51 protein-coding genes, 1 tRNA gene and 3 rRNA genes (1 of these 55 running past the window's edge) are annotated in these 57,671 nt (G+C 68.3%); 40 read left to right on the plus strand and 15 right to left on the minus strand.

The window, feature by feature from the left end:
* The 21 genes from argS to A5700_RS08095 all read left to right on the plus strand — a co-directional run.
* Positions 1 to 1,470: arginine--tRNA ligase (argS, locus tag A5700_RS07995; RefSeq protein ID WP_068073151.1), on the plus strand; the 1,470-nt coding region annotated here is incomplete at its 5' end.
* Positions 1,467 to 2,885: a diaminopimelate decarboxylase gene (lysA, locus tag A5700_RS08000; RefSeq protein WP_068073149.1), complete on the plus strand. Its 1,419-nt coding sequence runs from the start codon at positions 1,467 to 1,469 to the stop codon at positions 2,883 to 2,885. The genes argS and lysA, both read left to right, overlap by 4 nt.
* 3 nt (positions 2,886 to 2,888) lie before the next feature.
* Positions 2,889 to 4,214 (plus strand): homoserine dehydrogenase, encoded by a 1,326-nt coding sequence (locus tag A5700_RS08005; protein ID WP_068073147.1) that lies wholly within the window; start codon positions 2,889 to 2,891, stop codon positions 4,212 to 4,214.
* A complete protein-coding gene (thrC, locus tag A5700_RS08010) occupies positions 4,211 to 5,293 on the plus strand; it encodes a threonine synthase (protein ID WP_068073145.1) in 1,083 nt (360 codons plus the stop codon). Before A5700_RS08005 ends, thrC begins: the two co-directional genes overlap by 4 nt.
* A 7-nt stretch (positions 5,294 to 5,300) precedes the next feature.
* Positions 5,301 to 6,248 (plus strand): homoserine kinase, encoded by a 948-nt coding sequence (gene thrB, locus A5700_RS08015; RefSeq protein ID WP_156671134.1) that lies wholly within the window; start codon positions 5,301 to 5,303, stop codon positions 6,246 to 6,248.
* Between the two features lie 317 nt (positions 6,249 to 6,565).
* Positions 6,566 to 8,389 carry a transcription termination factor Rho gene (rho, locus tag A5700_RS08020; protein ID WP_369828250.1) on the plus strand — a complete coding sequence of 608 codons (1,824 nt, stop codon included), beginning with the start codon at positions 6,566 to 6,568 and terminating at the stop codon, positions 8,387 to 8,389.
* A gap of 225 nt (positions 8,390 to 8,614) precedes the next feature.
* On the plus strand, positions 8,615 to 8,845 hold the full coding sequence (rpmE, locus tag A5700_RS08025) for a 50S ribosomal protein L31 (RefSeq protein ID WP_068073141.1): 231 nt from the start codon (positions 8,615 to 8,617) through the stop codon (positions 8,843 to 8,845).
* Between the two features lie 93 nt (positions 8,846 to 8,938).
* Entirely contained in the window at positions 8,939 to 10,012 is a 1,074-nt protein-coding gene (gene prfA, locus A5700_RS08030) for a peptide chain release factor 1 (RefSeq protein WP_068073139.1), read from the plus strand.
* The gene (gene prmC, locus A5700_RS08035) at positions 10,009 to 10,881 is read left to right on the plus strand and encodes a peptide chain release factor N(5)-glutamine methyltransferase (RefSeq protein WP_068073137.1); all 873 of its coding nucleotides are present in this window, start codon (positions 10,009 to 10,011) and stop codon (positions 10,879 to 10,881) included. Before prfA ends, prmC begins: the two co-directional genes overlap by 4 nt.
* Entirely contained in the window at positions 10,878 to 11,531 is a 654-nt protein-coding gene (locus tag A5700_RS08040) for an L-threonylcarbamoyladenylate synthase (protein ID WP_068073135.1), read from the plus strand. The genes prmC and A5700_RS08040 overlap by 4 nt, the downstream gene beginning before the upstream one ends.
* Positions 11,532 to 11,565: 34 nt before the next feature.
* Positions 11,566 to 12,792 carry a glycosyltransferase family 4 protein gene (locus A5700_RS08045; protein WP_156671135.1) on the plus strand — a complete coding sequence of 409 codons (1,227 nt, stop codon included), beginning with the start codon at positions 11,566 to 11,568 and terminating at the stop codon, positions 12,790 to 12,792.
* Between the two features lie 217 nt (positions 12,793 to 13,009).
* Positions 13,010 to 13,507 carry an ATP synthase subunit I gene (locus A5700_RS08050; RefSeq protein WP_068073133.1) on the plus strand — a complete coding sequence of 166 codons (498 nt, stop codon included), beginning with the start codon at positions 13,010 to 13,012 and terminating at the stop codon, positions 13,505 to 13,507.
* Complete coding sequence (gene atpB, locus A5700_RS08055) at positions 13,500 to 14,258, plus strand: F0F1 ATP synthase subunit A (RefSeq protein ID WP_068073131.1); 759 nt, start codon at positions 13,500 to 13,502, stop codon at positions 14,256 to 14,258. The genes A5700_RS08050 and atpB overlap by 8 nt, the downstream gene beginning before the upstream one ends.
* An 84-nt stretch (positions 14,259 to 14,342) precedes the next feature.
* A complete protein-coding gene (locus tag A5700_RS08060) occupies positions 14,343 to 14,591 on the plus strand; it encodes a F0F1 ATP synthase subunit C (RefSeq protein WP_156671142.1) in 249 nt (82 codons plus the stop codon).
* A 9-nt stretch (positions 14,592 to 14,600) separates the two neighbouring features.
* Positions 14,601 to 15,113, plus strand: coding sequence for a F0F1 ATP synthase subunit B (locus A5700_RS08065; RefSeq protein ID WP_068073127.1), 513 nt, complete (start codon positions 14,601 to 14,603; stop codon positions 15,111 to 15,113).
* A 7-nt stretch (positions 15,114 to 15,120) separates the two neighbouring features.
* A complete protein-coding gene (locus tag A5700_RS08070) occupies positions 15,121 to 16,470 on the plus strand; it encodes a F0F1 ATP synthase subunit B/delta (protein ID WP_068073126.1) in 1,350 nt (449 codons plus the stop codon).
* Between the two features lie 58 nt (positions 16,471 to 16,528).
* Positions 16,529 to 18,253 (plus strand): F0F1 ATP synthase subunit alpha, encoded by a 1,725-nt coding sequence (gene atpA / locus A5700_RS08075; RefSeq protein ID WP_068073123.1) that lies wholly within the window; start codon positions 16,529 to 16,531, stop codon positions 18,251 to 18,253.
* Between the two features lie 6 nt (positions 18,254 to 18,259).
* Positions 18,260 to 19,186 (plus strand): F0F1 ATP synthase subunit gamma, encoded by a 927-nt coding sequence (locus A5700_RS08080; protein WP_068073121.1) that lies wholly within the window; start codon positions 18,260 to 18,262, stop codon positions 19,184 to 19,186.
* Positions 19,187 to 19,208: 22 nt separating this feature from the next.
* Positions 19,209 to 20,669, plus strand: coding sequence for a F0F1 ATP synthase subunit beta (gene atpD, locus A5700_RS08085; RefSeq protein ID WP_068073119.1), 1,461 nt, complete (start codon positions 19,209 to 19,211; stop codon positions 20,667 to 20,669).
* A 30-nt stretch (positions 20,670 to 20,699) separates the two neighbouring features.
* Positions 20,700 to 21,065 carry a F0F1 ATP synthase subunit epsilon gene (locus tag A5700_RS08090; protein ID WP_068073117.1) on the plus strand — a complete coding sequence of 122 codons (366 nt, stop codon included), beginning with the start codon at positions 20,700 to 20,702 and terminating at the stop codon, positions 21,063 to 21,065.
* A 6-nt stretch (positions 21,066 to 21,071) separates the two neighbouring features.
* Positions 21,072 to 21,515: a DUF2550 domain-containing protein gene (locus tag A5700_RS08095; RefSeq protein WP_068073115.1), complete on the plus strand. Its 444-nt coding sequence runs from the start codon at positions 21,072 to 21,074 to the stop codon at positions 21,513 to 21,515.
* A 34-nt stretch (positions 21,516 to 21,549) separates the two neighbouring features.
* Here the strand turns inward: A5700_RS08095 and A5700_RS08100 are convergent, their stop codons facing one another.
* Positions 21,550 to 22,128 (minus strand): cob(I)yrinic acid a,c-diamide adenosyltransferase, encoded by a 579-nt coding sequence (locus A5700_RS08100; RefSeq protein ID WP_068073166.1) that lies wholly within the window; start codon positions 22,126 to 22,128, stop codon positions 21,550 to 21,552.
* Between the two features lie 69 nt (positions 22,129 to 22,197).
* On the opposite strand from A5700_RS08100, the gene murA reads away from it, so the two are divergent.
* The 4 genes from murA to rrf all read left to right on the plus strand — a co-directional run bounded on the left by murA (position 22,198) and on the right by rrf (position 28,928).
* Entirely contained in the window at positions 22,198 to 23,451 is a 1,254-nt protein-coding gene (murA, locus tag A5700_RS08105) for a UDP-N-acetylglucosamine 1-carboxyvinyltransferase (protein ID WP_068073108.1), read from the plus strand.
* 365 nt (positions 23,452 to 23,816) lie between these two features.
* A 16S ribosomal RNA gene (locus A5700_RS08110) occupies positions 23,817 to 25,336 on the plus strand.
* A gap of 279 nt (positions 25,337 to 25,615) precedes the next feature.
* Positions 25,616 to 28,723 (plus strand): 23S ribosomal RNA (locus A5700_RS08115).
* 92 nt (positions 28,724 to 28,815) lie between these two features.
* Positions 28,816 to 28,928 (plus strand): 5S ribosomal RNA (rrf, locus tag A5700_RS08120).
* Together the 16S, 23S and 5S rRNA genes form the textbook arrangement of a ribosomal RNA operon.
* Before the next feature lie 52 nt (positions 28,929 to 28,980).
* On the opposite strand, the gene A5700_RS08125 is transcribed toward rrf, so the two are convergent.
* Positions 28,981 to 29,484 (minus strand): methylated-DNA--[protein]-cysteine S-methyltransferase, encoded by a 504-nt coding sequence (locus A5700_RS08125; protein WP_068073106.1) that lies wholly within the window; start codon positions 29,482 to 29,484, stop codon positions 28,981 to 28,983.
* Positions 29,481 to 30,968 (minus strand): DNA-3-methyladenine glycosylase 2 family protein, encoded by a 1,488-nt coding sequence (locus A5700_RS08130; RefSeq protein WP_068073104.1) that lies wholly within the window; start codon positions 30,966 to 30,968, stop codon positions 29,481 to 29,483. The genes A5700_RS08125 and A5700_RS08130 overlap by 4 nt, the downstream gene beginning before the upstream one ends.
* A 49-nt stretch (positions 30,969 to 31,017) precedes the next feature.
* Here A5700_RS08130 and A5700_RS26565 point away from each other — a divergent pair, with 49 nt between their 5' ends.
* Complete coding sequence (locus A5700_RS26565) at positions 31,018 to 31,473, plus strand: hypothetical protein (protein WP_197502912.1); 456 nt, start codon at positions 31,018 to 31,020, stop codon at positions 31,471 to 31,473.
* A gap of 105 nt (positions 31,474 to 31,578) precedes the next feature.
* On the opposite strand, the gene A5700_RS26570 is transcribed toward A5700_RS26565, so the two are convergent.
* From A5700_RS26570 to A5700_RS08145, 3 genes are all read right to left on the minus strand, one after another.
* On the minus strand, positions 31,579 to 31,716 hold the full coding sequence (locus A5700_RS26570) for a hypothetical protein (protein WP_197502911.1): 138 nt from the start codon (positions 31,714 to 31,716) through the stop codon (positions 31,579 to 31,581).
* Positions 31,713 to 33,107 (minus strand): OFA family MFS transporter, encoded by a 1,395-nt coding sequence (locus tag A5700_RS08140; RefSeq protein WP_068073164.1) that lies wholly within the window; start codon positions 33,105 to 33,107, stop codon positions 31,713 to 31,715. The genes A5700_RS26570 and A5700_RS08140 overlap by 4 nt, the downstream gene beginning before the upstream one ends.
* A 173-nt stretch (positions 33,108 to 33,280) precedes the next feature.
* Positions 33,281 to 34,906, minus strand: a complete 1,626-nt coding sequence (locus A5700_RS08145; protein ID WP_068073100.1) for an adenylate/guanylate cyclase domain-containing protein — start codon at positions 34,904 to 34,906, stop codon at positions 33,281 to 33,283.
* Positions 34,907 to 34,951: 45 nt separating this feature from the next.
* On the opposite strand from A5700_RS08145, the gene nucS reads away from it, so the two are divergent.
* Both nucS and A5700_RS08155 read left to right on the plus strand, forming a co-directional pair.
* The gene (nucS, locus tag A5700_RS08150; protein WP_068073098.1) at positions 34,952 to 35,623 is read left to right on the plus strand and encodes an endonuclease NucS; all 672 of its coding nucleotides are present in this window, start codon (positions 34,952 to 34,954) and stop codon (positions 35,621 to 35,623) included.
* Between the two features lie 23 nt (positions 35,624 to 35,646).
* The gene (locus tag A5700_RS08155) at positions 35,647 to 35,949 is read left to right on the plus strand and encodes a hypothetical protein (RefSeq protein ID WP_068073096.1); all 303 of its coding nucleotides are present in this window, start codon (positions 35,647 to 35,649) and stop codon (positions 35,947 to 35,949) included.
* On the opposite strand, the gene mce is transcribed toward A5700_RS08155, so the two are convergent.
* Positions 35,950 to 36,417: a methylmalonyl-CoA epimerase gene (gene mce / locus A5700_RS08160; protein WP_197502914.1), complete on the minus strand. Its 468-nt coding sequence runs from the start codon at positions 36,415 to 36,417 to the stop codon at positions 35,950 to 35,952.
* Between the two features lie 78 nt (positions 36,418 to 36,495).
* On the opposite strand from mce, the gene A5700_RS08165 reads away from it, so the two are divergent.
* Positions 36,496 to 37,677, plus strand: a complete 1,182-nt coding sequence (locus A5700_RS08165) for an acetyl-CoA C-acetyltransferase (RefSeq protein WP_068073092.1) — start codon at positions 36,496 to 36,498, stop codon at positions 37,675 to 37,677.
* 177 nt (positions 37,678 to 37,854) lie between these two features.
* Positions 37,855 to 38,778, plus strand: coding sequence for a tetratricopeptide repeat protein (locus A5700_RS08170; protein ID WP_068204615.1), 924 nt, complete (start codon positions 37,855 to 37,857; stop codon positions 38,776 to 38,778).
* 16 nt (positions 38,779 to 38,794) lie between these two features.
* On the opposite strand, the gene glgB is transcribed toward A5700_RS08170, so the two are convergent.
* Together glgB and A5700_RS08180 are read right to left on the minus strand one after the other, a co-directional pair.
* On the minus strand, positions 38,795 to 40,993 hold the full coding sequence (glgB, locus tag A5700_RS08175; protein ID WP_068073089.1) for a 1,4-alpha-glucan branching protein GlgB: 2,199 nt from the start codon (positions 40,991 to 40,993) through the stop codon (positions 38,795 to 38,797).
* Between the two features lies 1 nt (position 40,994).
* Complete coding sequence (locus A5700_RS08180; RefSeq protein WP_231973884.1) at positions 40,995 to 43,109, minus strand: alpha-1,4-glucan--maltose-1-phosphate maltosyltransferase; 2,115 nt, start codon at positions 43,107 to 43,109, stop codon at positions 40,995 to 40,997.
* Positions 43,110 to 43,339: 230 nt separating this feature from the next.
* Between A5700_RS08180 and glgP the strand changes: the two genes are divergently transcribed.
* Positions 43,340 to 45,985 (plus strand): alpha-glucan family phosphorylase, encoded by a 2,646-nt coding sequence (glgP, locus tag A5700_RS08185; RefSeq protein ID WP_068073085.1) that lies wholly within the window; start codon positions 43,340 to 43,342, stop codon positions 45,983 to 45,985.
* 9 nt (positions 45,986 to 45,994) lie between these two features.
* Here glgP and A5700_RS08190 read toward each other — a convergent pair whose 3' ends face one another.
* Both A5700_RS08190 and A5700_RS08195 read right to left on the minus strand, forming a co-directional pair.
* Positions 45,995 to 47,986, minus strand: a complete 1,992-nt coding sequence (locus A5700_RS08190; protein WP_156671136.1) for an ATP-dependent DNA helicase — start codon at positions 47,984 to 47,986, stop codon at positions 45,995 to 45,997.
* 41 nt (positions 47,987 to 48,027) lie between these two features.
* Positions 48,028 to 49,344, minus strand: a complete 1,317-nt coding sequence (locus A5700_RS08195) for a nicotinate phosphoribosyltransferase (RefSeq protein WP_068073083.1) — start codon at positions 49,342 to 49,344, stop codon at positions 48,028 to 48,030.
* 67 nt (positions 49,345 to 49,411) lie between these two features.
* On the opposite strand from A5700_RS08195, the gene clpS reads away from it, so the two are divergent.
* From clpS to rdgB, 8 genes are all read left to right on the plus strand, one after another.
* Positions 49,412 to 49,723, plus strand: a complete 312-nt coding sequence (gene clpS, locus A5700_RS08200; protein ID WP_068073081.1) for an ATP-dependent Clp protease adapter ClpS — start codon at positions 49,412 to 49,414, stop codon at positions 49,721 to 49,723.
* 6 nt (positions 49,724 to 49,729) lie between these two features.
* Positions 49,730 to 50,311, plus strand: a complete 582-nt coding sequence (locus tag A5700_RS08205; protein WP_068073079.1) for a DUF2017 domain-containing protein — start codon at positions 49,730 to 49,732, stop codon at positions 50,309 to 50,311.
* Between the two features lie 13 nt (positions 50,312 to 50,324).
* Entirely contained in the window at positions 50,325 to 51,371 is a 1,047-nt protein-coding gene (locus tag A5700_RS08210; RefSeq protein WP_068073077.1) for a P1 family peptidase, read from the plus strand.
* Between the two features lie 122 nt (positions 51,372 to 51,493).
* Positions 51,494 to 52,165: a rhomboid family intramembrane serine protease gene (locus A5700_RS08215; protein WP_156671137.1), complete on the plus strand. Its 672-nt coding sequence runs from the start codon at positions 51,494 to 51,496 to the stop codon at positions 52,163 to 52,165.
* The gene (gene murI, locus A5700_RS08220; protein WP_068073073.1) at positions 52,162 to 52,977 is read left to right on the plus strand and encodes a glutamate racemase; all 816 of its coding nucleotides are present in this window, start codon (positions 52,162 to 52,164) and stop codon (positions 52,975 to 52,977) included. Before A5700_RS08215 ends, murI begins: the two co-directional genes overlap by 4 nt.
* Positions 52,978 to 53,049: 72 nt before the next feature.
* Positions 53,050 to 53,832: a cyclic nucleotide-degrading phosphodiesterase gene (locus A5700_RS08225; protein WP_068073071.1), complete on the plus strand. Its 783-nt coding sequence runs from the start codon at positions 53,050 to 53,052 to the stop codon at positions 53,830 to 53,832.
* Between the two features lie 64 nt (positions 53,833 to 53,896).
* Positions 53,897 to 54,676 (plus strand): ribonuclease PH, encoded by a 780-nt coding sequence (gene rph / locus A5700_RS08230; protein ID WP_068073069.1) that lies wholly within the window; start codon positions 53,897 to 53,899, stop codon positions 54,674 to 54,676.
* A complete protein-coding gene (gene rdgB / locus A5700_RS08235; protein WP_068073068.1) occupies positions 54,673 to 55,287 on the plus strand; it encodes an RdgB/HAM1 family non-canonical purine NTP pyrophosphatase in 615 nt (204 codons plus the stop codon). Before rph ends, rdgB begins: the two co-directional genes overlap by 4 nt.
* Here rdgB and A5700_RS08240 read toward each other — a convergent pair.
* Positions 55,284 to 55,634 (minus strand): DUF3817 domain-containing protein, encoded by a 351-nt coding sequence (locus A5700_RS08240; RefSeq protein ID WP_068073066.1) that lies wholly within the window; start codon positions 55,632 to 55,634, stop codon positions 55,284 to 55,286. The two genes, rdgB and A5700_RS08240, sit on opposite strands and share 4 nt — an antisense overlap.
* On the minus strand, positions 55,631 to 56,002 hold the full coding sequence (locus A5700_RS08245; protein WP_197502913.1) for a hypothetical protein: 372 nt from the start codon (positions 56,000 to 56,002) through the stop codon (positions 55,631 to 55,633). Before A5700_RS08245 ends, A5700_RS08240 begins: the two co-directional genes overlap by 4 nt.
* 74 nt (positions 56,003 to 56,076) lie before the next feature.
* Between A5700_RS08245 and A5700_RS08250 the strand changes: the two genes are divergently transcribed.
* A tRNA-Leu gene (locus tag A5700_RS08250) sits at positions 56,077 to 56,160 on the plus strand.
* A gap of 53 nt (positions 56,161 to 56,213) precedes the next feature.
* Here the strand turns inward: A5700_RS08250 and A5700_RS08255 are convergent.
* Both A5700_RS08255 and A5700_RS08260 read right to left on the minus strand, forming a co-directional pair.
* Complete coding sequence (locus A5700_RS08255; RefSeq protein WP_082960622.1) at positions 56,214 to 57,365, minus strand: site-specific integrase; 1,152 nt, start codon at positions 57,363 to 57,365, stop codon at positions 56,214 to 56,216.
* Positions 57,352 to 57,671 carry the end of a transcriptional regulator gene (locus A5700_RS08260; protein ID WP_068073062.1) on the minus strand. Its footprint extends 385 nt past the window's final position, so only the last 320 of its 705 coding nucleotides appear in the window; its start codon lies beyond the right edge, outside the window — the gene reads right to left on this strand; it ends in the stop codon at positions 57,352 to 57,354. The genes A5700_RS08255 and A5700_RS08260 overlap by 14 nt, the downstream gene beginning before the upstream one ends.

Below are 57,671 nucleotides of genomic sequence, written 5' to 3' on the forward strand. Positions count from 1 at the left end.
CGCGAGCTGGCCGGCTGGCTCGCCGAAGCGGTGGCGCAGGCCGACGGCGTCGCCGCCGCCGAGGTCGCCGGGCCCGGCTTCATCAACCTGCGCCTCGAGGCGTCGGCGCAGGCCGCGGTGGTCGACAACGTCATCGACGCCGGCGACGGATACGGTCACTCCGCGGCGCTGGCGGGGCACAAGATCAACCTCGAGTTCGTGTCGGCCAACCCCACCGGGCCCATCCACATCGGCGGCACCCGCTGGGCCGCCGTCGGCGACGCGCTGGGCCGGCTGCTGTCCACCCAGGGCGCCGCCGTGGAGCGCGAATACTACTTCAACGACCACGGCGCCCAGATCGACCGCTTCGCCAGCTCGCTGATCGCCGCCGCCAAGGGCGAACCCACCCCCGACGACGGTTACGCGGGTGACTACATCAACGACATCGCCGCGCAGGTGCTGCAGCAGGCGCCCGCGGCGTTGACCCTGTCCGACGCCGACGCGCACGAGACCTTCCGCGAAATCGGCGTCGACTTGATGTTCACCCACATCAAGGAGTCGCTGCACGACTTCGGCACCGACTTCGACGTCTACACCCACGAGGACTCGATGCACACCAGCGGGCGGGTGGACCAGGCCATCGCCCGCCTGCGCGAGAGCGGCAATATCTACGAGAAGGACGGCGCAAGCTGGTTGCGCACCAGCGCATTCGGCGACGACAAGGACCGCGTCGTGATCAAGAGCGACGGCAAGCCGGCCTACATCGCCGGGGACATCGCCTACTACCTGGACAAGCGGCAGCGCGGATTCGACCTGTGCATCTACATGCTCGGCGCCGACCACCACGGCTACATCGCGCGGCTCAAGGCGGTGGCCGCCGCCTTCGGTGACGACCCCGCCGCCGTCGAGGTGCTCATCGGGCAGCTGGTCAACCTGGTCCGCGACGGCCAGCCCGTGCGCATGAGCAAGCGCGCCGGAACGGTGATCACCCTCGACGACCTGGTCGAGGCGATCGGCGTCGACGCCGCCCGCTACAGCCTGATCCGTTCCTCGGTGGACACCCCGATCGACATCGACCTGGCGTTGTGGTCCTCGGCGTCTAACGAAAACCCGGTCTATTACGTGCAATACGCGCACGCTCGGCTGTCCGCGCTGGCCCGCAACGCCGCCGAGCTGGGGCTGGCGCCCGACACCGCGCACCTCGAGCTGCTCAGCCACGACAAGGAGGGGACGCTGCTGCGCACCCTCGGCGAGTTCCCGCGCGTACTCGAGACGGCGGCGAACCTGCGCGAACCGCACCGGGTCTGCCGTTACCTCGAAGACCTCGCCGGTGATTACCACCGGTTCTACGACTCGTGCCGCGTGCTGCCGCAGGGCGACGAGCGGCCCACCGACTTGCACACCGCCCGCCTGGCGCTGTGCCAGGCCACCCGTCAGGTCATCGCCAACGGCCTGGCCATCCTCGGGGTCACCGCGCCGGAGCGAATGTGAACGTCCATCCCGCCGGGCCCCGGTACGCCGACGACGCCCGTCAACCCGCCAGCCCCCCGCGCCCGCAGTCGGCCGAGGAGCTGCTGTCGCTCGCCCCGAACGTGTGGCCGCGCAACATGATTCGCGGTGCCGACGGGATCGCGGCCATCGCGGGCGTGCCCGTCACCGACCTCGCCCGGGAATACGGGACCCCGCTGTTCGTCATCGACGAGGACGACTTTCGGTCCCGCTGCCGCGAGATCGCGGCCGCGTTCGGCGGCGGCCGCCACGTCTACTACGCGGCCAAGGCGTTCCTATGCAGCGAGGTCGCCCGCTGGGTCGACGAGGAGGGCCTGTCGCTCGACGTGTCGACCGGCGGCGAGCTGGCCGTCGCGCTGCGCGCCGACTTCCCGCCGGAGCGCATCACGTTCCACGGCAACAACAAATCCGTCGCCGAGCTGACCGAGGCGGTCAAAGTCGGTGTCGGGCGCATCGTCTTGGACTCGATGATCGAGATCGAGCGGCTTGACGCCATCGCGGGTGAGGCGGGCGTCGTCCAAGACGTCTACGTGCGCGTCACCGTCGGCGTCGAGGCGCACACGCACGAATTCATCTCCACCGCGCACGAAGACCAGAAGTTCGGCCTCTCGGTGGCCAGCGGCGCGGCCATGGGGGCCGTGCGCCGCGTCTTCGCCACGGACAACCTGAGGCTCGTCGGGCTGCACAGCCACATCGGTTCGCAGATCTTCGACGTCGACGGCTTCGAAGTCGCCGCGCACCGGGTCATCGGGTTGCTGCAAGAGGTCGTCGAGCAGTTCGGTGTCGACAAGACCGCGCAGATCTCGACCGTGGATCTCGGCGGAGGCCTGGGCATTTCGTACCTGGCGGCCGACGACCCACCGCCGATGACCGAGCTGGCGGACAAGCTGACCGCCATCGTGCGCAGCGAGTCGGCGGCGGTGGGGCTGCCCACGCCGACCCTGGTGGTGGAGCCGGGCCGCGCCATCGCCGGCCCGGGCACCATCACCCTCTACGAGGTCGGCACCGTCAAGGACGTCGACATCAGCGCCACGGCGCAGCGCCGCTACGTCAGCGTCGACGGCGGCATGAGCGACAACATCCGCACCGCGCTCTACGACGCGCAATACGACGCCCGGCTGGTCTCGCGGGTCAGCGACGGGCCCGCGACCCTGGCGCGTATCGTCGGAAAGCATTGCGAGAGCGGCGATATCGTCGTGCGGGACACCTGGGTGCCCGACGACCTGGCGCCCGGCGACCTGCTGGGGGTGGCGGCCACCGGCGCCTACTGCTATTCGCTGTCCAGCCGTTACAACATGATCTGCCGTCCGGCCGTGGTGGCGGTACGCGCGGGCCAGCCACGCCTGATCCTGCGCCGCGAGACGGTCGACGATCTCTTGAGTCTGGAAGTGAGGTGAACTGTGCCCCGTGACGAAAAGCCGGTTGGGGTAGCGGTACTCGGGTTGGGCAACGTCGGCAGCGAAGTCGTCCGCATCATCGAGGACAGCGCCGACGACCTGGCGGCTCGGGTCGGCGCGCCCTTGGTGCTGCGCGGCATCGGCGTGCGCCGCGTCGCCGACGACCGCGGTGTCCCCGCCGAGCTGCTTACCGACAACATCGAAGAGCTGGTCTCGCGCGAGGACGTCGACATCGTCGTGGAGCTGATGGGTCCGGTCGAGCCGTCGCGCAAGGCGATCCTGACCGCGCTCGAGCATGGCAAGTCCGTCGTGACGGCCAACAAGGCGCTGCTGTCGATCTCCACCGGTGAACTCGCCCAGGCGGCCGAGAACGCCACCGTCGACCTGTATTTCGAGGCGGCCGTCGCGGGCGCCATCCCGGTGATCCGCCCGCTGACGCAGTCCTTGGCGGGGGACACCGTGCTGCGGGTCGCCGGGATCGTCAACGGCACCACCAACTACATCCTCTCGGCGATGGACAGCACGGGCGCCGACTACGACACCGCCCTGGGCGAGGCCAGCGCGCTGGGATACGCCGAGGCCGACCCCACCGCGGACGTCGAGGGCTACGACGCCGCGGCCAAGGCCGCCATCCTCGCCTCCATCGCGTTCCACACCCGGGTGACCGCCGACGACGTCTACCGCGAAGGCATCACGAAGATCACCCCGGCCGACTTCGCGTCCGCCCGGGCGTTGGGCTGCACCATCAAGCTGCTGTCCATCTGCGAGCGCATCTCCGACGACGACGGCCAGGAGCGGGTGTCGGCCCGGGTCTACCCGGCGCTGGTGCCCTTGTCGCACCCGCTGGCCACCGTCAGCGGGGCCTTCAACGCGGTCGTCGTCGAGGCGAAGGCCTCGGGGCGGCTGATGTTCTACGGCCAGGGCGCCGGTGGCGCGCCGACCGCGTCGGCGGTGACCGGTGACCTGGTGATGGCCGCCCGCAACCGGGTCCTGGGCAGCCGCGGGCCCAAGGAGTCCAAGTACGCCCAATTGCCCATTGCGCCAATGGGTTTGATCTCCACCCGGTATTACGTCAGCATGAACGTCGCGGACAAGCCGGGCGTGTTGTCCTCGGTCGCGGCGGAGTTCGGCAAGCGGGAAGTGAGCATCGCCGAGGTGCGCCAGGAGGGCGTGGTCGACGACGGCGGGCGCCGCGTCGGGGCCCGGATCGTGGTGGTCACCCACAGCGCGACCGACGCCGCGCTGTCCGAAACCGTCTCCGCCCTCGCCGATTTGGACGCCGTGCAGGGCATCACCAGCGTCTTGCGCCTGGAAGGAACCAGCCTATGAGCGCCCCGTACACGGCCGTTCACCAGCCGTGGCCCGGCCTGATCGAGGCTTACCGCGACCGGCTTCCGGTGGGCGACAACTGGACAGCGGTCACCCTGCTCGAGGGCAATACCCCGCTGATCAAGGCGACGCGGCTCTCCGAGCGGACGGGCTGCACGGTGCACCTCAAGGTGGAGGGCCTCAACCCGACGGGTTCGTTCAAGGACCGCGGCATGACGATGGCGGTCACCGACGCGGTGGCCCGCGGCCAGCAGGCGGTGCTCTGCGCGTCGACGGGCAACACCTCCGCGTCGGCGGCGGCCTACGCCGCCCGCGCCGGGATCACCTGCGCGGTGCTGATCCCGCAGGGCAAGATCGCGATGGGCAAGCTGGCGCAGGCGGTCATGCACGGCGCCAAGATCATTCAGATCGACGGCAACTTCGACGACTGCCTCGAGCTCGCCCGCAAGATGGCCGCCGACTTTCCGACGATCTCACTGGTCAATTCGGTCAACCCGGTGCGCATCGAGGGCCAGAAGACGGCGGCCTTCGAGATCGTCGACGCGCTGGGCGCCGCGCCGGACGTGCACGCCCTCCCGGTGGGTAACGCCGGCAACATCACCGCGTACTGGAAGGGCTACACCGAATATCACCAAGAGGGGGTGATCGACCGGCTGCCGCGGATGCTCGGCACCCAGGCGGCCGGCGCGGCCCCGCTGGTGCACGGCGAACCCGTCAGCCACCCGGAGACCATCGCGACCGCCATCCGGATCGGCGCGCCGGCGTCGTGGACCGCCGCGGTCAAGGCCCAGCAGCAGTCGGACGGCCGTTTCCTCGCCGCCACCGACGACGAGATCCTGGCGGCGTATCACCTCATCGCCCAGAGCGAAGGGGTTTTCGTCGAGCCGGCGTCCGCGGCCAGCGTCGCGGGCCTGCTCAAAGCCGTCGACGACGGCTGGGTCGCCCGCGGCTCCACGGTGGTGTGCACGGTGACCGGCAACGGCCTCAAGGACCCCGACACGGCGCTGCGCGACATGCCGACCGTGTCCCCGCTGCCCGTCGACCCGGTGCTCGTCGTCGAGAAGCTCGGCTTGGCGTGAAGGGTTGTTGGTGACCCAGGTGCTCCCCGCCGGGCTGGTGGCCAGCGCCGTGGTCTCGGCGTCCAGCGCCAACCTCGGCCCGGGCTTCGACAGCCTCGGCTTGGCCCTGGACCTGTGCGACGAGATCGTCGTCGAGACAACGGATTCCGGACTGGTCGTGCTCGTCGAAGGGCAGGGCGCCAATCAGGTGCCGCTGGGCCCCGAGCATCTGGTGGTCCGCGCCCTTACCGCCGGGCTGCACGCGGCCGGTGTCCAGGCGCCGGGCTTGGTGGTGCGGTGCCGCAACGCCATTCCGCACTCCCGGGGGCTGGGATCCTCGGCGGCCGCCGCGGTCGGCGGCCTGGCTGCGGCTAACGGCCTTGTGGCGCAGACGAATTCGCCGGTGTTGACCGATGCCCAGCTGATTCAGCTCTCCTCGGATTTCGAGGGCCATCCCGACAACGCCGCGGCCGCCGTGCTGGGGGGCGCGGTGGTGTCGTGGATCGACAGCGGTGCCGCCGCGGCCCGCTACTCGGCGGTGCCCCTGCGGCTGCACCCCGACATCCGGGTGCACTGCGCGGTCCCCGAGGAACGTTCGCTGACCTCGGAGACGCGGGTGCTGCTGCCCGCGCAGGTCAGCCACGTCGACGCGCGCTTCAACGTCAGTCGCGCGGCGTTGCTGGTGGTGGCGCTCACCGAACGCCCCGACCTGCTGATGGCGGCCACCGAGGATGTCTTGCATCAGCCGCAGCGCGCGGCGGCGATGCCGGCCTCCGCGGAATATTTGCGGCTGCTGCGGCGTCATAACGTGGCAGCGACGCTGTCGGGGGCCGGTCCTTCGGTGATTGCGTTGAGCACAGCCTCGGAGCTACCTGCGGAAGTGGTGGACTACGGGGCCGCCCACGGTTTTACGATCACCGCGATGGCCGCTGGCGAACGAGTTCGCTGGAGTGCGGGAGCCACCGTCCCCGAGTGATCCACAGCGTGGCCCGAGCGTTTGCTTGCTTCCGGCTGGGATGGGGGCTATCCTCGGACCCGTCCAGCAATCGCAGCATCTGCATCTGCATCCATACTGCCTTGAAGCTAGGACAACACCAATTCTTCTCGTGGACGAGGTTCGCCGTTTACTCCGCCGATCGAGGCGATCACCGTTGCAGAGTCGATGATTGGGCGCATCCGGCACTGAGCCTGATTGCAACGACCCCCCGTATGACGTGATCAGCGGGGGAAGAAAGGAAATCCGTGACTGATACGGACCTGTTCACGGCTGGCGAGAGCACTGACGCCGATCAACTGGCGAACGCCGTGACCCCAGACACATCCGACGCGAAGAGCGTCAAGACCACCAAGTCCGATGGCCCCGCGGGCGCCCTGTCCACCATGGTGTTGCCCGAGCTGCGCGCCCTGGCCAGCCAGGTCGGCGTCAAGGGGACGTCGGGCATGCGCAAGAACGAACTGATCGCCGCCATCAAGGAGATTCGCGGCCAGGCCAACGGCGCCGCCGCCAACGGCGCGCCGACCGCCGCCGTCGACACCGGCTCCAAGCCGGACACCGACGCCAACGGCGCCGGCCCGGACGCCCCGGCCAAAGCGGAGCAGAACGGTACGGCCGCCGAGTCGCCGCGCCGCGAACGGCGCAACGCCTCCCGCGAAGCCGGCGCCGCCGCCCAGCCCGACGACGACGGTGGCCGGGGCCGCTCGGCGCGTCGCGACGACGCCTCCGGCGACGAGGCCGACGCCGGCAAGCGGGACGACCGCGGCCAAGACCGCCACGACCAGAACCGCGACCGCGGCCAGGACGGCGGCAACGACCAGGGCGGCCAGCGCGGCGGCTCCAACCAGAACCAGAACCAGCAAGACGACGACGGCGACGGCCGCCAGGGGAGGCGGGGGCGCCGCTTCCGCGACCGCAGGCGCCGCGGCGAACGCACCGGTGACGGCGCGGAATCCGAGCAGATCCGCGAGGACGACGTCGTGCAGCCGGTCGCCGGCATCCTCGACGTCCTGGACAACTACGCGTTCGTGCGCACCTCCGGCTACCTCGCCGGCCCGCACGACGTCTACGTGTCGATGAACATGGTGCGCAAGAACGGCCTTCGCCGTGGCGACGCCGTCACCGGCGCGGTACGCGTGCCCAAGGACGGCGAGCAGCCCAACCAGCGGCAGAAGTTCAACCCGCTGGTGCGGTTGGACAGCGTCAACGGCGGCTCGGTCGAAGAAGCCAAGAAGCGGCCCGACTTCTCCAAGCTGACGCCGCTCTACCCCAACCAGCGCCTGCGGCTGGAGACCACCAGCGACCGGCTGACCACCCGGGTCATCGACCTGATCATGCCGATCGGCAAGGGGCAGCGCGCGCTGATCGTGTCGCCGCCCAAGGCCGGTAAGACCACGATCCTGCAGGACATCGCCAACGCGATCACCAGGAACAACCCCGAATGCCACCTCATGGTCGTGCTCGTCGACGAGCGGCCCGAAGAGGTCACGGACATGACCCGCTCGGTCAAGGGTGAGGTCATCGCCTCGACCTTCGACCGGCCGCCCACCGACCACACGGCCGTCGCCGAACTCGCGATCGAGCGCGCCAAGCGGCTCGTCGAGCAGGGCAAGGACGTCGTGGTGCTGCTGGACTCGATCACCCGCCTGGGCCGCGCGTACAACAACGCCTCGCCCGCGTCCGGCCGGATCCTGTCCGGTGGTGTCGACTCCACCGCGCTGTACCCGCCCAAGCGGTTCCTCGGCGCGGCGCGCAACATCGAGGAAGGCGGGTCGCTGACGATCATCGCCACCGCGATGGTCGAGACCGGCTCCACCGGTGACACGGTCATCTTCGAGGAGTTCAAGGGCACCGGTAACGCGGAGCTCAAGTTGGACCGCAAGATCTCCGAGCGGCGGGTCTTCCCGGCGGTCGACGTCAACCCCTCCGGTACCCGCAAGGACGAACTGCTGCTCTCGCCCGACGAGTTCGGCATCGTCCACAAGCTGCGCCGCGTGCTGTCCGGTCTGGACTCGCACCAGGCCATCGACCTGCTGATGTCGCAGCTGCGCAAGACCAAGAACAACTACGAGTTCCTGGTCCAGGTGTCCAAGACGACGCCGGGATCGATGGACAACGACTGATCCGTCCGCGCGTCCGGCGCGCCGCCGCTGTGGCTTCGGTCTCGAAGAGCGGTCGCGCCGGCACCGAGGGAATGTCCGGGCCCACCCCGGTGTTTTGGGAAGACGGTGGTTGACCTGGCATAATCGAACGTCGATTACCCAGGACCGCCTCGGGTTGGGAGTTCACCACCGGCCGTCGGCTCCGACGCCGCCAGGGCCGGGCGACACACGATCGAAGAGGACATCATGAAAGCTGAGATTCATCCCGCCTACGAGGAGACCACGGTGCTCTGCGGGTGTGGCAACACCTTCCAAACGCGCAGCACCAAGTCCGGCGGCCGCATCGTCGTCGAGGTCTGCTCGCAGTGTCACCCGTTCTACACGGGCAAGCAGAAGATTCTCGACAGCGGCGGCCGGGTGGCCCGCTTCGAGAAGCGCTACGGCAAGCGCAAAGCCGGAGCGGACGCCGACAAGTAGCGGCCTCACCGACGCCCGAACTGTGCGCGCAGGCGCACGGGCCGGGCGTCGGTTCGCGTTCAGGAGCGGATCGCTTGGTGTGGGAGGTGTGACATGACAAAGCCGGTGCAGACCATCGACGTGCTGCTCGCCGAACACGCCGAGCTCGAGCGACGGCTGGCGGACCCCGAGCTGCACAGCAATCCCGGCGAGGCGCGCAAGGCCGGCCGCCGGTTCGCCCGCCTGGCGCCGATCGCCGCCACCCACCGCAAGCTGGAGTCCGCGCGCGCCGACCTGGAGACCGCCCGGGAACTGGCCGCCGACGACCACTCGTTCGCCGACGAGGTCACCGAGCTCGAGGTTCAGGTCGGCGAGCTAGAGACCCAACTCACCGACATGCTGGCGCCGCGCGACCCGCACGACGCCGACGACATCGTGCTCGAGGTGAAGTCCGGCGAGGGCGGGGAGGAATCGGCGCTGTTCGCCGCCGACCTCGCCAGGATGTACATCCGCTACGCCGAGCGACACGGCTGGACCGTGACCGTGCTGGACGAAACGACGTCCGACCTGGGCGGCTACAAGGACGCGACGCTGTCCATCGCCAGCAAGGGCGACGCGGCCGACGGTGTGTGGTCGCGCCTGAAGTTCGAGGGCGGCGTGCACCGGGTGCAGCGCGTCCCCGTCACGGAATCGCAGGGCCGCGTTCACACTTCGGCCGCCGGCGTGCTGGTCTACCCCGAACCCGAGGAAGTCGGCGAGGTGCAGATCGACGAATCCGATCTGCGCATCGATGTGTACCGCTCGTCCGGCAAGGGCGGGCAGGGCGTGAACACCACCGACTCCGCGGTGCGCATCACCCACCTGCCCACCGGGATCGTCGTGACCTGCCAGAACGAGCGGTCGCAGCTGCAGAACAAGGCCCGCGCCCTGCAGGTGCTGGCGGCGCGGCTGCAGGCGCTGGCCGAGGAGCAGGCGCTGGCCGACGCCTCGGCCGACCGGGCCAGCCAGATCCGCACCGTGGACCGCAGCGAGCGGATCCGCACCTACAACTTCCCCGAGAACCGGATCACCGACCACCGCATCGGGTTCAAGGCGCACAACCTCGACCAGGTGCTCGACGGCGACCTCGACGCGATGTTCGACGCGCTGGCCGCCGCGGACAAACAGAGCCGGCTGCAACAGGCATGACCGCATTGCGGCGCGCGATCGACGACGCTGCGGTGGCACTGACCGCAGCCGGCATCGATTCCGCGCGCTGGGACGCCGAGACGCTGGCCGCCCACCTGGCGGGCACCGACCGAGGGCGGCTGGCGCTGCTCGACTCACCCGGCGAGGACTTCTTCGGGCGCTACCGCGAGGCGGTGGCCGCGCGCTCCCGGCGGGTGCCGTTGCAGCACTTGCTGGGCACGGCCGCGTTCGGGCCGCTGCTGCTGCACGTCGGGCCCGGCGTGTTCGTGCCGCGCCCCGAAACCGAAGCGCTGCTGGAGTGGGCGAGCGCGCAGCGGCTGGCACCCGAGCCTGTGATCGTCGACTTGTGTACCGGCTCAGGGGCTTTGGCGGTCGCGCTGGCCCGGCACCGGGCGGAGCGTGGCCTGGGCGCGCGGGTCATCGCCGTGGACGACTCGGCCGCGGCGCTGGCGTACGCGCGCCGCAACGTCGAGGGCACCGGCGTCGAGCTCATCGAGGCCGACGTCACCCGCCCGGGCCTGCTTCCCGAACTGAACGCGCGCGTGGACCTGCTGGTGGCCAATCCGCCCTATGTGCCCGACGACGCGGCGGTGCCCCCCGAGGTCGCGGGCCACGACCCGCGCCACGCGGTGTTCGGCGGCCCGGACGGCATGGCGGTGCTCGGCCCCATCGTGGAACTGGCCGCCCGCTGGCTGCGCCCCGGCGGCCTGGTGGCCGTCGAGCACGACGACAGCACGTCGGCCCAGACCGTCGAATTGTTCGTTGCGGCAGGGGTGTTCGACGACGTCCGGGCCCGGCGGGACCTGGCGGGGCGCCCGCGGTTCGTGACGGCAATGAGGACTGGCGATGAGGAGGAGCGGCGCTCGTGACTGACGTATTTGACTGCGCCGACCCCGACCAGCGCGCCCGCGGCATCGCCTCGGCGGTCACGGCGCTCAAGGGCGGCCGGCTGGTCGTCATGCCCACCGACACCGTGTACGGCATCGGCGCCGACGCGTTCAACACCGCCGCGGTGGCCGCCCTGCTGTCGGCGAAAGGCCGCGGCCGCGACATGCCGGTGGGCGTGCTGGTGGGCTCCTGGCACACCATCGAGGGCCTCGTCTACACCATGCCGCGCGGCGCCCGCGACCTGATCCGCGCGTTCTGGCCGGGCGCGTTGAGCCTGGTGGTGACCCAGGCGCCGTCGCTGCAGTGGGACCTCGGCGACGCCCGCGGCACCGTGATGCTGCGCATGCCGTTGCACCCGGTGGCCATCGAGCTGCTGCGGGAGGTCGGGCCCATGGCGGTCTCCAGCGCGAACGTCTCGGGCCGCCCGGCCGCCGTGACCGCCGGCGACGCGCGCGACCAACTCGGCGACCTCGTCGACGTCTACCTTGACGCGGGTCCGTCCGAACAGGGCGCCGCCTCCACCATCGTCGACCTCACCGGTGACGGCCCCCGGATCCTGCGGCCGGGCCCGGTGAGCGCGCAGCGCATCGCCGAGGTACTCGAGGTGGATCCCGCGAGCCTGACGGGTTAGCCGGCGGCGGCGCGATTACTGGCGGACCAGGTTGGTGCAGTACGGTCTCGAGGTGTCCAGCGTCGTCACCAATCTGGCAAGTGGTTGGCTCGCCCTGGCCGATCGCGGCGCCGGCGTGCCGCTGCGCGAGCTCGCCCTGGTCGGGCTGACCGCCGCGATCATCACCTACTTCGCGACCGGCCCGGTGCGCGTGCTGGCCACCCGGCTCGGCGCCGTCGCCTATCCGCGCGAGCGCGACGTGCACGTCACGCCAACGCCCCGAATGGGCGGGCTGGCAATGTTTTTCGGGGTTGGGGCGGCCGTGTTCCTGGCCTCGCAGCTTCCCGCGCTCACCCGCGGCTTCGTCTACTCCACCGGCATGCCCGCGGTGTTGGTGGCCGGCGCGGTCATCATGGGCATCGGGCTGATCGACGACCGTTGGGGCCTGGATGCGCTGACGAAGTTCGCCGGCCAGATCACCGCGGCCAGCGTGCTGGTCACCATGGGCGTCGCCTGGAGCGTGTTGTACATCCCGATCGGCGGCGTGGGCACCATCGTGCTCGACCAGGCGTCGTCGATCCTGCTCACGCTGGCGTTGACGGTCTCGATCGTCAACGCCATGAACTTCGTCGACGGGCTCGACGGGCTGGCCGCCGGGCTCGGGCTGATCACTGCCATGGCCATCTGCATGTTCTCGGTCGGGCTGCTGCGCGATCACGGCGGCGACGTGTTGTTCTACCCGCCCGCGGTGATCTCGGTGGTGCTGGCGGGGGCCTGCCTGGGCTTCCTGCCGCACAACTTTCACAAAGCCAAGATCTTCATGGGCGACTCGGGCTCGATGCTGATCGGGCTGATGCTCGCCGCGGCCTCCACGACGGCCGCGGGGCCGGTGTCGCAGAACGCCTACGGTGCCCGCGACGTGTTCGCCCTGCTGTCGCCGTTTCTGCTGGTGGTCGCGGTGATGTTCGTGCCGATGCTCGACCTGCTGCTGGCGATCGTGCGCCGCACTCGCGCGGGTCGCAGCGCGTTCAGCCCCGACAAGATGCATCTGCATCACCGATTGCTGCAGATCGGCCACTCGCACCGGCGGGTGGTGCTGCTGATCTACCTGTGGGTGGGCATCGTCGCGTTCGGCGCGGCGAGCACGATCTTCTTCAACCCCCGGGACACCGCCGCGGTGATGCTGGGCGCCATCGCCGTCGCGGGCATCGCCACGGCCATCCCGCTGCTGCGCCGCCGCGACGAGGACGAAGACGAAGACGAAGGCTACGACAGCCGGTAGTAGTGGGGTCTGCGATGTGGTACGGTGCTGGTAGAACCCCAAAAAACCGTTCAGGTTGCCGGTCTCTCGGAGGGCTATCCGATCGGGCCGGTGGACGACTGATGCCGGGAGCTACCCCTTGGGTAATTCCACTGTGACGTGCGATACGCTCGGCGGGCCACCGATCAGTCGGTCGGGGGGGTCTAAGTTCCAACCAAACTGGGATTGAGGTGCTGCGGTGACGACACCAGCGCAGGATGCGCCGTTGGTGTTCCCCTCTGTTGCTTTCCGTCCGGTTCGGCTGTTCGCTATCAGCGTTGCCCTCACGGCGGTGGCCGTGGCCCTGGCGGCCGTGTCAGGCCACTTGATGGTCGGCGTCTTCTTCGGCGTCGGGCTGTTGCTGGGTCTGCTCAACGCGGTGCTGGTCCGGCGGTCGGTCGCGTCCATCACCGCCAAGGACCATCCGCTGAAGAGCACCATGGCGGTGAATTCCGCGACGCGGCTGGCCGTCATCACCGTGCTGGGGCTGATCATCGCGTTCCTGTTCCGCCCGAGCGGCCTGGGCGTCCTGTTCGGGTTGGCGCTCTTCCAGGTCCTGCTGGTTGCGTCCACAGCGCTGCCCGTGTGGAAGAAGCTGCGCGCGAGGGATTGGGAGCCCGGATCCGCGGACGCGCCCGAGGGCCGCGTGATCGCGAGATCGGAAGGAACGGAAGGAAGGACAACCAGCGATGACTGACACGACGTTTCTCGCCGAGTCCGCCATCGAGGTCGGCGAGCACAACAAGGCCACCTGGCTGGGCCTGACCGTCAACACCGACACGATCCTGGCGACGGGTATCGCGGCCGTGATCGTGCTCGCGTTGGCGTTTTTCCTGCGCGCCAAGATCACCTCAACCGGCGTGCCCAGCGGCGTCCAGCTGTTCTGGGAGGCCATCACCGTCCAGATGCGCGACCAGATCGAAAGCGCGATCGGCATGCGCATCGCGCCGTTCGTGCTGCCGCTGGCCGTCACCATCTTCGTGTTCATCCTGATCTCGAACTGGCTGTCCGTGCTGCCGCTGCAGTACACCGATAAGGCGGGGCGCACCACCGAGCTGTTGAAGTCGGCGGCCGCCGACATCAATTACGTTCTGGCACTGGCCCTGTTCGTATTCGTCTGCTACCACGTGGCGGGCATCTGGCGCCGCGGCATCGTCGGGCACCCGCTCGCCGTCCTCAAGGGCCACGTGGCCTTCCTGGCGCCGATCAACCTCGTCGAGGAACTCGCCAAGCCGATCTCGTTGTCGCTGCGACTCTTCGGCAACATCTTCGCCGGCGGCATCCTGGTCGCGCTCATCGCGCTGTTCCCGCCCTACATCATGTGGGCGCCCAACGCGATCTGGAAGGCGTTCGACCTGTTCGTCGGCGCCATCCAGGCCTTCATCTTCTCGATCCTGACGATCCTGTACTTCAGCCAGGCCATGGAGATCGACGATCACCATGACTGAGGCCATCGTGAATTGTTTTGTCCCACGCACCATTACAGAGGCCTGGTAGACCGCTACCAGATATCAAGGAGGATAAGAATGGCTCTGGATCCCCAAGTCGCTGCCGCTGCACTCATCGGCGGTGGACTCATCATGGGCGGCGGCGCGATCGGTGCCGGTATCGGTGACGGCATCGCCGGTAACGCGCTGGTCGCGGGCATCGCCCGGCAACCCGAGGCGCAAGGCCGGCTGTTCACGCCGTTCTTCATCACCGTCGGTCTGGTCGAGGCGGCCTACTTCATCAACCTGGCGTTCATGGCGCTGTTCGTGTTCGCCACACCGGTCGGCACCTAATTCGCTGTGATGGGTGACGCGAGCCGCAGCGTAATGGCATCCGGCCGGGTGGTGGCCGAGGGGGGTAACAACTTCCTCGTCCCCAACGGCACGTTCTTCTTCGTGCTGGCCATCTTCTTGGTCGTGCTCGGCATCATCAGCACGTTCGTCGTGCCGCCGGTCATGCGGGTGTTGCGCGAGCGCGACGCCATGGTCGCCAAGACCGCGGCCGACAACAAGAAGGCCGCCGAGCAGTTCGAGGCTGCCCAGGCCGACTACGAAGAAGCTATGACGGATGCCCGTGTGCAGGCGTCGTCGCTGCGCGACAACGCCCGCGCCGAGGGCCGTAAGGTGGTCGAGGACGCGCGCGCCCAGGCCGAGCAGCAGGTGTCGACGACGCTGCAGCAGGCCGCCGAGCAATTGAAGCGGGAAAGAGACTCCGTGGAGCTGGATCTGCGCGCCAACGTGGCCAGCCTGTCGGCGACGCTGGCCAGCCGGATCCTCGGCGTCGAAGTTGCTCCCGGGACCGCGACGAGTAGGTAAAACACACATGGGGAATTGGTCGACCTTCATCGGGCAGCTGATCGGCTTCGCCGCCATCGTGCTGCTGGTGGTGCGCTACGTCGTGCCGCCGGTGCGTCGGATGATGACCGCTCGGCAAGAGACCGTGCGTCAGCAGCTCAAAGATGCTGCCGCGGCGTCGGATCGGCTCACCGAGTCGACGACGGCCCACAGTAAGGCCGTCGAATCCGCCAAGGCGGAGTCGAAGCGGATCGTCGAAGAGGCCGAGACGGACGCGGCGCGCATCGCCGAGCAACTGCAGGCGCAGTCCGAGGTGGAGGCCGAGCGCATCAAGTCTCAAGGCGGCCGCCAGGTCGATCTGCTGCGGACGCAACTGAGTCGTCAGCTGCGCCTGGAGCTTGGCCACGAGGCCGTGCGGCAGGCGGGCGAACTGGTGCGCAACTACGTGGCCGACGCCGAGCAGCAATCCGGCACCGTCGACCGGTTCCTGGACGACCTGGAGCAGATGGCGCCGGCGTCAGCCGACGTGCGGTACCCGCTGGCGTCGAAGATGCGGTCGGCCAGCCGGCAGGCCTTGGCCAGTCTGTCCGACAAGTTCGGTGCTGTCGCCAAAGACCTTGACAACAAGGCGCTCTCGACGCTGTCCAGCGAATTGGTCGCGGTGGCGCAGCTGTTGGACCGGGAGATCGTCGTCCTGCGCTACCTGACGGTTCCCGCCGAGGAGTCCGGCCCCCGGGTTCGGCTGATCGAGCAGTTGCTGTCCGGCAAGGTCGGTGACGTGACGCTCGACGTCCTGCGCTCGGCGGTGGCCGAGCGGTGGTCGGCGAACTCCGATCTCGTCGACGCCATCGAGCACGTGTCGCGACAGGCCTTGCTGGAAGTGGCCGAGCGCGAGGACAAGGTCGACGAGGTTGAAGAACAGCTTTTCCGGTTCTCCCGCATCCTGGACGCGCAACCCCGGTTGGCCATCCTGCTGGGCGACTTCGCCGTTCCGGTGGAAGGCCGAGTCCAGTTGCTGCACAACGTCCTTGAGGGCGCAAGCGGCCGCGTCAACCCCATCGTCGAGTCGCTGCTCACCCAGACGGTCCAGCTGCTGCGCGGCGAGCCGGCCGAGTCGGCCATCGAGTTCCTGGCCGCCGCCGCGGTTGCGCGCCGCGGTGAGGTCGTCGCGCAGGTCAGCGCGGCGGCCGAACTCAGCGACGAGCAGCGCACCCGCCTCGCCGACGTGCTCGCCCGCATCTACGGCCACCCGGTGACGGTGCAGCTGCAGATCGAGCCGGAGCTGCTGGGCGGGCTGCTCATCTCCGTCGCCGACGAGGTGATCGACGGGACGCTCTCGTCCCGGCTGGCCGCGGCCGAGGCTCAGTTGCCCGACTGAGCGCCCACTACTTTCCCCACCCCATGCGAACAAAGATCAAGTAGGAAGACGAAAAGCCATGGCCGAGTTGACAATCTCTGCTGACGCCATCCAGAGCGCCATCGAGGAGTACGTAGGCTCCTTCACCTCCGACACCTCCCGCGAGGAGGTGGGCACGGTCACCGAGGCCGGGGACGGCATCGCGCACGTCGAAGGCCTGCCCTCCGTCATGACCCAGGAGCTGCTCGAGTTTCCCGGCGGCGTTCTCGGCGTGGCGCTGAACCTCGACGAGCACAGCATCGGTGCGGTCATCCTGGGTGACTTCGAAAAGCTCGAGGAGGGTCAGCAGGTCAAGCGGACCGGCGAGGTCTTGTCGGTCCCGGTCGGTGACGCGTTCCTCGGACGGGTCGTCAACCCGCTGGGCGAGCCGATCGACGGCCGCGGCGACATCGAGACCGACACCCGCCGCGCCCTGGAGATTCAGGCGCCCTCGGTGGTGCAGCGCCAGAGCGTGAAAGAGCCGCTGCAGACCGGCATCAAGGCCATCGACGCGATGACCCCGATCGGCCGCGGCCAGCGGCAGCTGATCATCGGCGACCGCAAGACGGGCAAGACCGCCGTGTGCGTCGACACGATCATCAACCAGCGCCAGAACTGGGAGACCGGCGACGAGCGCAAGCAGGTGCGGTGCGTGTACGTGGCCATCGGCCAGAAGGGCACCACCATCGCCTCGGTCCGTCGCGCGCTGGAAGAGGGCGGCGCGATGGACTACACCACGATCGTGGCCGCGCCCGCGTCGGACTCCGCCGGCTTCAAATGGCTTGCGCCGTACACGGGTTCGGCGATCGCCCAGCACTGGATGTACGACGGCAAGCACGTGCTGATCGTGTTCGACGACCTGAGCAAGCAGGCCGAGGCGTACCGCGCCATCTCGCTGCTGCTGCGTCGCCCGCCGGGCCGCGAGGCCTACCCCGGTGACGTGTTCTACCTGCACTCGCGGCTCTTGGAGCGTTGCGCAAAGCTCTCCGACGAGCTCGGCGGCGGCTCGATGACCGGCCTGCCGATCATCGAGACCAAGGCCAACGACATCTCGGCCTATATCCCCACGAACGTCATCTCGATCACCGACGGTCAGTGCTTCCTCGAGTCAGACCTGTTCAACCAGGGCGTCCGCCCGGCCATCAACGTCGGTGTCTCGGTGTCGCGCGTGGGTGGTGCCGCACAGATCAAGGCGATGAAGGAGGTGGCCGGCTCGCTGCGTCTGGACCTGTCGCAGTACCGCGAGTTGGAGTCCTTCGCCGCGTTCGCCTCCGACCTGGACGCCACGTCGAAGGCCCAGCTGGAGCGCGGTGAGCGGTTGGTGGAGTTGCTCAAGCAGCCCCAGTACCAGCCGATGCCCGTTGAGGAGCAGGTGGTTTCGATCTTCCTGGGCACCGGCGGCCACCTGGACTCGGTGCCGGTAGAGGACGTGCGGCGTTTCGAGACCGAGCTGCTCGACCACATCCGGGCGTCGGAGGAGAAGTTCCTCGCGGGCATCCGCGACAGCCAGAAGCTGTCCGAGGAGGGCGAGAAGCAGCTGACCGACATCATCAAGAACTTCAAGAAGAGCTTCGCGGCCACCGACGGTGGTTCGGTGGTGCCCGACGAGCACGCCGAGCCCCTCGAGGGCGAGGAGAAGGAGTCGGTGAAGGTCAAGAAGCAGTCCGACAAGGAAGGCGCCAAGAAGGACGGCGGCTCCGGCAAAGATAGCGTTTCCAAGGACAGCGGCTCGGACCAGGGCGGCTCGGAGAAGAAAAAGAAGTAGCGACCAATGGCTGCCACACTTCGCGAATTGCGCGGTCGGATCCGCTCCGCCGGCTCGATCAAAAAGATCACCAAGGCCCAGGAGCTGATCGCGACCTCGCGGATCGGAAAGGCGCAGGCTCGTCTCGAAGCCGCGCGCCCGTACTCCGAAGAGATCACCCGCATGCTCACCACCCTGTCCGGCGAGGCCGCGCTGGATCATCCGCTGCTCGTCGAGCGGGATGACCCGAAGCGGGCCGGCGTGCTGGTGGTGTCCTCCGACCGGGGACTGTGCGGTGCCTACAACTCCAGCGTCTTCCGCCGCTCGGAGGAGCTGTTCGCGAAGCTGCGTGAGGAAGGCAAGACGCCGGTCCTGTACGTGGTCGGCCGAAAGGCGCAGAACTACTACTCGTTCCGGAACTGGGACATCACCGAATCCTGGACTGGTTTCTCCGAGCAACCCAGCTACGAGAACGCGTCGGAGGTGGCGTCGACCCTGGTCGATGCCTTCATGACCGGCAGCGGCGCCGACATCGACGACGACCAGTCCGGCTCCGGCGAGGGCGTGGACGAGCTGCACATCGTCTACACCCAGTTCAAGTCGATGCTCTCGCAGTCGACCGACGCGCGACGGGTGGCGCCGATGGTCACCGAGTACGTCGAGGACACCGACGATCTGCACACCCTGTACTCCTTCGAGCCCAGTGCGTCGGAGCTTTTCGACGCGCTGCTGCCGCGGTACGTGACCACCCGCGTGTACGCCGCGTTGCTCGATTCCGCCGCATCGGAATTGGCGTCGCGACAGCGGGCGATGAAGTCGGCCACCGACAACGCGGACGACCTGATCAAAGAGCTGACGCTGATGGCGAACCGCGAGCGACAGGCCCAGATCACCCAAGAGATCAGCGAAATCGTCGGTGGCGCAAACGCGCTCGCCGACGCCGACGCCCGGTAGCGCAAAGGAAGCGAAGAAAATTATGGCTGCCACAACTGACACCGCCGACAAGACCGAGAACGCCCAGGACACCGACACCAAGGGCCGCGTGGTACGCATCGCCGGCCCCGTCGTCGACGTGGAATTCCCGCGCGGCTCGGTGCCGGACCTGTTCAACGCCTTGAACGCCGAGGTCTCCTACGAGGAGCTGAAGAAGACGCTGACCCTCGAGGTGGCGCAGCACCTGGGCGACAACCTGGTTCGCGCCATCTCGCTGCAGCCCACCGATGGCCTGGTGCGGGGCGTCGCGGTCACCGACAGCGGCAACCCCATCTCGGTGCCCGTGGGCGAGGGCGTGAAGGGTCACGTCTTCAACGCGCTGGGCGACTGCCTGGACAAGGACGGCTACGGCGAGGACTTCGACCACTGGTCGATCCACCGCAAGCCGCCGAAGTTCGAGGACCTCGAGCCCCGCACCGAGATGCTGGAGACCGGCCTGAAGGTCGTCGACCTGCTCACCCCCTACGTGCGTGGTGGCAAGATCGCGTTGTTCGGTGGTGCCGGCGTGGGCAAGACGGTGCTCATCCAGGAGATGATCAACCGTATCGCCCGAAACTTCGGTGGTACCTCGGTGTTCGCCGGGGTGGGGGAGCGCACTCGCGAGGGTAACGACCTGTGGGTCGAGCTCAAGGAAGCCGACGTGCTCAAGGACACCGCGTTGGTGTTCGGTCAGATGGACGAGCCGCCCGGCACCCGTATGCGGGTGGCGCTGTCCGCGTTGACCATGGCTGAGTGGTTCCGCGACGAGGCGGGCCAGGACGTGTTGTTGTTCATCGACAACATCTTCCGGTTCACCCAGGCCGGCTCCGAGGTGTCGACGCTGCTGGGCCGCATGCCGTCGGCGGTGGGTTACCAGCCCACCCTGGCCGACGAGATGGGCGAGCTGCAGGAGCGCATCACCTCGACCAGGGGCCGGTCCATCACGTCGATGCAGGCGGTGTACGTGCCCGCCGACGACTACACCGACCCGGCGCCGGCGACGACGTTCGCGCACCTCGACGCGACCACGGAGCTGTCCCGAAACGTGTTCTCCAAGGGCATCTTCCCGGCGGTGGACCCGCTGGCGTCGAGCTCGACCATCCTGGACCCCAGCGTCGTCGGTGACGAGCACTACCGCGTCGCCCAGGAAGTGATCCGAATCTTGCAGCGCTACAAGGACCTTCAGGACATCATCGCCATCCTCGGTATCGACGAGCTGTCCGAAGAGGACAAGCAGCTGGTGAACCGGGCACGGCGCATCGAGCGGTTCCTGTCGCAGAACATGATGGCGGCCGAGCAGTTCACCGGTCAGCCGGGTTCGACGGTGCCGCTGAAGGAGACCATCGAGTCGTTCGACCGCCTGACCAAGGGCGAGTTCGACCACGTGCCCGAGCAGGCCTTCTTCCTCATCGGTGGGCTCGACGACCTGGCCAAGAAGGCCGAGAGCCTTGGCGCCAAGCTCTAACGACCCGGTCGAGTCGAAAGGTGGTGTGGCATGGCCGAAATGAACGTCGAGATCGTCGCTGTCGACCGCAAGATCTGGTCGGGTGAGGCGAAGTTCGTGTTCACCCGCACCACCGTCGGGGAGATCGGCATCATGCCGCGGCACATCCCGCTGGTGGCTCAACTGGTCGACGACGCGATGGTGCGCGTCGAACGGGACGGCGAAGACGACTTACGGATCGCCGTGGACGGCGGCTTCCTTTCGATCACCGAGGAATCGGTGACCGTGCTCGCCGAATCCGCGGCATTCGAGTCCGAGATCGACGAGAGCTCCGCCCGGGAGGATTCCGAATCGGACGATCCCCGGATCGCGGCCAGAGGGCGCGCGAGACTGCGCGCCGTCGGCGCGATCGACTGACGGCAGATGGGCGCGCCCATGGTTGGCATGGTCGTGCTCGTCGTCGTCCTGGGGGCCGCCGTCGCCGCGCTGAGCTACCGGTTGTGGAAACTGCGCCAAGGTGGAACGGCGGGCATCATGCGCGACGTCCCCGCGGTCGGCGGCCACGGCTGGCGGCATGGCGTGATCCGGTACCGCGGCGGGGAGGCCCTGTTCTACCGGCTCTCCAGCCTGCGGTTGTGGCCGGATCGCCGGCTTAGCAGGCGGGGCGTAGAGATCGTCGCCAGGCGCGCACCCCGCGGCGACGAGTTCGACATCATGACCGACGAGATCGTCGTCCTCGAACTGCGCGATACCACGCAGGAACCGCGTTCGGGGTACGAGATCGCGTTCGACAAGGGGGCGTTGACCGCTTTCCTGTCCTGGCTGGAGTCCCGCCCCTCACCGCGTGCGCGCCGGCGTAGCTTCTGACCAGTTCGCCGCCGCGACAACCACTTTGACGGCCTCAGTCCGCGGCGCCGCCTCCTGGCTGCCACAGCACGTCACCCTCGGGGTTCGCCGCCCGCGACAAGATGAACAACAGGTCGGACAGCCGATTGAGGTACTTGGCCGGCAGCACGCTGACCGTCTCCGGGGCGGACTCGACCGCAGCCCACGCCGATCGCTCGGCGCGCCGCACCACGGTACGGGCCACGTGCAGCAACGCCGACAACGGCGAACCACCCGGCAGCACAAAGGATTTCAGCGCCGGCAGCGGTTCGTTATATTTGTCACACCAACCCTCCAGCCGGTCGATGTAGGCCTGCGGAACGCGCAGGGGGGGATACTTCGGATCCGGGACCACCGGCGTGGACAGGTCGGCGCCGGCGTCGAACAGGTCGTTTTGGATCTGGCGCAGCACGCCCGCGATCTCGGCATCGGGGCCGCCCAGCGCGAGCGCGACGCCGATCGCGCAGTTGGCTTCGTCACAGTCGGCGTAGGCGATCAGGCGGGCGTCGTTCTTGGAAACCCGCGAGAAGTCGCTGAGCCCGGTGGTCCCGTCATCGCCGGTCCGCGTGTAAATGCGGGTCAGGTGCACTGCCATGACCAAACCGTACTCGGCGGGCCACTTAGCTGACTGACAAGCCGATACCGCTTCACTAGACTGACGCGGGTGGCTGAGCGATTCGTGGTGACCGGCGGCAACCGGTTGTCCGGCGAAGTCGCCGTCGGCGGCGCCAAGAACAGTGTTTTGAAACTGATGGCCGCGACGCTGCTGGCGGAGGGCACCAGCACCATCACCAATTGCCCCGACATCCTCGACGTGCCGCTGATGGCGGAAGTCCTGCGTGGCCTGGGCGCCACCGTCGAACTCGACGGCGACGTCGCCCGGATCACCTCACCCGACGAGCCGAAGTACGACGCGGACTTCGCCGCGGTGCGGCAGTTTCGGGCGTCGGTGTGCGTGCTCGGGCCCCTGGTCGGGCGGTGCAAGCGGGCCCGGGTGGCGCTGCCCGGCGGCGACGCGATCGGCTCGCGGCCGCTCGACATGCACCAAGCGGGCCTGCGCCAGCTGGGTGCGCAATGCAACATCGAGCACGGATGCGTTGTCGCGCAAGCCGATACGCTGCGCGGCGCGGAGATCCAACTGGAATTCCCCTCGGTGGGCGCCACCGAGAACATCTTGATGGCCGCGGTGGTGGCCGAAGGCGTCACCACGATCCACAACGCGGCGCGCGAGCCCGACGTCGTCGATCTGTGCACGATGCTCAACCAGATGGGGGCGCAGGTCGAGGGGGCCGGGTCGCCGACCATGACGATCACCGGCGTCCCGCGCCTCTACCCGACGGAACACCGCGTGATCGGGGATCGCATTGTCGCCGCCACCTGGGGGATCGCCGCGGCGATGACCCGGGGCGACATCACGGTGACGGGCATCGACCCGGCGCATCTGCAGGTCGTCCTGCACAAACTGCACGACGCCGGCGCCACGGTCACCCAGACAGACAACAGCTTCCGGATCGCCCAGTACGAGCGGCCGAAGTCGGTGAACGTCGCGACGCTGCCGTTCCCCGGGTTCCCGACGGACCTGCAGCCGATGGCGATCGCCCTGGCGTCGATCGCCGACGGCACGTCGATGATCACGGAGAACGTCTTCGAGGCGCGCTTCCGGTTCGTCGAGGAGATGATCCGCCTCGGCGCCGACGCCCGCACCGACGGCCACCACGCCGTCGTGCGCGGATTGCCCCAACTGTCGAGCGCTCCCGTGTGGTGTTCGGACATTCGCGCCGGTGCGGGCCTGGTTCTGGCGGGTTTGGTCGCGGACGGAGACACCGAGGTCCACGACGTGTTTCACATCGATCGGGGCTACCCGTTGTTCGTGGAAAACCTGGCGATTTTGGGAGCGGAGATCGAGCGGGTACAGTAACCAAAGTCAGTGCCCCACAAGCGCGGTCACCTCGCAGAGGGAACCGAAACTTGGGGCCTTGACTCCCTCGCTGGATTGGTACTAGCCTGGCACGGCTGCTCCCGAACGGCCCGGAAGGGCCAAAAACTGGGAGTTGACTTCACTGCCGGAGATGTATTAAGCTGGCAGGGTTGCCCCAAAACGGGCGAAACAAGTGTTGTTTGAGAACTCAATAGTGTGTTTGGTCTTTTTATTTGTTGTTGTTTTTGGCCATACCTAGCACTCCCCGTGTGTGGGTATGGCTCTTTTATGATGCCAGTTTTGGTGTCTTTTTGTTAGGTCAGATATCTCTGATTGTGAATTCGCCTCGTTCATCGAGGAGTCTTTGTTTGGAGAGTTTGATCCTGGCTCAGGACGAACGCTGGCGGCGTGCTTAACACATGCAAGTCGAACGGAAAGGCCCCTTCGGGGGTACTCGAGTGGCGAACGGGTGAGTAACACGTGGGTAATCTGCCCTGCACTTCGGGATAAGCCTGGGAAACTGGGTCTAATACCGGATAGGACCTCAAGACGCATGTCTTCTGGTGGAAAGCTTTTGCGGTGTGGGATGGGCCCGCGGCCTATCAGCTTGTTGGTGGGGTGATGGCCTACCAAGGCGACGACGGGTAGCCGGCCTGAGAGGGTGTCCGGCCACACTGGGACTGAGATACGGCCCAGACTCCTACGGGAGGCAGCAGTGGGGAATATTGCACAATGGGCGCAAGCCTGATGCAGCGACGCCGCGTGGGGGATGACGGCCTTCGGGTTGTAAACCTCTTTCAGCAGGGACGAAGCGCAAGTGACGGTACCTGCAGAAGAAGCACCGGCCAACTACGTGCCAGCAGCCGCGGTAATACGTAGGGTGCGAGCGTTGTCCGGAATTACTGGGCGTAAAGAGCTCGTAGGTGGTTTGTCGCGTTGTTCGTGAAAACCGGGGGCTTAACCCTCGGCGTGCGGGCGATACGGGCAGACTAGAGTACTGCAGGGGAGACTGGAATTCCTGGTGTAGCGGTGGAATGCGCAGATATCAGGAGGAACACCGGTGGCGAAGGCGGGTCTCTGGGCAGTAACTGACGCTGAGGAGCGAAAGCGTGGGGAGCGAACAGGATTAGATACCCTGGTAGTCCACGCCGTAAACGGTGGGTACTAGGTGTGGGTTTCCTTCCTTGGGATCCGTGCCGTAGCTAACGCATTAAGTACCCCGCCTGGGGAGTACGGCCGCAAGGCTAAAACTCAAAGGAATTGACGGGGGCCCGCACAAGCGGCGGAGCATGTGGATTAATTCGATGCAACGCGAAGAACCTTACCTGGGTTTGACATGCACAGGACGCCGGCAGAGATGTCGGTTCCCTTGTGGCCTGTGTGCAGGTGGTGCATGGCTGTCGTCAGCTCGTGTCGTGAGATGTTGGGTTAAGTCCCGCAACGAGCGCAACCCTTGTCTCATGTTGCCAGCGGGTAATGCCGGGGACTCGTGAGAGACTGCCGGGGTCAACTCGGAGGAAGGTGGGGATGACGTCAAGTCATCATGCCCCTTATGTCCAGGGCTTCACACATGCTACAATGGCCGGTACAAAGGGCTGCGATGCCGCAAGGTTAAGCGAATCCTTTTAAAGCCGGTCTCAGTTCGGATCGGGGTCTGCAACTCGACCCCGTGAAGTCGGAGTCGCTAGTAATCGCAGATCAGCAACGCTGCGGTGAATACGTTCCCGGGCCTTGTACACACCGCCCGTCACGTCATGAAAGTCGGTAACACCCGAAGCCAGTGGCCTAACCCTTTGGGAGGGAGCTGTCGAAGGTGGGATCGGCGATTGGGACGAAGTCGTAACAAGGTAGCCGTACCGGAAGGTGCGGCTGGATCACCTCCTTTCTAAGGAGCACCACGAGAAGCACCCCAATTGGTGGGGTGCAAGCCGTGAGGGGTTCTCGCCTGTAGTGGGCGGGGACCGGGTGCACGACAACAGATAATTGCCAGACACACTATTGGGCCCTGAGATAACACTCGGTTCAGTCCGCGTGGAGTCTCCCCATCTTGGTGGTGGGGTGTGGTGTTTGAGTATTGGATAGTGGTTGCGAGCATCTAGATGGATGCATTGCTTAGGCAGTGTGTCCGTCGAAATGTGTAATTTCTTCTTTGGTTTTTGTGTGTATGTAAGTGTTTAAGGGCGCATGGTGGATGCCTTGGCATCGAGAGCCGATGAAGGACGTGGGAGGCTGCGATATGCCTCGGGGAGCTGTCAACCGAGCTTTGATCCGAGGATTTCCGAATGGGGAAACCCAGCACGAGTGATGTCGTGTTACCCGCATCTGAATATATAGGGTGCGGGGGGGAACGCGGGGAAGTGAAACATCTCAGTACCCGTAGGAGAAGAAAACAATTGTGATTCCGTTAGTAGTGGCGAGCGAACGCGGAACAGGCTAAACCGCACGCATGTGTAACCGGGTAGGGGTTGTGTGTGCGGGGTTGTGGGAGGATACGTCTCAGCTCTACCTGGCTGAGAGGTAGTCAGAAAGTGTCGTGGTTAGCGGAAGTGGCCTGGGATGGCCCGCCGTAGACGGTGAGAGCCCGGTACGCGAAAACCCGTCACCTACCTTGTATCAATTCCCGAGTAGCAGCGGGCCCGTGGAATCTGCTGTGAATCTGCCGGGACCACCCGGTAAGCCTAAATACTTCTCGATGACCGATAGCGGATTAGTACCGTGAGGGAATGGTGAAAAGTACCCCGGGAGGGGAGTGAAATAGTACCTGAAACCGTGTGCCTACAATCCGTCAGAGCCTCCTCGTGGGGTGATGGCGTGCCTTTTGAAGAATGAGCCTGCGAGTCAGGGACACGTCGCGAGGTTAACCCGTGCGGGGTAGCCGCAGCGAAAGCGAGTCTGAATAGGGCGCATCCCCTTTGGGGTGTAGTGGCGTGTTCTGGACCCGAAGCGGAGTGATCTACCCATGGCCAGGGTGAAGCGCGGGTAAGACCGCGTGGAGGCCCGAACCCACTTAGGTTGAAGACTGAGGGGATGAGCTGTGGGTAGGGGTGAAAGGCCAATCAAACTCCGTGATAGCTGGTTCTCCCCGAAATGCATTTAGGTGCAGCGTTGCGTGGTTCACCACGGAGGTAGAGCTACTGGATGGCCGATGGGCCCTACTAGGTTACTGACGTCAGCCAAACTCCGAATGCCGTGGTGTAGAGCGTGGCAGTGAGACGGCGGGGGATAAGCTCCGTACGTCGAAAGGGAAACAGCCCAGATCGCCGGCTAAGGCCCCTAAGCGTGTGCTAAGTGGAAAAGGATGTGCAGTCGCAGAGACAACCAGGAGGTTGGCTTAGAAGCAGCCACCCTTGAAAGAGTGCGTAATAGCTCACTGGTCAAGTGATTGTGCGCCGATAATGTAGCGGGGCTCAAGCACACCGCCGAAGCCGCGGCATATTCACCGTACGGTGAGTATGGGTAGGGGAGCGTCCCTCATTCAGTGAAGCCTCCGGGTAACCGGTGGTGGAGGGTGGGGGAGTGAGAATGCAGGCATGAGTAGCGATAAGGCAAGTGAGAACCTTGCCCGCCGTAAGACCAAGGGTTCCTGGGCCAGGCCAGTCCGCCCAGGGTGAGTCGGGACCTAAGGCGAGGCCGACAGGCGTAGTCGATGGACAACGGGTTGATATTCCCGTACCCGTGTGTGCGCGCCCATGACGAATCAGCGGTACTAACCACCCAAATGGTGGTCTATCAATCCCTTCGGGGTGCGAGGATCACCGGCTGCGTGGGACCTTCGCTGGTAGTAGTCAAGCGATGGGGTGACGCAGGAAGGTAGCCGTACCAGTCAGTGGTAATACTGGGGCAAACCTGTAGGGAGAGCGATAGGCAAATCCGTCGCTCATATTCCTGAGAGGTGATGCATAGCCGATTGAGGCGAATTCGGTGATCCTCTGCTGCCAAGAAAAGCCTCTAGCGAGCTCACACACGGCCCGTACCCCAAACCAACACAGGTGGTCAGGTAGAGCATACCAAGGCGTACGAGATAACTATGGTTAAGGAACTCGGCAAAATGCCCCCGTAACTTCGGGAGAAGGGGGGCCGGAATACCGTGAACACCCTTGCGGTGGGAGCGGGATCCGGCCGCAGAAACCAGTGGGTAGCGACTGTTTACTAAAAACACAGGTCCGTGCGAAGTCGCAAGACGATGTATACGGACTGACGCCTGCCCGGTGCTGGAAGGTTAAGAGGACCCGTTAACTCGTAAGGGTGAAGCGGAGAATTTAAGCCCCAGTAAACGGCGGTGGTAACTATAACCATCCTAAGGTAGCGAAATTCCTTGTCGGGTAAGTTCCGACCTGCACGAATGGCGTAACGACTTCCCAACTGTCTCAACCATAGACTCGGCGAAATTGCACTACGAGTAAAGATGCTCGTTACGCGCGGCAGGACGAAAAGACCCCGGGACCTTCACTACAACTTGGTATTGGTGTTCGGTACGGTTTGTGTAGGATAGGTGGGAGACTGTGAAACCCCGACGCCAGTTGGGGCGGAGTCGTTGTTGAAATACCACTCTGATCGTATTGGACACCTAACCTCGAACCCTTATCGGGTTCAGGGACAGTGCCTGGCGGGTAGTTTAACTGGGGCGGTTGCCTCCTAAAATGTAACGGAGGCGCCCAAAGGTTCCCTCAACCTGGACGGCAATCAGGTGGCGAGTGTAAGTGCACAAGGGAGCTTGACTGCGAGACTTACAAGTCAAGCAGGGACGAAAGTCGGGACTAGTGATCCGGCACCTCTGAGTGGAAGGGGTGTCGCTCAACGGATAAAAGGTACCCCGGGGATAACAGGCTGATCTTCCCCAAGAGTCCATATCGACGGGATGGTTTGGCACCTCGATGTCGGCTCGTCGCATCCTGGGGCTGGAGCAGGTCCCAAGGGTTGGGCTGTTCGCCCATTAAAGCGGCACGCGAGCTGGGTTTAGAACGTCGTGAGACAGTTCGGTCTCTATCCGCCGCGCGCGTCAGAAACTTGAGGAAACCTGTCCCTAGTACGAGAGGACCGGGACGGACGAACCTCTGGTATACCAGTTGTTCCACCAGGAGCACCGCTGGATAGCCACGTTCGGACAGGATAACCGCTGAAAGCATCTAAGCGGGAAACCTTCTCCAAGATCAGGTTTCTCACCCTTTTAGAGGGATAAGGCCCCCCGCAGACCACGGGATCGATAGGTCAGACCTGGAAGCCCAGTAATGGGTGCAGGGAACTGGCACTAACCGGCCGAAAACTTACCAACACACAATCGCAACCACTATTCAGCTCCGCTGACATTTCTGTCGCGGATACTCTGGACACCGCATCCCGCCACCAAACAAATTTAAATAGAGTTACGGCGGCCACAGCGACAGGGAAACGCCCGGTCCCATTCCGAACCCGGAAGCTAAGCCTGTCAGCGCCGATGATACTGCCCTCTCGGGTGGAAAAGTAGGACACCGCCGAACATACACAAAAACACCCCCGGCAACGGGGGTGTTTTTGCATTTCGGGTAATGGTCAATCAAATAAAGTGGGCTCCGCATTTGTAGAAATGCGAGCCCTTTCCAATTGCAGCAGAGTCCGCTTACGGTCCAGGCCGCCACCGTAGCCGGTCAAGCTCCCATTCGCTCCGATGACGCGGTGGCAGGGAACGATGATCGCGATCGGATTGTGGCCATTGGCCAACCCGACGGCACGCGCGGAACCGGGCGCGCCGATCTGCTGCGCGATGACGCCGTAGGAGCGGGTTTCCCCGTACGGAATGGTGCGCAGCGCCCGCCACACCTTGCGTTGAAATTCGCTGCCCCGCAGTTCGATAGCGAAATCGAAGTCGGTGAGCTCGCCGGCGAAATAGGCGGCCAACTGCTCGACGGCCGCGCCGAACGCCGCCGGGTTGGGCGTCCAGCCGGTGCGGCTCGGCTCGTAGGTTTGGTCGACCATGCGCAAATGCGTCAAAACCGAATCCTGGCCGGCGAGGGTCAGCGGCCCGACGGGGCTGTCGACGGTGCGGTACTCGATCATGCGACCTCCTGTGGTGGCCAAGTGTTAACGGGGTGCTCGAGGGTGGTCCAGAGGTATTGGGTTGCGTAGGACCGCCACGGCCGCCACCGGGCGCTGTGGGCGATGAGGGCGCGCTCGTCGGTCGGCATGCCCACCTCCCGGGCGGCCACGCGCAGTCCGAGGTCGCTGGCGGGAAAGGCGTCGGGGTCGCCCAGGCCGCGCATCGCGATGACCTCGGCGGTCCAGGGGCCGATGCCGGGAACCGCCAACAATTGTGCGCGGGCGCTGGCCCAGTCGGTTCCGGTGTCCAGGCTGATGGATCCGTCGGCGAGGCCCGCGATCAGCGCGCTGAGCGTTCGCCGCCGGCTCCCGGGCACCGCCAGGTGGGTCGGGTCGATCTCGGCCAGGTCGTCGACCGACGGGAAGGTGTGGGTCAGCGTGCCCTCGGGGTCGTCGACGGGCCGGCCGTAGGCCGCGACGAGCCGCCCCGCATGGGTGCTCGCCGCCTTCGTCGACACCTGCTGGCCGAGGACCGCCCGCACGGCGAGTTCGGCCTCGTCGACTGTGCGGGGGATGCGCTGGCCGGGTGCCTTCGCGACCACCGGCGCCAACTGCGGGTCGGCGGCGAGGGCGTCGTCGACCGCTTCCGGATCGGCATCGAGATCCAGTAGCCGGCGGCAGCGGGCGATCGCGGTCGTCAGATCCCGGAAATCGTCGAGGACCAGCTGACACCGCACGTGATCGGGGGCCGGCCGCAACCCCACCACGGCGCTGCCGAAGGACAGCCGCAGCGTCCGCCGGTACGCGCCGTCGCGGATCTCTTCGCATCCCGGGACCCTGGTCGCGGCCAGGTGCCCGAACACGCCCGCGTAACCGAACGGCGTGCGCACCGGCAACCGCAGGCACACCGTCCCCGGCGATACGGCGTCCGTTCCGGGGCGCGCCGCCGTCCGTCGTCGCAGCACCGTCGGGGTGCTTTCGAACACCAGGCGCACGGTGTCGTTGAACTGGCGGATGCTGGAGAACCCGGCCGCGAACGCCACGTCGCCGAACGGCAGGTCGGTCGTCTCGATCAGCACCCGCGCGGTCTGGGCCCGCTGCGCGCGGGCCAGCGCCAGCGGCCCGGCACCGACCTCCGCTTGCAGCAGCCGTTCGAGCTGGCGCGGGGTGTAACCCAGGTGCGCGGCCAGGCCGCCGACGCCCTCACGATCGACCGTGCCGTCGGCGATCAGCCGCATGGTGCGGGCGACGACGTCGCCGCGGACATTCCATTCCGGGGATCCGGGGGAGGCGTCGGGCCGGCAGCGCTTGCAAGCCCGGAAACCGGCGCGCTGCGCCGCCGCCGCGGTCGGATAGAACCGCACGTTGCGGGCGAACGGCGGTCGCACCGGGCAGCTGGGCCGGCAATAGATGCGGGTGGTCAGGACCGCGGTGACGAACCAGCCGTCGAACCGCGCGTCCTTGGACTGGACGGCGCGGTAGCAACGGTCGAAATCGTCATGCACGCTGTCAACACTTACACCGCCGCGCCGACAACACTGGCGGAAAACCGACATGGTAGTGGCGCCGCCGTCGCCCGGTCTGCGGGTGCAGGCAAAGACGGGGCGGCAGGAGTGGCCGCGCCACCCCTGCCGCCCCAACAACTACTACGGGCCGGGAGGCGTCCCGACGCACACGCCGCCGGCGCACGCCCCCGCGCCGCCGGGACCGGCGGACGCCCCGGCGCCCGGCACCCCGGCGCTCGCACCGCCCGGACCCGCACCGGCGCCGCCGCCCGGCACAGCGGTGGTGGCACCGCCCGGTCCGACGGTGGGGCCGCCCGGGCCGCCCGGCGCGGTGCCGGAGGGGGCCGTCGTGGTCACGCTGGCAGGCGTCGTCACGGTCGTGGTCACCGTCGAGGTGGAGGGATTCTTGTTCTTGTCGCCCGAGCCGCACCCCGCGGTCAAACTGCTGAGCGCGATCGCCGCGGCAATGCCCGCCGCGAGAGAAACGCGGCGGGCAGTTCCGTAACCGGTCATGTCATACCCAATCTCTCTACGTGCCGATGTCAGCAGTGCATCTACCCATTCGCGGGAAAAATCAAGCACCGAGTTACGCGATGGCGCCCGAGCGGCGTCAGCGGCCGAACAACTGGGCGATTTTCGCGACGAGTTGCCAGACCCCGTAACCGAACGGAACCGTGACCCACAACCACGTGAGGGCCGCGGGGAGCACCCCGAGGCGACGGTGCGGGGCGGCGGCGGTGTCCGTCATGGCTGGGTCTCCGATCCTTGGGCGGGAATCATTTCTGGCACCGCGGCGGGGGCCTCGTCGGAGACCGCCGCGCGCTCGTAGTGGCGGGCGGCCACCGGCCGCACCAGCTCGTTGCAGACGAAACCGGCGATCAACAGCGCGATCATGACCGCGAAGGAGGCGAGATACAGATCGGGTCCGTGCTTGCCGCTCGCCTCCTGCGAGTCCGCGATGGCGTTGACGATGAGCGGACCCAGCACCCCCGCGGCGGACCAGGCCGTCAGCAACCGGCCGTGGATGGCGCCGACCTGGTAGCCGCCGAACAGGTCGCGCAGGTAGGCCGGGAGTGTGGAGAAGCCCGCCCCGTAGAACGACAGGATCCCCACGGTGCACAGCAGAAAGGTGACCTTGCTGGCGTTGGTGGTCAGCGCCAGCGTCAGGTACAACAGGGCGCCGCCGCCCAGGTAGAGCCGGTAGATGTTCTTGCGCCCCACCGCGTCCGACAACGACGACCAGCCGATCCTGCCCAGCATGTTGGCCAGCGACAGCAGCGCGACGAACCCCGCGGCCGCCGCGGCCGCGGCGACGCCCTTCGGAGCGGGAAAGAAGTCCTGCCAGATGGGCGACGCCTTCTCCAGGATGCCGATTCCGGCCGTCACGTTGAAGCACAACACCACCCATAGCAACCAGAACTGCGGCGTCCTGCTGGCGACGGCGGCCGAGACACCAGCGGACGCAACCCGTGGTACCCCCGCGCGCGGCTCGGGATGCCAGCCCGCCGGTGCCCATCCCGGTGCCGGCACCCGGATCAGCAGCCAGCCCATCGACATGAACACCGCGTAGCTGCACCCCATGACGACGAAGGTCTTGGCGACGCCGTGGGTGCTGGTGCGCCCGAAGGAGGTGAGCAGGCTGTTGGTCCAGGGCGACGCGATCAGCGCGCCCCCGCCGAAACCCATGATCGCCAGTCCGGTCGCCATCCCCGGCCGGTCGGGGAACCACTTGATCAGCGTGGACACCGGCGAGATGTATCCGACGCCCAGCCCGACGCCGCCCACCACGCCGTAACCGAGCAACACCAGCCAGTATTGGCCGATCCACTCCCCGGCCCCGGCGATCAATAACCCGCTGCAGAAGCACACGGTGGCCACGAACATGGCCCAGCGCGGACCATAACGGTCGACGCGCGTGCCGAACACGGCCGCGGAAAGGCCAAGCATGACAATGCCGATGGTGAACGGCATGGCGCTGGCGGTGCCGGACACGTGCAGCGACTTCTCCAGCGGGATCTTGAAGACGCTCCACGCGTAGACCGAACCGATCGCGAGGTGGATGGACAGGGCGGCGGGCGGCACCAGCCACCGACTCCATCCGGGCCCCGCGACAATCCTCGAACGGTCCAGCAAGCCAATGGTTGTCACGAAGCACCTTTCCCAGTGAAGCGGTTGCGGCTGTGTGCCCGCCGTCACTATCGGCCGGGGTGACCCGGCGGTCAAGGCGTTTCTGGTTATCGCCTGATAGCTGAAAGCTATTGGCGCCGAGGCGGTTTAGCGACCTGGGATGGTGCTCGTTTGCGTACCGGCGGCTACTGGGCGCAGTCGGCGCCGCCGGCCAGATGCGCCAGCCGGGTGGGACGTTCGTAGCCGCGCAGGGTCACCGTCTCGCCCAACGACCAATGCTCCTGCTCGTCAGCGCTGGAGCGTTCGACCACGTCAGCGGTGGCGAGCATGTGGCACGGGTGCGACTTGGCCAGCTCGCACAGCCGGGCCGCCTCGTTGACCGGTTCGCCGATGACGGTGTACTCGAAACGTTCGCGGGCGCCGACGTTTCCGGCAACGACCTGCCCGGCCGCCACCCCGATGCCCGCCTGCAGTTCGGACATCTCGTTGCTCAGCCGCTCGGCGATGCGTCGCGCGGCGGCCAGCGCCTGGTCTCCCGGCGAGTCGAGACGGTTGGGTGCGCCGAAGACGGCCAGCGTGGCGTCGCCCTCGAACTTGTTGACCAGCCCGCAGTGCCGGTCGACCTCCTCGACGACGATGCTGAAGAACCGGTTGAGCACGCCGACCACCTCGGACGGGCGGCGGCTGGTCACCAATTGCGTGGACCCGACGATGTCGATGAACACGACGGCGACGTGGCGTTCCTCGCCGCCCAGCTTCGGGCGCTCGCGCTCGGCGGCCAGCGCCACCTCGCGGCCGACGTGCCGGCCGAACAGGTCGCGGACCCGTTCGCGCTCGCGCAACCCGTCGACCATCGCGTTGAAACCCCGTTGCAGCTCACCGAGTTCCGTGCCGTCGAACACCACCAGGTCGCCGCGCAGGTCGCCGCGCTCGACGCGCCGCAGGGCGGCGCGCACCACCCGGACCGGGGTGGCCGTCAGCCAGGCCAGGATCCACATCAGGATGAAACCGAAGATCAGGGTGGCCGACGCCAGGATCAGCACCGCGACGCTCAACTGGGTCTTCGTTAGATTGCCCAGGACCAGGGCGAAAAACGCCGTCAGCGCGATGCCGAAGACCGGCACCCCGGAGCTGAGTGCCCACACGGTCAGGGTGCGTCCCATGATGCCCGGCGCCAGCCGCCGCGGTGCGGTGCCGGCCTCGAGCGCCTGCGCCGCGACCGGGCGCAGCGCGAACTCCGTGAGCAGGTAGCACGCGGTGGCGACCAGGATGCCGCAGAAGCTGACCGGGAAGCCCACGATCGGGATGAAGGTGGTGTTGACCAGTCCGTACAAGGTGGTCAACACGGCGGCGCCGATCACCCACAGGATGAGCACGCCGAGCGCCAGGTGGAACGGGGCGACGAACGTGTTCCGTTCGTCGGTCGCGGTGGGCGGGCGCTCCTCGATGGCCCACCGCAGGGTGGCCAGCGTCCGCCGGGTGATCAGGAAGGTGCCCAGCGCCAACGCGACCGCGATGTAGGCCGGCGAGACGCCGAAGGTGATCCACAGCGGGGCGTCGCTGAAGACGCTGGGCGACGGAAAGGCAACGGTGAGCAGCAGGGTGGCGACGCCGATGCCGATCAGGTTGGTGCCGAGGATGAACGCGGTGATGATGACCTGGATGCGGACGCGCCGGCGGCTCTGGCTTTCCGACGGCCGGCCCAGGAGCAGCGAACCGTACGCGGGGGTTTCCGGCAGGCGGCCGCTTTGGCGGGTCACTCGTTCCAGCACCCGACCGATGCGCTGCGCCAAGCTCCTGTTGCCCGCCATGGTGGCGTCAGCCTAATTTGTCGACCACGCTCTAAGGTGAGTCGGGTGCGTCTAGTGATCGCCCAGTGCACTGTCGATTACGTCGGCCGGCTCACCGCGCATCTGCCGTCGGCGCGCCGGCTGCTGCTGTTCAAGGCCGACGGGTCGGTGAGCGTGCACGCCGACGACCGCGCCTACAAGCCGCTCAACTGGATGAGCCCGCCCTGCTGGGTGACCGAGGAGCTCGCCGGCGAGGCGCCCGTGTGGGTGGTGCAGAACAAGGCGGGCGAACAGCTGCGCATCACCGTCGAGGAGATCGAGCACGACTCCAGCCATGACCTGGGGGTGGACCCGGGCCTGGTCAAAGACGGTGTCGAAGCGCACCTGCAGGCGTTGCTGGCCGAGCACGTCCAGCTGCTGGGGGAGGGCTACACCTTGGTGCGCCGCGAATACATGACCGCGATCGGGCCGGTAGACCTGCTGTGCCGCGACGAGCAGGGCGCGTCGGTGGCGGTGGAGATCAAGCGCCGCGGCGAGATCGACGGGGTCGAGCAGCTCACCCGCTACCTGGAACTGCTCAATCGGGACAGCGTCTTGGCGCCCGTCAAGGGCGTGTTCGCCGCCCAGCAGATCAAACCACAGGCCCGCACGCTGGCCACCGATCGCGGAATACGGTGCCTGACATTGGATTACGACAAGATGCGCGGGATGGACAGCGACGAATACCGGTTGTTCTAGGCGCCGACGAATACACTGGCCGCATGGCCAGGCGCCGCACTCCGCCGCCCCGGCGGCGGCCGTTTGCGCCCCCGCCGGCGCTGCGGCGCGTCGAGACCGGGCCGGATGGCCATGACTACGAGGTGCGGCCCGTCGCCGCCGCGCGGGCCGTCAAAACGTACCGCTGCCCCGGTTGCGATCACGAAATCCGTTCGGGCACAGCCCATCTGGTGGTGTGGCCCGCCGAGGCGGGAGCGGGCGCGGGGCTGGTCGACGACCGGCGGCACTGGCACACCCCCTGCTGGGCGCACCGCGCCACCCGGGGGCCGACCCGAAAGTGGTCCTGACTAGCTGGCCGGCTCGACGAGTTCGAGCAGCACGCCGCCGGCGTCCTTGGGGTGGACGAAGTTGATGCGCGAGTTTGCGGTGCCACGCCGCGGCGCGTCGTAGATCAGCCGGATCCCCTGCGCGCGCAGCCGCTCGACCAAGGTGTCCAAGTCGCTGACCCGCACCGCCATCTGCTGGATGCCGGGACCACGCTTGTCGAGGAATTTCGCGATGGTCGACGACTCGTCGATCGGGGCCATCAGCTGAATCTGCGCCGAGCCGGCCGGGGCGCCGCGCACGGCCAGCATGGCTTCGCGGATCCCCTGGTCCTCGTTGACTTCCTCGTGCAGCACGATCATGCCGAGCTGGTCGTGGTACCACCGCTTTGCCGCATCCAGGTCGGCGACCGCGATGCCGACATGATCGATCGCCGTCACCAGCGCGCTGGCCAGGACCTGACGGGCGTCAACTTGATCGGTCGTCATCACATAACGGTAACCTGGCAGCACAGGTCCCGCTTCTCCGGGAGGCCAAATCGGCCGTTTGCGCGCGCGTAGGAGGTTGTCATGACGACGTCGGTCATCGTTGCTGGGGCACGGACTCCCATCGGCAAACTGATGGGTTCGCTGAAGGATTTCTCGGCCAGCGACCTGGGCGCGATCGCGATCGCCGGCGCGCTCGAGAAGGCCCACGTCGCCGCCTCGCAGGTCGAGTACGTGATCATGGGCCAGGTGCTGACGGCCGGCGCCGGGCAGATGCCGGCGCGGCAGGCCGCCGTCGCTGCGGGCATCGGCTGGGACGTCCCGTCGCTGACCATCAACAAGATGTGCCTGTCTGGGATCGACGCCATCGCCCTGGCCGACCAGCTGATTCGCGCGGGCGAGTTCGACGTGGTGGTGGCCGGCGGGCAGGAGTCGATGACCAAGGCCCCGCATTTGCTGATGGACAGCCGGGCGGGCTACAAGTACGGCGACGTGACCGTCCTGGACCACATGGCCTACGACGGCCTGCACGACGTGTTCACCGACCAGCCGATGGGCGCGCTCACCGAGCAACGCAACGACCTGGACAAGTTCACCCGCGCCGAGCAGGACGAGTTCGCTGCCCGGTCCCACCAGAAGGCCGCCGCGGCGTGGAAGGACGGCGTCTTCACCGACGAGGTGGTGGCAGTCAATATCCCTCAGCGCAAGGGGGATCCGCTGCAATTCGCCGAGGACGAGGGCATCCGGCCCAACACCACGGCCGACTCCCTGGCCGGGTTGAAGCCGGCGTTCCGGCGTGACGGCACGATCACCGCGGGTTCGGCGTCGCAGATCTCCGACGGTGCGGCCGCGGTGGTGGTGATGAATAAGGCCAAGGCGCAGGAGTTGGGCCTGACCTGGCTGGCGGAGATCGGGGCGCACGGCGTGGTGGCCGGGCCCGACTCGACGCTGCAGTCCCAGCCCGCCAACGCGATCAAGAAGGCCATCGCCCGTGAGGGCATCGCCGTCGACCAGCTCGACGTCGTGGAGATCAACGAGGCGTTCGCGGCCGTGGCCCTGGCCTCCACCCGCGAGCTCGGCCTCGACCCCGACATCGTCAACGTCAACGGTGGTGCGATCGCCGTCGGGCACCCCATCGGGATGTCGGGGGCCCGGATCACGCTACACGCCGCCCTGGAATTGGCGCGTCGCGGCTCCGGTTACGCCGTGGCCGCGCTGTGCGGGGCCGGCGGGCAGGGCGATGCGCTGATTCTGCGCGCCGGATAGTTCGCCGGCGCCCCGGCGCGACGTTGCTGGGCGACCGCCCGCGACGAGGCGTTGTGATATTCGTCATACTTGCCGTTCGGCAAGCCCGCGGGGTGCCGGCGCGCTCGCCGGTGCGTGCCCGTTACGGCCGCGCGACCGGGTGGAGCGGCGGACGCCGCGCATGACAAACTGGTCGGCGTGACGCGTCCGCGACCCCCGATCGGCCCCGCGATGGCTGGCGCGATCGACCTGTCCGGCCTCAAGCAACGGGCCCAGCAACCAGCGCCGGGCAGCGGCCCGAGCGGCGCGGCGGCGCCCGCCGCGCAGGGCGACGCGGGCGGCACCGCGATCACCGAGGCCAATTTCGAAAGCGACGTGCTGCTTCGGTCCGAAGAGGTGCCGGTGGTCGTCGTGCTGTGGTCGCCCCGCAGCGACGCGTGCGTGCAGCTGCTCGACACCTTCGCCGCCCTGGCCGCGTCGGACAACGGCAGCTGGTCGCTGGCGACGGTCAACGTGGACGTGGCGCCCCGGGTCGCGCAGATCTTCGGGGTCGACGCCGTCCCCACCGTGGTGGCGTTGGCGGCCGGGCAGCCGATCTCCAGCTTCCAGGGGATGCAGCCGGCCGAGCAGTTGCGCGGCTGGCTCGACCAGATCCTGTCGGCCACCGCCGGAAAGCTGCGGGGGCCAAGCGGTTCGACGGACTCCGCGGCGGTGGACCCGGAGCTGGCCGCCGCGCGCGACCAGCTCGAGGCGGGCGATTTCGAGTCCGCCAAGGCGTCCTACGAGGCGATCCTGGAGGCCAATCCGGGCAGCGCCGAGGCCAAGGGCGCAATCCGCCAGATCGACTTCCTCATGCGCGCAACGGCGCAGCGGCCCGACGCCGTCGCGGTCGCCGACGCCGTGCCCGGCGACATCGAGGCCGCTTTCGCGGCCGCGGACGTCGAGGTCCTCAACCAGGATCCCGGCGCGGCGTTCGACCGCCTGATTGCGTTGGTGCGCCGCACCTCCGGCGACGACCGGACCCGGGTGCGGACCCGGCTGATCGAGCTGTTCGAACTCTTCGACCCCGCCGATCCGGACGTCATCACCGGGCGGCGCAACCTGGCCAACGCGCTGTATTGAGCCGCCTAGGCCCGCACTACCGCTCGGGCTCGAGCCAGATCGCCGACGTCGGGGGCAGCACCAGCACCGCCGACGCGGGCCGACCGTGCCACGGGTCCTCGGTCGCGTCCACGCCGCCCATGTTGCCGATGCCCGCGCCGTTGTAGTCGGTGGCGTCGGTGTTGAGCACTTCCCGCCACCGGCCCGCGGCCGGCAGGCCGAGCCGGTATCCGCTGTGCTCGGCGCCCGCGAAGTTGAACACGCATGCCATCACCGAGCCGTCGCTGCCGTAGCGCAGGAAGCTCAGCACGTTGTTGCCGGAGTCGTTGGCGTCAATCCAGGAGTAGCCGTCGGGAATGGTGTCCTGGCTCCACAGCGCGGGCCGAGCGCGGTAAATGGCGTTGATGTCGCGCACCAGGCGCAGCACGCCGTTGGAGAAGCCCTGCTCGTCGAGTTGCCACCAGTCCAGGCCGCGCTCCTCGGACCATTCGGCCCGCTGGCCGAATTCCTGACCCATGAACAGCAGTTGCTTGCCGGGGTGCGCCCACTGGTAGGCCAGCAGGCTGCGCAGCCCGGCGGCCTTGGTGTGGTTGTTGCCCGGCATCCGGCCCCACAGCGTGCCCTTGCCGTGCACCACCTCGTCGTGGCTCAGCGGAAGCACGTAGTTTTCGCTGAACGCGTAGAGCATCGAGAAGGTGATCTCGCCGTGGTGGAAGCTGCGGTGGATCGGGTCACGGCTGAGGTAGTCCAGCGTGTCGTGCATCCAGCCCATGTTCCACTTCATCGAGAAGCCAAGGCCGCCAAGGCTGGTCGGCCGCGTCACACCGGGCCACGAGGTGGATTCCTCGGCGATGGTGACGATACCGGGCGCCGCCTTGTGCGCGGTCGCGTTCATTTCTTGAAGGAACTGCACGGCCTCGAGGTTCTCGCGGCCCCCGTAGATGTTGGGTGTCCAGCCGCCGGCGGGACGCGAGTAGTCCAGGTAAAGCATGGACGCGACGGCGTCGACCCGTAGGCCGTCGATGTGGTACTCCTCCAGCCAGTACAGGGCGTTGGCCACCAGGAAGTTGCGGACCTCGGCGCGGCCGAAGTCGAAAACGTAGGTGCCCCAGTCTAATTGCTCGCCCCGTTTCGGGTCGGCGTGCTCGTAGAGCGGGGTGCCGTCGAACCGTCCCAGTGCCCAGGCGTCCTTGGGGAAGTGCGCCGGGACCCAGTCGACGATGACGCCGATGCCGGCCGCGTGCAGCGCGTCGACGAACGCCCGAAATTCGTCCGGCGAACCGAAGCGTGACGTCGGCGCATAGTAGGACGTGACCTGGTAACCCCACGACCCCGCGAAGGGATGCTCGGCGACCGGCAGCAGCTCGACGTGGGTAAACCCTTGCTCGACAACGTAATTGACCAGTTCATCGGCGAGCTGGCGGTAGTTGAGGCCGGGACGCCACGAACCCAGGTGCACTTCGTAGGTGCTCATCGGCTCGAAAACCGGGTTCCGGCCGGCGCGCTGGGTCATCCAGTCGCCGTCCTGCCACGTGTAGTCGCTGCGGGTGACCCGCGACGCGGTGTGCGGCGGCACCTCGGTGGCGAACGCCATCGGGTCGGCCCGCTCGGTGACCACGTCGTCGGCCCCGTGCACGCGGAACTTGTACAGCCCGCCGACGGGGAAGCCGGGCCAGAACAGCTCCCACACACCGGAGGATCCGAGCGACCGCATGGGTGCCTCGTTGCCGGTCCACCCGTTGAACTCGCCGATCAGGCTGACGCCCTTGGCGTTGGGCGCCCACACGGCGAACGACACGCCGTCGACCACGCCATCGGCGGTCGTGAACGAACGCGGATGCGCGCCAAGGACTTCCCACAGTCGCTCATGGCGGCCCTCGCCGAACAGGAACAGGTCGACCTCACCCAGCGTGGGCAGAAACCGGTATGCATCGGCGACGACGTAGGGCTCGGCGCCCTCGTAGGTGATCTGCAACCGGTAGTCGATGAGGTTGACGAACGGCAGCGCCACCGCGAACAGGCCAGAATCGACGTGCTGCAGCGGGAAGCGCTCGTCGCCGACCAGCGCGACGACCTCCGCCGCGTGCGGGCGGAAGGCGCGGATCACGGTGTGGTCGCCGTATTCGTGGGCCCCCAGCACGCCGTGCGGGTTGTAGTGGGTGCCGGACACCAGGCGGGCCACATCGGCCGGGTCGGGCGCCAGGTTCGTCTGGGCGAGTTGGTCGGCTTGGCTCATTTCACAGTCCCTCCGGTCCGTTCGGTGGCCTACGGAGCAGCTTCATGCGCGAATCTGCAGGCACGAGCGGCATGTTGATGACGTGGGCGACCGCCTGCGCCGGATCGAGGCGGACGTAGTTGTCCTGGCCCCACTGGAATTCTTGACCGGTGATCTCGTCGCGCACCCAAAAGCGCTCATAGGGCTCCATACCCAATGCCGCCATGTCCAAAAACAGCGTCGCCTCCTCGGGCCCGTACGCGTTGAGCGTCACGACCACCAGCACGCAGTCGCCGGTCACCGGATCGAACTTGCTGTAGGCCAGCAACGCGTCGTTGTCGACGCTGTGGAAATGGATGGTGCGCAGCTGCTGCAGCGCGGGGTGGAGGCGGCGAATCCCGTTGAGCTGCGTGAGGAACGGCTCCAGCGAGCGTCCCTGCGCCAGCGCACCCTCGAAGTCGCGGGGCCGCAGCTCGTACTTCTCGGAGTCCAGGTACTCCTCGCTGCCCTCCCGCACAGCGCGGTGCTCGAACAGCTCGTAGCCCGAATACACGCCCCACGCCGGGCCCATGGTCGCCGCCAGCACCGCCCGGATCGCAAACATGCCGGGGCCGTTGTGCTGCAGGATCGCGTGCAGGATGTCGGGGGTGTTGACGAACAGATTCGGGCGCCGGAAGTCCGCCGCTTCGGCGATGGCCTCGCCGAACTCGATGAGCTCCCGCTTGGCCGTCCGCCAGGTGAAGTAGCTGTAGGACTGCGTGAAGCCGAGTTTGGCCAACCCGTACTGGCGCGCCGGCGGCGTGAAGGCCTCGGAGAGAAACAGGACGTCGGGATCGATCGACTTCACCTGCGCGATCAGCCAGGCCCAGAAGTTCGGCGGCTTGGTGTGCGGGTTGTCGACCCGAAAGATCTTGACGCCGTGGTCCATCCAGTGCCGTACCACCCGCAGCACCTCGTCGTAGAGGCCGGCCGGGTCGTTGTCGAAGTTGAGCGGATAGATGTCCTGGTACTTCTTCGGCGGGTTCTCCGCGTAGGCGATGGTCCCGTCGGGCAGTTCGGTGAACCAGTTGCGGTGATCACGCGCCCACGGGTGGTCGGGCGCGCACTGCAGCGCCAAGTCCAGCGCCACCTCCATGCCCAGGTCGCGCGTCGCGGCGACGAACGCGTCGAAATCCTCGATCGTCCCCAGGTCTGGGTGGACCGCGTCGTGGCCGCCCTCGTCGCTGCCGATCGCCCACGGCGACCCCACGTCGCCGGGTGCGGCGGTTGGATTGTTGTTGCGGCCCTTGCGGTGCACCTTGCCGATGGGATGGATCGGCGGCAGGTAGACCACGTCGAAGCCCATCGCCGCAATGCGGGGCAGCGCCGCGGTCGCGGTGGCGAAGGTGCCGTGCACGGGGTTGCCGTCGGCGTCCCAGCCGCCGGTGGACCGCGGGAAGAACTCGTACCACGAGCCGAACCGCGCGAGGGGCCGGTCCACCCAGACGCCGTACTGCTCACCGCGGGTGAGCAGATCGCGCAGGGGGAAGGTCGCCAGGATCTGCTCGACCTCGGGCGACAACGCCAACGCCGAACGCGTCGCGGGATCGCCTGGGGTACGCAGCGCCTCGGCGGCCGCCAGCACCGGGTCGCGCTGCGCGCGCGGCACGCCCGTGGCGGCGCGCTCGAACAGCGCGGCTCCGACCAGCAGGTCGTTGGACAGCTCCGACTCGCCCTGGCCGGCGTCCAGTTTGGCGTGCAATCCGTGCCGCCAGGACTCGATCGGGTCGCCCCACCCGTCCACCCGGAACGTCCACAGCCCGACGCGGTCGGGCGAGAACTGCCCGTTGAAGACGTACGGCTCGGCGCCCAGGGTCATGGGCAGCAGCAGCGGCTTGACCCGCTGCTGTTCGGCCTTGCCGTCGAGCTCCGTGATCGGCTTCGTCGGCGCCTGAACCGCTTTGACGCGACGGGTCTCGGCTACCTGGGGGTAGGCAGGCCCCAGGTAACGCACCACCAGCGTTGCGGCGACGGCCTCGTGGCCCTCGCGCCACACCGCGGCGCTGACCGGGACGACCTCGCCGACCACCGCCTTGGCGGGATAGCCGCCGCACGACACGACGGGCTGGACATTATCGATCTCGACACGACCGGGCACCACCACTCCGTTCCGATTGTGTGCGGCCCGCGGCGTGCTCCGCGCGGTTGCCGCTCGTCGGGAAAATTCCTGTCGTGGGGAACTTTCTCTCTGGGGAAGCAACTCTGCGGCCCCACTCACTACTCACTACCCACCCTAGGGTCCGGTCACACGCGCGACCCGAAAGCGGGGCAAAAGCCCCGCCCGCGGCCGTCGTGCGTGGGCAGCGATCGTCAGTAAGGTAGGGATGCGTGAAAGCACTCCGCCGGTTCACCGTCCGTGCTCACCTCCCCGAGCGTCTGACCGCGCTGGATCAGCTGTCGACCAACCTGCGCTGGTCCTGGGACAGGCCCACCCAAGACCTGTTCGCCACCATCGACCCGCAGCTGTGGCAGCGCTGCGGTTGCGACCCGGTGGCGTTGCTGGGAGCGGTCAACCCGGCCCGCCTCGACGACCTGGCGCTCGACGAGGCGTTCCTCGGCCGACTCGACTCGCTGGCCGCCGACCTCGACGACTACCTGAGCCGGCCGCTGTGGTACCAGCAGCAGCAGGAAAACGGCCAGCCGATGCCGACCGCGATCGCCTACTTCTCGATGGAGTTCGGCGTCGCCGAGGTGCTGCCGAACTACTCGGGCGGCCTGGGAATCCTGGCCGGCGACCACCTGAAGTCCGCCTCGGACCTGGGAGTCCCGCTGATCGCGGTGGGCCTGTATTACCGGTCCGGTTACTTCCGGCAGTCGCTGACCGGCGACGGCTGGCAGAACGAGACCTACCCGTCGCTGGATCCGCAGGGCCTGCCCTTGCGCCTGCTCACCGACGCCGCCGGGGAGCCCGCGCTGGTGGAGCTGACGCTGCCCGACGCCGCGCAATTGCGCGCCCGGATCTGGATCGCCCAGGTGGGCAGGGTGCCGTTGCTGCTGCTCGACTCCGACGTCCCGGAAAACGAGCACGACCTGCGCGGCGTCACCGACCGCCTGTACGGCGGCGACCAGGAGCACCGGCTGCGCCAGGAGATCCTGGCCGGCGTCGGCGGGGTCCGCGCGATTCGGGCGTTCACCGCCATCGAGGGCCGGCCCGCGCCCGAGGTGTTCCACATGAACGAGGGGCACGCCGGCTTCTTGGGCGCCGAGCGCATCCGCGAGTACATGACCGACGCGGGTCTGGACTTCGACACGGCGCTGACGGCGGTCCGCGCCGGCACGGTGTTCACCACGCATACCCCGGTGCCGGCCGGCATCGACCGGTTCCCCCTCGAGATGGTGCGCCTCTATCTCGACGGGCGGCCCCAGGCGCGCGACGCCGCGGCCGGTGCCGGCGCCCGGGACGCGGCCGTCCCGTCGCTGCTGCCCGGGGTGCCCACCGAGCGCATCCTGGCGCTCGGGGCCGAAGACGACCCGACCAAGTTCAACATGGCGCACATGGGCCTGCGGCTCGCGCAGCGGGCCAACGGCGTCTCGTCGCTGCACGGGCGCGTCAGCCGGGAGATGTTCAACGAGCTGTGGCCGGGATTCGACGCCGACGAGGTGCCGATCGGGTCGATCACCAACGGCGTGCACGCGCGGACCTGGGCGGCGCCGCAATGGCTGCAGCTGGGCCAGGAGCTGGTCGGGTCGGACTCGTTCTCCGATCCCGGTGTCTGGCTGCGGCTCAAGCAGGTCGACGCCGGGCACCTGTGGTGGATCCGCTCGCAGCTGCGGTCGCTGCTGGTCGACGACGTCCGGCGGCGGCTGCGCCGCTCCTGGCTGGAGCGCGGCGCTTCGGACGCCGAATTGAGTTGGATCGCAACGGCTTTCGATCCGAACGTGTTGACCATCGGCTTTGCCCGCCGGGTGCCCACCTACAAGCGGCTGACGCTGATGCTGCGCGACCCCAACCGGCTCGAGCAGTTGCTGCTCGACGAGGAGCGGCCCATTCAGCTGATCGTCGCGGGGAAGTCGCACCCGGCCGACGACGGCGGCAAGGCGCTGATCCAGCAGGTGGTGCGCTTCGCCGACCGGCCGCAGGTGCGGCACCGCATCGCCTTCCTGCCCGACTACGACATGTCCATGGCGCGGCTGCTGTACTGGGGCTGCGACGTCTGGCTGAACAACCCGCTGCGGCCGCTGGAGGCCTGCGGCACGTCGGGAATGAAGAGCGCGCTCAACGGCGGCCTGAACCTGTCGATCCGCGACGGCTGGTGGGACGAATGGTACGACGGCGAAAACGGTTGGGAGATACCGTCCGCCGACGGCGTGGCCGATGAGGCCCGGCGTGACGACCTGGAGTCCAGCGCCCTCTACGGCCTGCTGGAGCAGGCCGTGGCGCCGAAGTTCTACGAGCGTGACGAGCACGGGGTGCCGCCGCGGTGGATCGAGATGGTGCGCCACACCGTGCAAACCCTGGGCCCGAAGGTGCTGGCGTCGCGGATGGTGCGTGACTACGTCGAGCGGTACTACCTGCCGGCGGCGCAGTCGCTGCGCGCGACGATCGCGCCCGCCGAAGACGACGCGGGTAGCGGCGAATTCGGCGCCGCGCGGGAGGTGGCCGCCTACCGCCGCCGGGCCGAGGAGGCGTGGCCCAAGATCGTCGTCTCCGACGTCGACAGCACCGGCCTGCCGGACAGCCCGGTGCTGGGCTCCAAGCTGACGCTGACCGCCACCGTGGCGCTGGCCGGGCTGGCCCCCGACGAGGTCACCGTGCAGGCCGTGGTGGGCCGGGTGGACGGCAGCGACGCGCTGCTCAACCCGGTCACCGTGGAGATGTCCTACACCGGCACCGCCGAGGGCGGCAACCAGGTGTTCTCCACCACGACGCCGTTGCCGCTCGCGGGGGCGGTCGGGTACACGGTGCGGGTGCTGCCGCGCCACCCGATGCTCGCCGCGAGCAACGAGCTCGGCCTGGTCACGCTGGCGCGCTAGCCGAAACCCTCAGGCGGACAAGCCTTCCGACGCGGCGCGCAGCCGTTGCAGCGCGGCCCGGACTTGCTCCGGGTTGGTCGTCTGCCAGAACGGCGGCAGGGACGCGCGCAGGTACTCCCCGTAGCGGGCGGTCACCATCCGGGAATCCAGCACGGCGACCACCCCGCGGTCGGTGACGCGGCGCAGCAGGCGTCCGGACCCCTGCGCCAGCAGCAGCGCGGCGTGGCTCGCCGCGACCGCCATGAAACCGTTGCCACCGCGTGCCGCGACCGCCCGCTGTCGCGCGCCCAGCAGCGGGTCGTCGGGGCGCGGGAACGGAATCCGGTCGATGACCACCAGCGACAACGAGGGGCCCGGGACGTCCACGCCCTGCCACAGCGACAGGGTGCCGAACAGCGAGGTCTGGGGGTCGGCGCTGAACTGCTCGACGAGCGCCGACGTGCTGTCGTCGCCCTGGCACAACACCGGCGTGGCCAGCCGCGCGCGCATGGCTTCCGCGGCCGCGCGGGCGGCCCGCATCGACGAGAACAGGCCCAGGGTGCGCCCGTCGGCGGCCGCGACGAGTTCGGCGATCTCGGCGAGCTGCTCGGCCGAGCCGGTGCCGTCGCGGCCCGGCGGCGGCAGATGCGCGGCCACGTACAGGATGCCGGTCTTGGCGTGCTCGAAGGGGGAGCCGACGTCGAGGCCACGCCACGGAACCTCGACGTCGCCCCCGGTCAGGCCCCAGGCGCCCGCCATCGCCTCGAACGACCCACCGATCGTCAGTGTCGCCGAGGTCAGCACCGTCGTGGACCGCCCGAACACCCGCTCGCGCAGCAGGCCGGCGACCGACAGCGGCGCCACCCGCAGCACCGGGCGGGACGCACCCCGGTTGTCCTCGTGGTCCAGCCAGACCACGTCGGTGCGGTCGGCGATGGCCGGCCCGAACGACGCCAGCACGCGCGCCGCGGTGTCCGAGATCTCGCTCAGTGCCGCGGCCGCTTCGGAGCGTGCGGAGGCGGCCCCGGCGTCGCCGGCGGCGGTGTCGATCGCGGAACGGGCCGCGCTCGCCGCGTCGCGCAGCGACGTCAGGTACGTCGCCAGCTCGTCGCCCAGGTAGTCGATCCGCCCGGGGGCGGCGTCGTGGATCGCCGCGGCGAAGGTGGCCGTTGAGGCCTCCAGCCGCGACAGCAGTTCGGGATCCACCAGCCGGCCCAGGCGCCGGGCCGCGACCCCGAGCGTCGCGGGCGTCAGTTCGGCGGTCGCCACCGAGGTGACCCGGTCCACCAACTCGTGCGCTTCGTCGACCACCAGCAGCGCGTGCTCGGGGAGCACAGCCGACTCGCTGACCGCGTCGATGGCCAACAACGCGTGGTTGGTCACGACGACGTCCGCGCGCCCGGCCTCGGCCCTGGCCCGCTCCGAGAAGCATTCCGTGCCGAACGGGCAGCGCGCCACGCCGACGCATTCCCGCGCGGACACGCTGACCTGCGACCAGGACCGGTCGGGGACGCCCGGCTTCAGGTCGTCGCGGTCACCCGATTCGGTGTTGGCCGCCCAGGCGGTGAGTCGTTGCACGTCGCGGCCCAGCGCCGTGGCCGCCATGGGGTCGAACAGCTCCTCTTGTGGGCGGCCGCCGTCCGCCGGATCATCGCCGCCGCCGTTGTGAATCTTGTTCAAGCACAGGTAGTTTCGTCGCCCCTTGAGCAGGGCGAACGTCGGTCTGCGCGGCAACGCGCCGGCGAGCGCTTCGACGAGCCGCGGCAGGTCGCGGTCGACGAGCTGGCGCTGCAGCGCGATCGTGGCCGTCGACACCACCACGGGGCATTCGTCGTCGAGGGCGCGGGCGACGGCGGGCACCAGGTAGGCCAACGACTTGCCGGTGCCGGTGCCGGCCTGCACCACCAGGTGCTCGCCGGTGTCGAACGCGCGGGCCACCGCGGCGGCCATCTGCTGCTGCCCGCCGCGCTCGCTGCCGCCCAGCGCGGCCACGGCGGCGGCCAGCAACTCGGGCACGGACACGTCGGACGTGGCTTACCCCTTCGCTGCTTGTCAGGCGGTGGCTAGGGCCGGCCGGCCGGGATCTGGGTCGTGGGGATCGCGGGCTCGCCGTGGGAGAGGTTCAGGCCCTCCCACGGCAGGCTGCGCAGCCCGCAAGCTACCAGCTCGCGCGCGGCGGCCAGGTCCGGTTCGGCCACCCGCTGTCCGTCGCGCACCAGGGGCACGGTCAGCACCCGGGACGCGCCGGTGACCTCGGGCCGGCGCCCGGCCGGGTGCACCAGCTCCTCGAGGATGGTGCCGGAGTCGCGGGACAGGCGCAGCGCCTCTTTGCGCCCGCCGTGAGATTCCTTGTGGCTGCTGCGCTTTTGCACCGGCAACCCGTCGACCTCGACCAGCTTGTAGACCATGTTCGCCGTGGGCGCGCCCGAACCGGTCACCAGCGACGTGCCCACGCCGTAACTGTCGACGGGCTCCGCCCCCAACGCGGCGATGGAGAATTCGTCGAGGTCCCCGGAGACCACGATGCGGGTCTGCCCGGCGCCCAGCCCGTCGAGCTGCTCGCGCACCTGGCGGGCCAGCACCCCGAGCTCCCCGGAGTCGATGCGCACCGCCCCCAGCGCCGGGCCCGCGGCCGCGACGGCGTTGGCCACCCCGGTGCTCACGTCGTAGGTGTCCACCAGCAGCGTGGTGCCCGCGCCGAGGGCGTCGACCTGCGCCCGGAACGCGGCGAGTTCGGACGCCTCGGTGGAGTCGTGCGCGGTCGCGTGCAGCATCGTGAACGCGTGCGCGGAGGTGCCCTCGGTGGGTATGCCGTAGCGCCGCTGGGCTTGCAGGTTCGACGTCGCGGCGAAGCCGGCGAGGTAGGCGGCGCGGGCCGCCGCGACGGCCGCCTGCTCGTGCGTCCGCCGCGAGCCCATGTCCATGACGGGGCGTTCGCGGGCCGCGCTGACCATGCGCGCCGCGGCGGAGGCGACCGCCGTGTCGTGGTTGAAGATCGACAGCGCCAGGGTCTCCAGCACCACGCATTCGGCGAACGTCCCGGTCACCGACAGCACGGGGGAGTTGGGAAAGTACAACTCGCCTTCGGCGTACCCGTCGATGTCGCCGGTGAAGCGGAACTCGCGCAGGTAGGCCAGGGTGTCCGGGTCCAGGAACCGGCTCAGCGATTCGCACGCCGCGTCGTCGAAGGTGAAGTGCGGTAACGCTTCGAGCAGTCGCCCGGTGCCGGCGACCACCCCGTAACGGCGGCCGGCGGGTAGCCGCCGCGCGAACAATTCGAAGGTGGTGCGGCGCGTGGCGGTGCCGTCTTTGCGCGCCGCCGCCAGCATCGTCAGCTCGTATCGGTCCGTCAGCAGCCCGGTGACGACGGAGTCAGTCATTCCCTAACGGTATCGGCCGCGCTCGGCGGCTCGGTAACGTTGTCCACCGCTCGGTATCGTGTAGCCCATGGTTGCTGCGTCAGCGCCCACCGAGCCCAAGTCGAAGCCGGGCAGTCAACAGGAGTCGGCTCCGGCGGACGTCACGGCCAGTCCCTGGGTGACGATCGTCTGGGACGACCCGGTCAACCTGATGACCTACGTGACGTATGTCTTCCAGAAGTTGTTCGGCTACAGCGAGCCGCACGCCACCAAGCTGATGTTGCAGGTGCACAACGAGGGCAAGGCGGTGGTGTCCGCCGGTAGCCGGGAGTCCATGGAAGTCGACGTGTCCAAGCTGCATGCGGCCGGATTGTGGGCGACGATGCAGCAGGACCGCTGAGCTGCTGTGCGCAAATGGAAGCGCGTCGACACCGCCACCGGCCCGCAGTTCCGGTCGGCGCTGGCGTCGCACGAGGCCGCCCTGCTCAAGAACCTCGCCACCGCAATGATCGGCCTGCTCGACGAGCGTGAATCCTCAGCTCCCGCAGACGAACTCGAGGAGATCACCGGCATCAAGACCGGCAACGCCGAGCCGCCAAAGGACCCGACGCTGCGTCGCCTGTTGCCGGACTTCTTCCATCCCGACGAGTCCGACCCGTCGGGGCCGGAGGCCGCCCAAAGCCTCAACGCGGCACTGCGCAGCCTGCACGAGCCCGAGATCGTCAACGCCAAACGCGATGCGGCGCAACGCTTGTTGGACACCGTCCCGCCCGAGGGCGGCCGGTTACAGCTGACCGAGGAAGACGCGAACGCCTGGGTGGGGGCCGTCAACGACATTCGGCTCACCCTGGGAGTCATGCTCGACGTCGGGCCCGACGGCCCGGAACGCCTGCCGCCCGATCACCCGCTGGCCGTGCACTTCGACGTCTACCAATGGCTGACCGTCTTGCAGGAGTACCTGGTGCTGGTCCTCATGGGGTCGCGATGACGTCGGCCTGCGGATGAACGCCATCACCGACGTAGGCGGCATTCGCGTCGGCCACCATCACCGGCTCGACCCCGACGCCGCGTTGGGCGCGGGCTGGGCCTGCGGGGTGACCGTCGTGCTGACCCCGCCGGGGACCGTCGGTGCGGTCGATTGCCGCGGTGGCGCCCCCGGCACCCGCGAGACCGATCTGCTCGATCCCGCCAACACCGTGCGATACGTCGACGCGGTGCTGCTGGCCGGCGGCAGCGCCTACGGCCTGGCGGCCGCCGACGGCGTGATGCGCTGGCTCGAGGAACGCGACCGCGGCGTGGCGATGGACGGCGGCGTGGTGCCGATCGTGCCGGCCGCGGTGATCTTCGACCTGCCCGTCGGCGGCTGGGCATGCCGGCCGACCGCCGAGTTCGGCTATCGGGCGTGCGAGGCGGCGCACGGCGGTGACGGGCCGGCGCTGGCCGTCGGAACCGTCGGGGCCGGGGTGGGGGCGCGCGCCGGGGCGCTCAAGGGAGGCGTCGGGACCGCCTCGACGGTGCTGCCGTCCGGCGTCACGGTCGGCGCGCTGGCGGTGGTGAACGCCGCCGGCGAGGTCGTCGACCGGGCCACCGGGTTGCCGTGGATGGCGGACGCGATCGCGCGGTTCGGGCTGCGGCCGCCGCCGGCCGCCGAGCTCGACGCGCTCGCGGCGCTGCCCGGGAAGTCCGGGCCGCGGGCCGACCCGCTCAACACCGTCATCGCGGTGGTGGCCACCGACGCCGCGCTCAGTCCGGCCGCGTGCCGGCGCATCGCGGTCAGCGCGCACGACGGCCTGGCCCGGTCCATTTGGCCGGCCCACACCCCGGTGGACGGCGACACGGTGTTCGCGCTGGCGACGGGGGCGGTCGAGGTGCCCCCGCCCGCGGACGCGCCCGCCGCCTTCTCCCCGGAGACCGCGTTGGTCGCCGCGGTCGGGGCGGCCGCCGCCGACTGCCTGGCGGACGCGGTGCTGGCCGGGGTGCTCGCCGCCGAATCGATCGCCGGCATCCCCACCTACCGCGGCCTGCTGCCCGGCGCGTTCGGCCGGTGAACGGGGCACCGGCGACAGCGCCGGTAGCCTTGACGATGCCGGGGACGCTCTGAAAGGGCAGCTAATGGGTGAGACCGCGTCGCGACGACGCCGAGCGCAGCGCTGACGGAGCGCGGGCGCTCATGAACACGTCGCGGGGACGCACCGGCACCAAGCCTCAGGCGAGGCAGCGGTCTGCCTGGATGGTGGGCGGCGCGACCATCGTCACCTTCGTGGCGCTGCTCTATCTGGTCGAGCTGATCGACCAGCTGACCCGGCACTCGCTGGACGGCAACGGCATCAGGCCGCTCACGGCCGACGGGCTGTGGGGCATCGTGTTCGCCCCGGTGCTGCACGCCAGCTGGCAACACCTGATCGCCAACACCGTCCCGCTGTTGGTCCTGGGATTCCTCATGACGCTGGCCGGGCTGTCCCGGTTCGTGTGGGCCACCGCGATCGTGTGGGTGCTGGGCGGGTTGGGCACCTGGCTGATCGGCGACGTGGGCAGCAGCTGCGGGCCGACCGACCACATCGGGGCCTCGGGGCTGATCTTCGGCTGGCTGAGCTTCCTGCTGGTGTTCGGTGTCTTCGTCCGGCGCGCCTCCAACATCATCGTCGGCGTGCTCGTGTTGTTCGCCTACGGCGGCGTTCTGCTGGGGGCCATGCCGGTGCTCGGCCGCTGCGGCGGAGTGTCCTGGCAGGGCCACCTGTGCGGGGCGATCGCCGGCGTGGCCGCCGCCTACTGGCTGTCCGCGCCGGAGCGCAAAGCGCGGGCCGCGCGCCGGGGCGGTAGCGCGAAGCGGGGCGCGGCGTGAGCGCGCAGCTGGCGCCGATCGGCGTCTTCGACTCGGGTGTCGGGGGCCTGACCGTCGCCCGCGCCATCATCGACCAACTGCCCGACGAGGACATCGTCTACGTCGGCGACACCGGGCACGGGCCGTACGGCCCGCTGAGCATCCCCGAGGTCCGCGGGCACGCGCTGGCCATCGGCGACGACCTGGTGGGCCGCGGCGTCAAGGCGTTGGTGATCGCCTGCAACACCGCGTCCGCGGCCTGCCTGCGCGACGCCCGCGAGCGTTACGACGTGCCCGTCGTCGAGGTGATCCTGCCGGCCGTGCGCCGCGCCGTCGCCACCACCCGCACCGGGCGCATCGGCGTCATCGGCACCCGCGCCACCATCGACTCGCACGCCTACCAGGACGCGTTCGCCGCGGCCCGCGGCGTCGAGATCACCGCCGTCGCCTGCCCGCGCTTCGTCGACTTCGTCGAGCGCGGCGTGACCAGCGGCCGGCAGGTGCTGGGGCTGGCCGAGGGGTACCTCGAGCCGCTGCAACGGGCGCATGTCGACACCCTGGTGCTCGGCTGCACCCATTACCCGTTGCTGTCCGGGCTGATCCAGCTGGCCATGGGCGACAACGTGACGCTGGTGTCCAGCGCCGAGGAAACCGCGAAGGAAGTTCTGCGGGTCCTCACCGAACGAGACCTGCTGCGCCCGCACGACGCAACGCCCGCGACGCGGGTCTTCGAAGCCACCGGTGACCCCGAGGCGTTCACCCGATTGGCGGCCCGATTCCTCGGTCCGGCGGTCACCGGCGTCCAACCCGTTCAGCACGTAGGAATCGACTAAGAACATGCCGAGATTCTCATCACACCAATGCGGCGATGTTTTCGTCATCGCCCTATCGGGCATGGCACAGTAGTGTCCGTGCGAATAACCGTGCTCGGCTGCTCGGGCAGCGTGGTGGGGCCGGATTCGCCTGCGTCGGGATATCTGCTCCGCGCACCGGACACGCCACCCCTCGTCATCGACTTCGGCGGCGGCGTGCTAGGCGCCCTGCAGCGCTACGCCGATCCCGGGTCCGTGCACGTGCTGCTGTCGCACCTGCACGCCGACCACTGCCTCGATCTGCCCGGCCTGTTCGTGTGGCGTCGCTATCACCCGACGCGGCCCGACGGCAAGGCGATGCTCTACGGACCCGGCGACACCTGGTCGCGCCTGGGCGCGGCGTCGTCGCCGTATGGCGGTGAAATCGACGACTGCTCAGACATTTTCGACGTCCGGCATTGGGTGGACGGCGAACCTGTCACGGTCGGCGCGTTGACGGTGCTGCCGCGGACCGTGGCGCACCCGACCGAGTCCTACGGCCTGCGCATCACCGACCCCGACGGGGCCTCCTTCGTCTACAGCGGCGACACCGGCGTCTGCGATCAACTGGTCGAGCTGGCCCGCGACGCCGACGTCTTCCTGTGCGAGGCGTCCTGGACCCACTCGCCCGACCGGCCCCCCGCGCTGCACCTGTCGGGCACCGAGGCGGGCCGCATCGCCGCGCGGGCCGGCGTGCGCGAACTGCTGTTGACCCACATCCCGCCGTGGACGTCGCGCGAGGACGTCATCAGCGAAGCCAAGGCCGAGTTCGACGGTCCCGTGCACGCGGTGGTGTGCGGCGAGACGTTCGACATCCGCCGCTCCGAAAGGGTTTGAGCGGCCCCACCGGGGATGCCCCGCACCGTGGGCCGCGCCCGGACCGCGGGCTAGTGTTGGCGTCGTGACGAGACGCGAAGACGGCCGCCTGGACGACGAGTTGCGCCCGGTCGTCATCACCCGAGGCTTCACCCAAAACCCGGCCGGGTCAGTGCTGATCGAGTTCGGGCACACCAAGGTCCTGTGCACGGCCAGCGTCACCGAGGGCGTGCCGCGCTGGCGCAAGGGGTCGGGCCTGGGCTGGCTGACCGCCGAGTACGCGATGCTGCCCTCGGCCACCCACACCCGCTCCGACCGCGAATCGGTCAAGGGCCGGCTCTCCGGGCGGACCCAGGAGATCAGCCGCCTCATCGGCCGGTCGCTGCGCGCCTGCATCGACCTGCGGGCGCTCGGGGAGAACACCATCGCCGTCGACTGCGACGTCCTGCAGGCCGACGGCGGCACCCGCACCGCGGCCATCACCGGCGCCTTCGTGGCGCTGGCCGACGCGGTGACGTACCTGTCGGCGGCCAACAAGCTGTCCGACCCCCGGCCGTTGTCGTGCGCGATCGCGGCGGTCAGCGTCGGTGTGGTCGACGGCAGGGTCCGCGTCGACCTGCCGTACGAGGAGGACTCCCGCGCCGAGGTCGACATGAACGTCGTCGCCACCGACACCGGAACGCTGGTGGAGGTGCAGGGCACCGGCGAGGGCGCCACGTTCCCGCGCTCGACGCTGGACAAGCTGCTCGACGTGGCGCTGGCGTCGTGTGACACGTTATTCGCCGCCCAGCGCGAGGCCCTCGCGCAGCCGTACCCCGGTGAGCTGCCGGAGCGTGGCGCGCAGCCGAAGGCGTTCGGCAGCTGACCCGGCTCCTCGTCGCCAGCCGCAACCCCAAGAAGCTGGCCGAGCTGCGCCGGGTGCTCGACGCCGCCGGGCTGACGGGCCTGACGCTGGTGTCGCTCGACGACGTGCCGCCGTTCGACGAGGCGCCCGAGACCGGGGCGACGTTCGAGGACAACGCGGTGGCCAAGGCGCGCGACGCCTTCGCCGCGACGGGGTTGCCCAGTGTCGCCGACGATTCGGGGCTGGCGGTGGCGGCGCTGGGCGGGATGCCGGGCGTGCTGTCGGCGCGGTGGTCGGGCCGCCATGGCGACGACGCCGCCAACACCGAACTGCTGTTGGGGCAGCTGCGCGACGTGCCCGACGAGCGGCGCGGCGCGGCCTTCGTGTCCGCCTGCGCGCTGGTGTCCGAGCGCGGCGAGGTGGTGGTGCGCGGCGAGTGGACGGGCAGCGTCGCGCGAGCGCCGCGCGGCGACGGCGGGTTCGGCTACGACCCCGTCTTCCTTCCCGACGCTGCGGGGGGCCGCACCGCCGCCGAGCTCAGCCCGGCCGAGAAGGACGCCGCGTCGCACCGCGGCCGGGCGCTGGCGCTGCTGCTGCCGGCGCTGCGGGACCTGGCCGGCGCGCGCCCCTAGAGCGCGAAGCGGGCCTTCACGTCGCGGGTCTGGAAGTGCTCGACGACGATGCCCACCAACGGAATCGTCCCCGCCAGCAGCACACCGACCGTCTTGAGCAACGGCCAGCGCACCTTGATCGCCAGGTTGAACGCGGTCAGCACGTAGACGAAGTACACCCAGCCGTGCACCACCTCGATCCACCGGATCTCGTGGTGGAACGCCAGGTGCGAGACGATCTCGTAGCACAGCGCGATCAACCACAGCCCCGTCGTCCACGCCATGACCCGGTAGCCCAATAGGGCGGTGCGGATCTTCTCGACGGGGAAGGCGGACGCGGGCGCGCCGGGAGTCTGCGGTGTGGTCATGCGGTGGTCCTGTTCTGTTTTTCGGCGTCTTGTCGGGCGAGCTCGGCGAGGTAGGCGTTGTAGTCCCGCAGGGCGGGATCGTCGGACGGCGGCGGCGCCGGGGTAGGCCGCTCGGGCAGCAGCCCCGCGGGTAGTTCCGTGACGGCCTGTTGGGGCTCCGGCGGCGCCTCTTCGTAGCGCACGAATTTGCGGTAGGCGTAGACGCAGAACCCCGCGAAGAGCGGCCACTGCAACGCGTACCCGAGGTTCTGGAAGCTGCCTGATGTGGACTGGAATCTGGTCCACTGCCACCAGCCCAGCGCCAGGCACCCGCAGGCCGCGACGACGACCAGAGCGATCAACGCGGGCCTGCGGCGATGCTTCTGCACGGCCGGGGTGGACACCCCTCGACGGTACCGTTCAGGGCGCCGCCGGCGAACCGAGCGGTACGATCGCTAGGCCCGCGGGCGTGGCGAAATTGGCATACGCGCCGGCTTTAGGTGCCGGTGCTCGCAAGAGCGTGAGGGTTCGAGTCCCTCCGCCCGCACTGGTGCTGTAGGACCGTTTGCGCTGGTAGATAGCGGTTTTCATGTTTGATGATTAGCCCTGTGGCCGGTCCGTGGCCGGTTTTTGGCCGAAACTTGCGAGTAACTTAGGTGAGTCACAGTTATTTTTTGAGCAGTACCGGGCGTGCAGGCTGACCGCGACAGCGTCGAGGTCGTCGTCGAACAAGTCGGCGTAGGTGTCGAGCGTGATCTTCGCCGACTTGTGGCCCAGCATTCGCTGCAGGGCAAGCACATTCACCCCGGCTGAGACCGCCAGCGACGCGCAGGTGTGCCGCAGATCGTGCGGAGTGATGGCTTGGACCTTGGCGCGCTTGACGGCCGCCTGAAACCATCCGGTCGCCGACTTCGGCCGCTGCAGATAGCCTCCATCGCGGCCCGGGAACACAAGGTCGCCTGGAGCCTTGCCGCTGCATTGCCGCGACAGCTCGTCAAGCACGAACCCGGGCACCGGCACCGACCGGGCTTGCCGCCCCTTCGTCGGGCCCACAGCGTGCCACACGCCTAGCTGGACGGCGTTCGCTGAGACCGTGAGCCGACGCCGCAGGAACTCCACGTCAGCGACGCGTAAACCGATCGCCTCGCCCCACCGCAGCCCGCAGTAGGCCAGCACCATTACCAGCGCCCGGTGCTCGCCGGACTCGTCGGCGAGCCGCTGCACGTCGTCGGCCGACAGGTAAACGTGCCGGCGGGCGGTCTTGCGGGGCAGGTTCTCGATCCCCTTGCACGGGTTGGCCGCCAGCCGCTTACCTTTCACCGCGTCGGCGAGGATGCCCGACAGGACGCCCTGGGCGCGCAGCACCGTTGTTGCGCCGCTACCGTCGCGGCTCATCGCGGCGACCCACGCCTCCACGCCGAGCAGATCGACGTCGGCGACGCTCACCCGACCCCACCGCGGCTCGACGTGGACACGCCACGCCGATTCCAGCGTCCGGTAATGAGACGGCGCCGTGGACTCCTTCTTGCGCGCCAGCCAGTCGGCGGACAGCTCGCCGACTGGGATCCGGCCCAGCGACGGCTTGACGTACTGGCCGGTCAGCTTGTCGACCTCGACGCTGTTGGCCCACTGCTCGGCGTCGCGCTTCGTCTTGAAACCACGCTTCTGCGTTTCGCCGCGACCCGGTGTGCTGTAGCGGACACGGTAAAGCGTTGCCCCGCTGGCAGTTTGGTACTTGCTAATGGTCGCCATCAGCCAACGCCCTTTCGAGTTCCACGCGAAGCTCTCGCGAGACCCGCCCCTTCTTCTGCCTATTGGCGTCTGATCCGGCCCGGCGATCGCGTTCTTCGCTGAAGGTGCTGCGCCATAAAGCGAACGAATGCGCTGCAAGCTCCTTGTCGCTCATCTTGAGCTGTTTGGCCAGCCTGTACTCGGTCAGCCCCGAACGCTGCAGGACATCGGCAACGCCCGCCGCGAACGGCTCCACGTACTCCGTCAACTTGGCCAATCCCTTTGCCGTGGCGCGTATCTCGTCAGGACGAAGCGGCCCGGGGCTGC

This window comes from Mycobacterium sp. E1214, from assembly GCF_001666755.1.
Lineage (GTDB): Bacteria > Actinomycetota > Actinomycetes > Mycobacteriales > Mycobacteriaceae > Mycobacterium.

What these genes read in the sequence shown, in the direction of transcription:
- thrC (WP_068073145.1), top strand. Translation starts at nt 4,211, where the DNA reads ATGAGCGCCCCGTACACGGCCGTTCACCAGCCGTGGCCCGGCCTGATC.
- rpmE (WP_068073141.1), top strand. Translation starts at nt 8,615, where the DNA reads ATGAAAGCTGAGATTCATCCCGCCTACGAGGAGACCACGGTGCTCTGC.
- prfA (WP_068073139.1), top strand. Translation starts at nt 8,939, where the DNA reads ATGACAAAGCCGGTGCAGACCATCGACGTGCTGCTCGCCGAACACGCC.
- prmC (WP_068073137.1), top strand. Translation starts at nt 10,009, where the DNA reads ATGACCGCATTGCGGCGCGCGATCGACGACGCTGCGGTGGCACTGACC.
- atpB (WP_068073131.1), top strand. Translation starts at nt 13,500, where the DNA reads ATGACTGACACGACGTTTCTCGCCGAGTCCGCCATCGAGGTCGGCGAG.
- A5700_RS08065 (WP_068073127.1), top strand. Translation starts at nt 14,601, where the DNA reads ATGGGTGACGCGAGCCGCAGCGTAATGGCATCCGGCCGGGTGGTGGCC.
- A5700_RS08070 (WP_068073126.1), top strand. Translation starts at nt 15,121, where the DNA reads ATGGGGAATTGGTCGACCTTCATCGGGCAGCTGATCGGCTTCGCCGCC.
- atpA (WP_068073123.1), top strand. Translation starts at nt 16,529, where the DNA reads ATGGCCGAGTTGACAATCTCTGCTGACGCCATCCAGAGCGCCATCGAG.
- A5700_RS08080 (WP_068073121.1), top strand. Translation starts at nt 18,260, where the DNA reads ATGGCTGCCACACTTCGCGAATTGCGCGGTCGGATCCGCTCCGCCGGC.
- atpD (WP_068073119.1), top strand. Translation starts at nt 19,209, where the DNA reads ATGGCTGCCACAACTGACACCGCCGACAAGACCGAGAACGCCCAGGAC.
- A5700_RS08090 (WP_068073117.1), top strand. Translation starts at nt 20,700, where the DNA reads ATGGCCGAAATGAACGTCGAGATCGTCGCTGTCGACCGCAAGATCTGG.
- A5700_RS08095 (WP_068073115.1), top strand. Translation starts at nt 21,072, where the DNA reads ATGGGCGCGCCCATGGTTGGCATGGTCGTGCTCGTCGTCGTCCTGGGG.
- A5700_RS08100 (WP_068073166.1), bottom strand. Translation starts at nt 22,128, where the DNA reads ATGGCAGTGCACCTGACCCGCATTTACACGCGGACCGGCGATGACGGG.
- A5700_RS08125 (WP_068073106.1), bottom strand. Translation starts at nt 29,484, where the DNA reads ATGATCGAGTACCGCACCGTCGACAGCCCCGTCGGGCCGCTGACCCTC.
- A5700_RS26565 (WP_197502912.1), top strand. Translation starts at nt 31,018, where the DNA reads ATGGTAGTGGCGCCGCCGTCGCCCGGTCTGCGGGTGCAGGCAAAGACG.
- A5700_RS26570 (WP_197502911.1), bottom strand. Translation starts at nt 31,716, where the DNA reads ATGACGGACACCGCCGCCGCCCCGCACCGTCGCCTCGGGGTGCTCCCC.
- A5700_RS08145 (WP_068073100.1), bottom strand. Translation starts at nt 34,906, where the DNA reads ATGGCGGGCAACAGGAGCTTGGCGCAGCGCATCGGTCGGGTGCTGGAA.
- A5700_RS08155 (WP_068073096.1), top strand. Translation starts at nt 35,647, where the DNA reads ATGGCCAGGCGCCGCACTCCGCCGCCCCGGCGGCGGCCGTTTGCGCCC.
- A5700_RS08165 (WP_068073092.1), top strand. Translation starts at nt 36,496, where the DNA reads ATGACGACGTCGGTCATCGTTGCTGGGGCACGGACTCCCATCGGCAAA.
- glgB (WP_068073089.1), bottom strand. Translation starts at nt 40,993, where the DNA reads ATGAGCCAAGCCGACCAACTCGCCCAGACGAACCTGGCGCCCGACCCG.
- A5700_RS08195 (WP_068073083.1), bottom strand. Translation starts at nt 49,344, where the DNA reads ATGACTGACTCCGTCGTCACCGGGCTGCTGACGGACCGATACGAGCTG.
- clpS (WP_068073081.1), top strand. Translation starts at nt 49,412, where the DNA reads ATGGTTGCTGCGTCAGCGCCCACCGAGCCCAAGTCGAAGCCGGGCAGT.
- A5700_RS08210 (WP_068073077.1), top strand. Translation starts at nt 50,325, where the DNA reads ATGAACGCCATCACCGACGTAGGCGGCATTCGCGTCGGCCACCATCAC.
- A5700_RS08215 (WP_156671137.1), top strand. Translation starts at nt 51,494, where the DNA reads ATGAACACGTCGCGGGGACGCACCGGCACCAAGCCTCAGGCGAGGCAG.
- A5700_RS08240 (WP_068073066.1), bottom strand. Translation starts at nt 55,634, where the DNA reads ATGACCACACCGCAGACTCCCGGCGCGCCCGCGTCCGCCTTCCCCGTC.
- A5700_RS08255 (WP_082960622.1), bottom strand. Translation starts at nt 57,365, where the DNA reads ATGGCGACCATTAGCAAGTACCAAACTGCCAGCGGGGCAACGCTTTAC.